We start from the raw sequence: 56,240 nt of genomic DNA on the forward strand, positions 1-56,240 counted from the left end.
GCCGAAGGCTCAGGATGGTAAGCACTTCCTGCTGCTGGAGAGCGAGCCAAAAGAGTGGCGCGAATGGGGCACCGCCCTGCCGCAGTAGTCAACCTAACGCTCCGGTGTCCCCCGCCGGAGCGTTTATGCTAAACTGCGCACCCTTTTTTCTTGTGGTGCGCAGCAGTGGCTCATAACGCAGTCTATTTTCCCGAACAATTCCTCGCCCAAATGCGTGACGCTATGCCCGCGCATCTCTCCTTCGATGATTTTATCGCCGCCTGCCAGCGCCCGCTGCGCCGCAGCCTGCGTGTCAACACGCTGAAAATCACCGTTGCCGATTTTCTGCAACTGGTCGCGCCTTACGGTTGGCAACTGACGCCGATCCCGTGGTGCGAAGAAGGTTTTTGGATCGAACGGGGTGATGAAGACGCCCTGCCGCTGGGCAGCACCGCCGAGCACCTGGGCGGCCTGTTTTATATTCAGGAAGCCAGCTCCATGCTGCCGGTTGCCGCGCTGTTTGCCGATGGCGAGATGCCGCAGCGGGTGATGGATGTCGCCGCCGCACCGGGGTCGAAAACCACCCAGATCGCCGCCCGCATGGGCAACGAAGGCGGGATCCTGGCCAATGAATTTTCCGCCAGCCGGGTGAAGGTTCTGCATGCCAATATCAGCCGCTGTGGCATCAGCAACGTGGCGCTGACCCACTTTGACGGCCGGGTATTTGGTGCCGCGCTGCCGGAGTGTTTCGATGCCATTCTGCTCGACGCCCCCTGCTCCGGCGAAGGCGTGGTGCGTAAAGATCCTGACGCCTTAAAAAACTGGTCGCCGGAAAGCAACCAGCAGATCGCCGACACCCAGCGAGAATTAATCGACAGCGCCTTTCATGCGCTGCGCCCCGGCGGCACCCTGGTTTACTCCACCTGCACCCTCAACCAGCAGGAAAACGAAGCCGTCGTACAGTGGCTGCTAGCGCGTTACCCCGAGGCGGTTGAAGTACTGCCGCTTGACGGACTGTTCCCGCAGGCCGCAGAGGCCTTAACCGCCGAGGGTTTTCTCCACGTCTTCCCGCAGATTTTCGACTGCGAAGGCTTTTTTGTCGCCAGACTGCGCAAAACCGCCGCCATTGAAGCGCTGCCTGCTCCCGGCTACAAAGTCGGCAAGTTTCCGTTTTCACCGCTGAAGGGCCGGGAAAGCGCCGCCGTTAGCGCAGCGGCCGCCGCCGTCGGCCTGCACTGGGACGACAGCCATAACCTGTGGCAGCGCGACAAAGAGATCTGGCTGTTCCCGAAAGCGCTGGAGTCGTTGATAGGCCAGGTCCGTTTTTCACGCATTGGCCTGCGTCTGGCAGAGACCCACAACAAGGGATATCGCTGGCAGCATGAAGCGGTGATCGCTCTGGCCGCGCCGGACGCCCCTTTCGAACTGACCCAGGCGGAAGCCGAAGAGTGGTACCGGGGCCGCGATGTTTACCCCGAGACGCCACCGCGCCAGGATGAAGTCATCGTCACTTTCCAGGGCGCCACTCTGGGGCTGGCGAAAAAGGTGGGTTCGCGGCTGAAAAACAGCTATCCGCGCGAACTGGTGCGCGACGGGAAACTTTTTGCCGGCCAGGCGTGATCGAGTGCAAAAATACCGCACTTTTTGACTGGCGATTTACGCCCCATTGTCTACGCTGAAAAATGTCGGCCTTAACTGGTCGTACCACAATTCAGCAGATCAATGGGGTGAGTGTATGAGCAAAACCAGCATACGTATCGGCGCGTTTGAGATAGACGATGCCGAACTGTACGGTGAACAGCAGGGCGAGCGAACGTTAAGTATTCCTTGTAAATCCGACCCGGATTTATGCATGCAGCTGGATGGCTGGGACACTGAAACCAGCGTACCCGCGATTCTTGATGGCCAACATTCCGTTCTCTACCGTAAACATTACGATCAACAATCCGATGCCTGGGTCATGCGCGTAGCCTGATTCAAAAAGAACCCGTCGCCTGAGACGGGTTATTTATCCCCGCTGCTTCTGAACTACCCTATACTGATTAACAAACCCGGACATGAGGCCAGGATGTTTGCCTTAGTTTTGTTTATTTGTTACCTGGATGGTGGTTGCGAGGATATTGTCGTGGATGTTTACGATAACGAACCCCGGTGCCTGGTCGCCATGGACGATCAGCGAATACGCCACGGAGGCTGCTTCCCCGTCGAGGATTTTGTCGATAGCTTCTGGCAACCTGCCAGCGAATACAGCGATTTTTAAATCCCTTATTGCAGCTGCACCAGCGTCAGCTCGCCGCCAAATACCGCCCCGGTATCGATGTAATGCTGATTATCGCTGTCATAGCGCTGCTGCAACGGCGTATGGCCAAACCAGAAATGATCCGCCCCATCAATCGCGCCATGCCGCCCGGCAAGATGATCGGTGAGACGCTGGCGGTTCCACAGTACCTGCTGTTCATCCACCGGCTGTAGCCAGCGGTAACGTTGTGCCGGATAGTCGGCGTGGGCCACAATATGCCGCGTCGATCCGCAGTTTAGCTCGACGATCGACGGCAGCTGGCGACAACATGCGAAAAGCGCATCGACCTGCTGGCGCTCGGCTCGCGAACTCGCCTGATACCACTGACCGCCGTTCATCATCCACAGCATTTGCTCTCCCTGCTCTTGTGCATCCAGCGCCATCTGTTCGTGATTGCCGCGCACCGCGAGAAACCAACGGCAGCCCAGCAGCCCCAGACATTTCGCGCTTTGTGGGCCGCGGTCGATCAGGTCCCCCACCGAGATCAGAAGATCCTGGTAGGGGTCGAATTTTAGGTGACGCAGTCGGGCCATCAGCAGGGAAAAGCAGCCGTGCAGGTCGCCAACCACCCAGATATAGCGCCAGGATGAGCCATCAATACGCTGATACATATTTTATACCCGTCATATTTCAAGTTGCATGAGCGTTGGCTTTACTCACGCACCCCAGTCACTTACTTCAGTAAGCTCCTGGGGATTCGTTGCGTCGCCGCCTTCCTGCAACTCGAACTATTTAGGGTATATCCTCCCAAAACATTTATCGTTAATTATCGTTCATAAGAGCCCTTCCAGCCACCTCAATCAAATTTAAACGAAACACAAATATAGTCTTCCGGGATATTAATCTCTCCGCAAGCAGCCCTTAAAATAGGGGCTAAATAACGACGAGGTATTTTATCGTGACGGACAATAGCCTGCATTCAGTCTACACCCAACAGCCACCCACAAATTTGATTGCCGATCTGGTGATGGGCAGAGTTATTCCCGCTCCGATCTGGCACAAGCGGCAATATCGCGTTAAGTTTTTGCTGCGCACGCTTTTATTTTATACCCCGACCCGGGAGATGTTAGATAATCTTTCGCTACGTCCTGATTTTAAACAGCTGCTTGCCGCACAGGTGACGCTACCGGGGAAAGTCCATCGCCAGTATCTGACCCGGGGACTCAACGCCCGCCAGCGCGCCCAGGCAATAATCAGCCACTATCAGTTTGTCGATTCACTCTCCGGCACGCCGCTGGCCGCCGCCATGACCTCTGCTAAAGAGATGCCGTTGCTCGAGTTGCAGGGCAAAGATGAGGCCCGCTTCACCCTGTCGGCCTCCTCCGCCGGTAAAGCCGAGCGTGAAGGCGAAACCACGCTATGGCTGCGCGATGGCAACCAGACGCTGCTGGCCAGCGCAACGTTCAGCATCGTGCGCCAGCAGGATCGCTGGCACCTGGTTATCGGTGGCCTTCAGGGGCCGCGGCGCAACGTCTCCCATGAGGTGATTAAGCTCGCTACCCGCGCCTGCTACGGGCTGTTCCCGAAGCGCCTGCTGCTGGAGTTTATCTGGGCGCTGGCGGCCCGAAGCGATATCCAGGCCATTGATGGCGTGAGCGATAACGGCCATGTTTTCCGCGCGCTGCGCTATCGTCTGAGCAAAGGTCGTCATTTTCACGCCAGCTATGACGAGTTCTGGCGCTCGATTGACGGCGTACCGGCAGATGGCTGGAGCTGGCGTTTACCGCTGCGGCAGGAACGAAAATCACTGGACGACATTGCCAGCAAAAAACGGGCAGAGTACCGCCGTCGTTTTCAGTTGCTTGATGATTTGGCCGCGCAGGTCACCAGGCTCACGTCCCGCCTTTAATGGCGTGGGCCCGGTTTAAATCAAATAAACGCCGTTTTGCGCAACGGCGTTTGCATCCTGCACCGTGGTTTCGTTACTATCGTACCTTCATCGTTTCCGTTCAGGTAGCCATTGAAGTTATGAGTAAAGCAGAAGCCGTGCTGTTGGCTATCCTTTTAATTATTTTGACGGCTTCCCTGTGGTTTATTTTCAGCGGTGAAATCTGGTCCCTTGTCAGTTATCTGGAGACACAGCTATACCCCACGTTGGTCGCGCCAGAATAAATAGTTTTCATATTACAGTTCAACCGTCTGTTTCTTGCACCCGCCATATCATTCATTCCCGAACAAATGAAAATGAATAAAAATGACTCACCAATATCGTTTTATTCATCCAAACCTGACTACTCCAGCAAATTTCAGACAGCTCTTCGCCTATGAATCATCTGGTTAGAACCTAACGCCTTAACTAGAACCCCATTTTTGTCCAATTTTTTTGTTCTGAAATTTGCACCAGATACAGGTTTTTAAAAATTTTAAGAAAGCTCGCAGTATCAAAACGGCAAATAAAGAAACAAAAAACCCACAAAGATACCATTAAACACACAAAAACAACCACTAAAAATTAAATAATCCAGCATAAAAAACCACAAACAAAGAAAAAATCAATGCATTATATAAAATTACCCTTATCTGCTATTAGTCGTTATACGTTAAAAAATAAAAACCAACCTTAGTAATTGGTTTAGAAGAATTCTCGTTGTGTTTCTCTCTGCGGCTTTCACATTTAAAGAGGTTCGCCATGAACGTCAAAACGATGACAGGCAGCGTATTAAGTGGCTTGTTCGGCGCCATTGTTGTGACTCAATCTGCATTTGCACTCCCATTAGAGACCGGCACATTAACCGGTCAGGTGGGGGTACAGCTTACTATCGGAGACGGGTGTACGGTAAAGAATGGTACCAGCGCGACTGGCACCAACAGCTGGGGCACCATTGATTTCGGCAGCTATAGCGATCTGGTCAACGCTATTGACGCCGATATGTTAGGGAGCTCTGGGGCCAATGCGGTCTCAGTAACCTGCAGCGACGGTCTCAATTCAACGTTAACCCTTAATGGCGGGGAGCATAGCGGCTCAGGAACGGTAAGGAGGCTGGAGAACGCCGATGGCGATCAGATTCCCTACCGCCTCTACTCGGACAGCAGCCGCCTCACTGAAGTCACGCCTGATGGCGAGATTGCCATTGTGGGCACAGGCATCGCGCAGAACATTCCGATCTATGCGCGTATTCTGCCAGTAGATCAGGGCGCTGTAACCGCGCCGTCTCCAGGTTTGTATCAAGATATGGTTATCGCCACCCTGACCTGGTAACGGCACGAGGAAATGGACGTCATGGTACGATCGGAGTGGTTGTTTTTTCTCATGCTCGTTAGCGCAGGCGCTTGCGCTGATGTCGCCCAGAAGAGTTTTAAAGTCTCGGCGCAAATTACGACAGGCTGCTTATTAGGCAGCAGCGGTGCTCCAACGGCGGATTTCGGCACGCTAAGCTTCGGGTCGATGTCCTCTCTGTACAATAACGTCGATGTTGCCAGCTCCTCAGGGGCTGGCTCTATTGTCGTCGCCTGCACGCCAGGAATGGCTATCTCAATCGCCCTCGATTATGGCGTCAACGGTGGCTCAGCCACTCAGCGTTACCTGGCAAACGGTAGCGGTAATACCCTTGCCTATCAGCTCTTTCAGGATACCAACCGCTCCAACGTATGGGGAACTAACGCCCTGGCGTACAGCGTTGCTTCATTTCCGAACACCACCCAAACCTATACGGTTTATGGCCGCCTTTTTGCCACGAATGGCTTCCCGGCGCAGGGTTCGTATACCGATACCGTCACGGTCACACTGACATATTAGATAATAAGCAGGTTATATATGATTCGCAGTAGTGTTGCCCTGTTGTTGCTTTCCTCATCGCTATTCTCTGCCGCCCATGCCGCCAGTTCCGTTCTGGTGTGGCCGATTTTTCAAACCATCAGCGACAACGAAAAAGGCTCTGAACTTTGGCTGGAAAATCGCGGTACTGCCCCGGTCAATCTGCAGTTACGGATTTTCTCCTGGGATCAGAAAGATTCTTCTGACGCCTACGCCGATCAAAGCGAGGTGGTTGCCAGCCCTCCGTTCACCACCGTACAACCTGGACAGCGCCAATTGGTGCGTCTGATGCGCATCGCGCCCGTCGCCAGCGGCAAAGAAAAATCGTATCGCATCGTGATTGATGAAGTTCCATCTAACCAACCGACGGTTCAGACGGAGAAAAGCTCTGCCGGGTTGAAAATGCGTATGCGTTACGTGCTGCCGCTATTTACCTATGGACAGGGTCTCTCTCCGCTGAAGCTCGAAAGCCCCGTCGAACCAGTAAGAGCAAACCTGGGCTGGACGCTTTCAAGCCAGCAGGGTCGCCAGATGCTGTGTATTAAAAATTCAGGCAACCAGCATGCGAGACTTAGCGATGTGTACTGGGCTAAAAACGCAGGTAAGCGGGAAGCCACCCAAACCCAGGGACTGCTCGGCTATGTGCTGGCGCAGCGCAATGTCTGCTTCCCGGTGGCAAGCAAAACGTCAGTATCAGGAGGCCAGCGACTGTTCGCCAAATTAACCGACAATAGCCAGGCGGTGGAAATTCCGGCCATCCATTGATTATGCGGCTCCTGGCAGGGACGGCAACGGGGGGACTGCTGGCAATCGCATCGTCGACCAGCCATGCGGCAACCTACGACAGCTTACCGGCACCGATGGCTTCATTTAGCCCGAAGCTGGAGTATGTGCTGTATCTGGGGCTGTCCGTAAATGGCAATACTCTGGCTGGCACGGTTCCGGTAAAAGTGAGCAACGATCGCTATTGGGTTTCAGCCTCCGTGTTAAGGCAGGCCTACATTCCCCTTCCGGAAGGTGAAGCCCTGGTTGATGTTTCGCAGATCCCTTCGGTGCAGTTCGAGTACGATCAGGCCGGGCAAATGCTCAAGCTGAAAGTTCCCGATAGCTGGCTACCGGAACAGCGGATTGATAACACCGGCGAGCAAAATTACCATCGGCCGCTCAGTACGCCAGGGCTGCTCTTCAACTATGACTCTTACAGCCTCGTCTCGTCTGACAATAGCAAAACCACCAGCACCTCAACGGAAACACGCTTTTTCGGGGCAGCAGGTACCTTTTCCAACTTCGCCGTGATCCGGCAGAACTGGTCTTCAGGGAACGCTGAACAGCAGGGCTATATCCGCTACGACACCCTGTGGAAATATAGCGATACCGAGCGAATGCTGAGCTATCAGGCAGGCGATGTGGTGAGCGATGCCCTAACCTGGAGCAGCTCTGTCCGCCTTGGCGGCCTGCGTTTTAGCCGTAACTTCAGCGTTCGTCCGGATTTGGTGACCTATCCGCTGCTCAATCTGTCGGGCAGCGCGGAAGTCCCTTCGAGCGTGGATCTCTTTATCAATGGTTATAAGGCCAGCTCAACCCAGATCAACGGCGGCCCCTATACCCTGACGAACGTGCCCTATATCAGCGGTGCGGGCGAGGCAACGGTGGTAACCACCGATGCCCTGGGCCGCCAGGTGACCACCAGCGTTCCCTTTTACGTCTCGAATACCCTGCTACGTGAGGGTCTGAGTGATTTCGACTTTTCTATCGGCGCGCTACGCAATAACTACGGAATCAAAAATGCTGACTATGGCGCCGGCGCGGTCAGCGCCATTTACCGTTACGGCGTGAGCAACTGGTTAACGCTATCAACACACACCGAGAACCGCGAAGGGCTCGCCAATGCGGGTATCGGCAGCGATATTAGCGTCGGAACGTTAGGCACCTTAAGCCTCTCTGCGAGCGCCAGCCAGGGAGAGGGAAACGGTAACCAGTTGACCTCGGGCTATTCCTATTACAGCGGTATTTGGGGGCTGAATTATCAGCATATTCAGCGCAGCGCCGATTTCGATAACCTCAGCAGCTATCGTTCGACCTCAACCCTCAGCCGCCAGTCAGATCAGGCGACCTTAAGTTTCAGCCCGTGGGGCCGTGTGCTGGGATCATTCAGCCTGGGCTACTTCGATATCCAGGCGCAGGACAGTAGCCGTACCCGCCTGATGAACCTGTCGTGGAGTCGGGGATTGTGGAAAAACAGCAGTGTTAATATCAGCGTTAACCACGATCTGCAGGCGAACTCTTATTCCAGCATGCTGCAGCTGATTATCCCGTTTGATGAGCTGGGTAGCGTACAAATCAGCGGGCAACGATCCAGTTCAGGCGAATGGGGGCAAAACATCGCCTACAACCGCTCAGCCCCGGTAGAGGGCGGACTCGGCTGGAATCTCGCCCATTCCATAAGCGGTGATAATTATAGCCAGGCCGATCTTACGTGGGTCAATAAGCTAGCAACCTTAAGCGGTGGTTATTACGGCTCACGCGACGATCGTCACGGCTGGTTTGAAGCTGCGGGCTCGGTGGTGCTGATGGATAACAGCCTGTTTTTCGCCCGCCGAATTAACGATGCGTTTATCGTCGTGTCGACCGATGGCTACCCTGACGTCACGGTGAATTATGAAAACCGCAAAGTGGGTGCCACCGATAAGAATGGCCATCTTCTTATTCCATGGGCTACGGCGTGGTACCCGGGCAAAGTGACGCTGGATACCCTGCCCCTGCCCACGGATACCGAAGTTCCAATGGTGGAACAGCGGATCGCCGTACGGGAGTCCAGCGGCGCGCTGGTGGAATTCCCGGTCCGCCGGGTTCGCTCGGCCACGATCACGTTGGTCGATGGTGCCGGCCAGCCTTTAGCACTCGGTACCCCGGTAGAGGAAACCACCAGTCATCAGGTCAGCGTAGTGGGATATGACGGTATCGTCTGGCTTTCACACCTCAACAGAGAGAATAAGCTGGTTATCAATGCCGACAAAGGCCAGTGCGTTGTGCACTTTAAACTGCCCGAACAAACCCCTGTCCCGCAGCGGGTGGGGCCAATCAGTTGCCAATGAAAAACGCGGAGACGATGTTGAAACGCATTCTGATGTTATGCACGCTGCTGTTTTTGTTCAGCCCACTCGCTCGCGCGGATATCAGCTGTTCATTTCAGCTCACCAACGCGGCAAGCTTTGGTTCCGTTAACTCATTTACTCTCGCCAGTACGCCGCAAACGGTTAAATCGGCATCAGGTTTTGCCTGCTCCGGCAGCGCGCTGTCGCTACTCAGCACCAATACCATTAGCGCTAAAATCGTCTCATCAGATCATCCAAATGGCACGGTTCCGCAGATGATGAGCGCCAGCGGTACCGATTTTGTACCCTATAGCCTTTGCGCAGATGACAGTTGTTCTGAGGTTTATCCAATCGGCTATGTCAAAACCTGGACTATCACCTCACTTATCGGGCTGCTGGGGTTATTCAACGCCAGCGATGGTTCGTTACCCATTTTTCTGAAAATTCCGTCAGGACTCAATATGCCCGCCGGAACCTATACCGACAATATCAACATTTTGTGGGATTACAGAATTTGCGTCTCAGGTATCATCACCTGTAACTACGCCACCGGCCATCAGCAGGTAGTGCTTAACGTGACGTTGAAAGTGACGAACTACTGTTTCCTTGATAGCGCGCCGGATGTCGCCTTTGTGCCCGCCTCCCTGCCCTCCAGTTTTTCCGACCTGAGCGGCAAATTTTCGGTTCGCTGCACTAAGAACGCGGCCTTTACCGTTAACCTGACCAGCACCAACCCCACCAGCGGAGGCTGGCGCCAGCTGATGGCGACCATAAATCAGAACAGTTATGCATTGCAGTATCAGTTCTATCAATTGTCAGGCAGCGCATGGACCCAGAGCAACGACCTTAACGTGAGCGGTACCGGCACCGCCCAGGATGTAAACTACACGCTAAAGATTAATCCAGCCCAAACCAGCAAGCCGGCCGGAACCTATAGCGATACCGTCACCGTGACCGTCTCTTATTGAGATTTTAATACCGCGTTTTTCTGTAAAGGGAATGTTAAGGCGTTTTGGGTTGTGGTATAAGAAGGACAGACCGCCGGGGAAAATGAAGGATTATTTGCGGTCAGATGACATAACAGTTTGATAAACAACAGATAAAAAGAGACCGAACACGATTCCTGTATTCGGTCCAGGGAAATGGCTCTTGGGAGAGAGCCGTGCGCTAAAAGTTGGCATTAATGCAGGCTAATCGCCTTGCCTTATAAGAATAGATTACCGTGACAGGTTTTCCAGTCCGCGACAAAAGTGGTCGAATAATTCCTGACGAAATCACGGTGCCAGCAAAAAACCGCCGATCCTGACCAAGGATAACGGCGGTTTTTTTATGTGCTAATACAGCAGGATAGCTTCGGGAATCAGCAAAGTTTCTGCGCGCGTTCAATAAATGGCGCCAGACTCTTTTTTTGTCCCGGATTCTGAAGATCGTCCGCCTGGATCACCGAGATCGGCTGCCCGCTGGTTTTACCTTCCTTCACCTGCTGCTCGGCAATATCATTGAGCGGATACTGCACCAGCGTACTGGGGTTAATGGCAAACAGCGCGTTGCCCGGACGACAGGTCAGCATCACCTCTTCGCGGGTAAATGCCCAGTTGTCTTTGCCCATCTCAAAGCGGCTGACGGTGATAATTTGCGGTGCCGCCAGCGCGACGCCCGAGCTTGCCAGTAACAACATCGTCAAAAGAGTTTTTTTCATGATTTAGCCAGTTAATTCAGTAAGGTTCCCAGGTTGCAAACAGGCTGACAGCCAGCAACGCCAGTGCGCCAAGCACAATTTCTGCCTGCGTGGTGCGTACAATGAGCTGTTCCGCTCGCGATGCGCTCACCGACATACGTGGCACCAGAACATACCTGTTCACCAGTGCAATTGCCACCATCCCGACGACCAGAGCACATTTGATCAACAGCATCTGTCCCCAGAGGGAATCGCGGATCAGTCCCCCCTGAATCAGCAGCGAATTCACCACGCCGCTGGCAATCGCTCCCGCCACCGCCAGATGCCCGTATCGCGAGAAGCGCATCATGGTGCTGATTGCCGACTGACGCCAGCGCCCGCGCGCCAGCCGCAGGCAATAGATGAACGGCAGCAAGCCGCCAAACCAGCTGGCAACACAGAACAGATGCACGGCATGATTAGTGCGTTGCAGCACGCCGCGAAGGCCCTCGCTCATTGCCGCATGCCCGACGCCCGCCATTAATATCAGCTGGCCGCAAAGCAGCACCAGCAGCAGCCGGGCCAGACGGCGCGGTCGCAGCCATACCACCGCCAGCGTGACCCAGGCCAGCAAAATTTGCCAGACCCAGACGCTGCCGAAACGGGTGCCGGCGACCGCCTGCCAGATCGCAGGCTGCCAGACATCTCCCCAGCCGTTCCCCATCAACCCGCCCTGCGCCATTAGCATCAGCAGGGCCGTGATGGCGCTGAGCAACAGCAGATGGCGCAGCAGCGGCAAAAAACGCTGCATCAGTAAACGACGCAGAGAGACCGGCGCCCACCACCCGCCATACAGCACGCAGCCAAAGGCCACCATCAGCGACAGGAAGTGGACAAAACGCAGGCCGATATAAATTCCCGTCAGCATCGGTTATTTCACGGTAAAGTGGTACTGCCCTTTGGTCTTGTGACCGTCAACGGACACCACATGCCAGTCGACGGTGTATGTCCCTGGCGTCAACGGTTGGGTCAAAGGAACAATCAGCTGGGTCGGGCTGCTGTCGCTGCGGGCCAGTTTTCCGGTTGCCACCGATTGCTGCTGCGGCCCGGTCAACGTCACGCCGCTAAATGACGTTTCAATACCTTCAGAAAAGTTGAGGGTCAGCGTCTCAGGAGAAGCCGCCACCGTCGAATCTGCGGCGGGGATTTGCTGTTGCAGATGGGCGTGGGCAAAGGCCGCGGCGCTGACCAGGAAACCGGCGAGAAGAGCAGAGACACGCAGCGCGCGCCCGGCAGTGATACGCATAATCGTCATTCCTTTTCGTTATGATATGTAGCACAGAGAATAACCCTGTATAATGGCGTAGTCGAGCGGCGCGTCTGAGCCTGACGACTCGCCCGAACGCTTTACGGCATCATGAAGGAGAAACCCGTTGGAAAAAAACCTGGCAAAACTTTCGCAGGATGAGATGGACAAAGTGAATGTCGATCTTGCCGCAGCCGGCGTCGCCTTTAAAGAACGCTACAATATGCCGGTTGTCGCCGATTTAGTGGAAAGAGAGCAGCCGGCGCACCTGCGCGACTGGTTCCGCGAACGCCTGATTGCCCATCGACTGGCCTCCGTTTCCCTGTCGCGATTGCCTTATGAACCCAAAGCAAAATAATTGCCATTCCCTGCGGACACCCTACCTGGCAAGGCCGGTGTATTCCCGTGCGCGGGTAACCCTGGCCAGGAGCTGCCCATGCTACGCGTAATAGATACCGAAACCTGCGGGTTACAAGGCGGCGTTGTCGAGATCGCCTCCGTGGACATTGTCGACGGGCAGATAACCAACCCGATGAGCCACCTGGTCCGCCCCGACCGCCCGATCAGCCCACAGGCCATGGCGATCCACCACATCACCGAAGAGATGGTGGCGGACAAGCCGTGGATTGAAGAGGTTCTGCCACATTATCTCGGCAGCCCGTGGTATGTCGCCCACAATGCCAGTTTCGACCGTCGGGTCTTACCCGAAATGCACGGAGAGTGGATCTGCACCATGAAGCTGGCGCGGCGTCTGTGGCCAGGCATTAAATACAGCAATATGGGGCTGTATAAATCGCGTAAGCTTAGCGTCGCCACGCCGGCGGGGCTGCATCATCACCGCGCGTTGTACGACTGCTATATCACCGCGGCGCTGCTGCTCGATATCATGAACGTTTCCGGCTGGCAGCCAGACGACATGGTGACCATCACCGGCCGCCCGGCGCTCCTGACCACCTTCACGTTCGGCAAGTATCGCGGCAAAGCGGTGGCCGAAATCGCCGAAAACGATCCCGGCTATTTACGCTGGCTGTTCAATAATCTGGATCGGATGAGCCCCGAGCTACGCCTGACGCTCAAGCATTATCTCGGGGAGTAGCGCGATTAGACGTCGGCCTGGCCTGGCAGAGTCCCCTGCGCCAGGCCAATCAGAAAGGCAAACTCCAGTGCCACGCCTTCATAGCTTTTAAAACGCCCTGACTTGCCGCCATGCCCCGAATCCATATCGGTGCAGAGCAGCAGCAGATTATCGTCCGTCTTCAGCTCGCGCAGCTTCGCCACCCATTTCGCCGGTTCCCAGTATTGCACCTGGGAATCATGCAGACCGGTGGTCACCAGCATATGAGGATAGGCCTGAGCGCTCACGCCATCGTAGGGGCTGTAGCTCTTCATATAGTGGTAATACGCTTTATCCTGCGGATTGCCCCATTCCTCAAACTCCCCGGTGGTCAGCGGAATCGACTCATCGAGCATGGTCGTCAGGACATCAACAAACGGCACCTGGGCGACGATACCGTGAAAGCGCTCCGGACGCTGATTAATGGCCACGCCCATCAACATGCCGCCGGCGCTACCGCCCATGCCGTAGCATAATTGAGGATCGCCATACCCCTGCGCCACCAGCGCATCACAGACATCAAGGTAATCATTGAAGGTGTTTTTCTTGCACAGGAACTTGCCGTCTTCATACCACTGCTGCCCGAGCTCGCCGCCGCCACGAACGTGGGCGATAGCAAACACGAAGCCACGGTCAAGCAGGCTCAGGCGGCTGGCGCTGAAGTCCGCATCTTCACTGGCACCGTACGATCCGTACGCATAGACCAGCAGCGGGTTGCCGCCCTTGCGAAAATGCTCCCGACGGTAAACCAGCGAGACCGGTACCTCGACGCCATCCCGCGCCTTAATCCACAGGTGCTCGCTGCGGTAATGGCTGGGGTCGAACCCTTTGACTTCCTGCTGTTTGAGCACCCGCCGCTCGCCGGTATCCATATCCAGCTCAAACAGGGTATCCGGCGTGGTCATCGACGAGTAACCGTAACGTAAGCGGGAGGTTTCAGGTTCCGGGTTCCAGGCAAGCCAGGTCACATAGGCCGGATCGTCAAAGGCGATCCCGACCACTTCATGGGTTTTACGGTTAATCTGGCGCAGGCTGGTTAACCCACGCTGACGCTCCTCGACCACCAGCCAGTCGGTAAAGAGCGTAAATCCTTCCAGCATCACGTCCGGGCGCGGTGGGATCAGGGTCTGCCACTGCTGCTCGTCACGCTCGTGAGTCCGGTAGAGGCCAAAATTTTTACCCTCACGATTGGATCGCAGATAGAAGGCGTGCTGGTAGTGATCGAGGCTGTACTCGTGATCTTTGCGGCGCGGCAGGAAGCACACCGGCTCGGCATCCGGCATTTCGGTGTTCAGCAAGCGCACTTCGCTGGTTGTCGCGCTGGCGAGATAGATCACCGCGAACTGCCGGGAAGTGGTGGTATGGAGACTGACATAAAACATGTCGTCTTTTTCTTCATAGACCAGGGTGTCTGAGTAGGACGGCGTACCGACGGTGTGTCGCCAGACCTGATAAGGCAGCAAGGTAGTCGGATGTTTGCGGACATACCACAGGGTCTGTGAATCATTGCTCCAGGCAAATTCCGGGGTGACGTTCTCCAGCACCTCAGGATACCATTCGCCGCTTTGCAGATTGCACAGGCGCAGGCCATACTGCCGCCGGGAGAGATAGTCCTCCGCCACCGCCATGAGGGTGTTGTCCGGGGCAATCCCCAGCCCGCCGAGGGTGTAGAATTCGCTGTGGGCCGCGCGCTGATTACCATCCAGCAGCACCTCCCATTCATCCCACTCCTGTTTCAGCACCGACTGACGCTGGTAGATGGCGTATTCACAACCCGGCTCGTACACCTGGCGATAGCGATAGCCATTTTTGCTGTAGGGGGCAGAAACCTCGCGCGGCGGGATACGGTCGATAATCTCTTTCAGCACCCGATCCTGCAGGCTGCGCTGTGTCGACATGACCTTATGCCCGTACTCATTTTCCTGGCGCAGATAGTCAAGCACTTCTGGCCGCTCGCGATCGTCGTCGCGCAGCCAGAAGTAATTATCGATACGGGTATCGCCATGTAAGGTCATGGCGTGGGGGATTCGTTTTGCTTTTGGTGGCATCGTCTGCTCTTTTGCATCCTTTTCTACTACACAAAATCATTCAAGAAGCGGCTTGAAAGATGGCGTGTTTATAAGGGTGGCAAAAGTGGCCCGCGATGCAAGCAAAACCTGTTTATTTAGGTGGAAAGCGCCTGTTTTTGCGCCTGGATGTCCTGTTCGATCTCGGTGCGCACTTCCGCCGGCAGGCGTAAGGCCTCCCCGAGGGCGTTGAGGTAGCTGCGTTCCATAAAATGATCGATATCGATCACCGCGCAGCTGATGTAGTACACCTCCAGCGCCTCTTGTTCGCTGTTGATCCCTTGAGCCAGACGCTGCGGGTCGAGCGGTTGAGCCAGCGCGCGATCGATCAATACCCGCCCCTGCACATCAATATTGGCGGCACGCAGCTGCTCTTCGATGTTGGCCCGTTCGTGGTCGTCGATGTGGCCGTCGCTTTTCGCCGCGAACACCAGCGCCAGAATCAACCGCTCGCTGCGGGCATCAAGCCCGGTTGAAGGTGACGCGGATGCGACCGATGGCGCAGCTGTCGGTGCTGTTGGCGATGATGCTGGCGTTGCCGCCGAGGCTGGTGCGCTCTCGCGCAATTTCTGCTGATACTTGTTCCACAACACGCTTCCAGCCACCGCACCGCCGCCGACCAGCAGCGCGCTGGTGCCATATTTAGCCAGCAGCTTGCGCGATGATTTACTGGCTACCAGCAGCCCGGCCAGGCCGCCCAGCGCGCCGGGCAGGAGGAAACTTTTCCCCTCCTGTCGTTCACCTGAGGAGGCAGATTGTCCCTGCTGACCCAGCAGAGACTGGAGTTGATTAAGCCAGTTAGACATGATTTCCCTCGTTGCATAGTAAGCGAAACCATCAGCCTAAACGACGAGATGTCAGGAAATGTGATGAGCAGATAAAGATGCGCAAATTCAGGCCGTAATCAGGCGGCCTTCACCTTGCGGGTTTTCCCGGTTGTCGCCGCGGCAACCTGCGGTTCGTCCGGTTCATCCGTCGCGACTTCTGCGGTGTCAGCCTGAGGCTCCTGCCCTGCTGTTTCTTCGTCTGATTCTGCTTCCGGCGCTTTTCCTGTCCTCAGGATGTGATGCAGGGTCTCTTTGCGTTCCGCCAGCCACAGCGCCATTTCATCACGCTGTGCTTCTTCAAGCGTCAGCGGGCACGCTACCAGCCAGTCGTTAAGGACTTCGGCAAGATCGAGCATTTTGTCGTAAGCATCGGCCTCTTTTTTGCTGGTAAACGACATTTTTTCCTCACCTTCGCGGATCACCACATATTTAATTTCAACCGCCATTGTGCAGCCTCTTTATACTGTATTTTTATACAGTATAGCAAATTTTCACCCTGGACTCAACTGACAGCCATAAAGACAGACGCAAACGTTTTCGTTTATACTACGGCGCATGTTTTTTTACTGTGGAAATGAGTCATGACGTTATTAGGCACAGCCCTGCGCCCGGCAGCAACGCGGGTTATGTTGTTAGGTTCCGGCGAGCTCGGCAAAGAAGTGGCCATCGAGTGTCAACGCCTGGGTATTGAGACGATCGCCGTAGACCGCTATCCCGACGCGCCGGCGATGCAGGTGGCGCACCGTTCGCACGTGATCAACATGCTGCACGGCGATGCCCTGCGGGCGCTGATTGCAGAGGAAAAACCGGACTTCATCGTGCCGGAAATCGAAGCCATTGCCACCGATACGCTGGTTGAGCTGGAGCAGGCCGGGCAAAAAGTGGTCCCAACCGCTCGTGCGGCTAAGCTGACCATGAACCGCGAAGGTATCCGTCGCCTGGCCGCAGAAGAGCTGCAGCTGCCAACCTCCTCCTACCGCTTCGCCGATAGCGAAAGCGCATTTCGCGATGCGGTGGACGAAATTGGCCTGCCCTGCATTGTGAAGCCGGTCATGAGCTCCTCCGGCAAAGGCCAGAGTTTTATTCGTCGCGCTGAACAGCTGGCTGATGCCTGGCAGTATGCGCAGCAAGGCGGCCGCGCCGGTGCCGGTCGGGTTATCGTTGAAGGGGTGGTGAATTTCGACTTTGAAATCACCCTGCTGACCGTCAGCGCCGTGGATGGCGTGCATTTCTGCGCCCCGGTCGGCCATCGTCAGGAAGATGGCGACTATCGCGAATCCTGGCAGCCGCAGCAGATGAGCGAACTGGCGCTGGCCCGCGCCCAGGAGATTGCCAGCAAGGTGGTACTGGCGCTCGGCGGCTATGGTCTGTTCGGCGTGGAGCTGTTTGTCTGTGGCGATGAGGTGATCTTCAGCGAAGTCTCTCCGCGTCCGCACGATACCGGCATGGTCACCCTGATCTCACAGGATCTCTCCGAGTTTGCCCTGCACGTCCGGGCGTTTCTCGGCCTGCCGATCGGCGCCATCCGTCAATACGGCCCGGCGGCCTCGGCGGTCATTCTGCCGCAGCTGACCAGCCAGAACGTCACCTTCAGCAATATTCAGGCGGCGGTGGGTGCAGGCCTGCAGCTGCGCCTGTTCGGCAAACCGGAAATTGACGGCTCCCGTCGGCTCGGCGTGACGCTGGCGGTCGCCGACAGCGTGGAAGATGCAGTGGCGCGGGCAAAAACCGCCGCCTCTGCCGTCGTGGTTCAGGGATAAAAAAAACCCGGTAGCACGAGTGCTACCGGGTGAGTACTTTACGATAAATCAGGGCGTGAAAATTACTTCGCGCCTTCTACCGCTTCGCGAGCAATGCTGGTGATACGGTCATAATCGCCGCTTTCCAGCGCATCTGCCGGTACCAGCCAGGAACCGCCGATGCACAGTACGCTGTTCAGCGCCAGGTAGTCACGGTAGTTCGCCGGAGAGATGCCGCCAGTCGGGCAGAAACGGATATGAGCGAATGGACCGCCGATAGCCTGCAGCGCTTTCACGCCGCCGTTGGCTTCTGCCGGGAAGAATTTGAACTCTTTCAGGCCGTACTGCATGCCCAGCATCAGTTCAGAAACGGTGCTGATACCCGGGATCAGTGGGATGGTGCCTTCTTCCGTTGCCGCTTTCAGCAGGGACTCGGTCAGGCCCGGGCTGATAGCAAACTGCGCGCCCGCGGCGGTGACGGCTTTCAGCTGCTCGACGTTGGTAACGGTACCTGCGCCAACAATCGCGTCCGGCACTTCTTTGGCAATCGCACGGATAGCCTCAAGCGCACATTCGGTACGCAGCGTCACTTCCAGTACACGCACGCCGCCTGCAACCAGCGCTTTGGCCATCGGCACAGCGTGTTCCAGCTTTTTCACCACGATTACCGGTACAACCGGGCCGGTGGTGAGGATTGCTTCTGCAGTTGTTTTCCAGTTTTTCATCAGATTTTCTCTCGCCAGATCTACAATTCGAATCGTCTTAAAAAGTGATGCAGGTTGCGCCCTGTTCCGCTCCGGAGAGGTTCTCACGCAGCGCAGAGAACATTTCCCGGCCGGTTCCCACTCGCGAACTGCTCAGGTCAGGAATATGCGGCTGACGCGCAGCCAGTTCAGCATCATCCACCAGCAGCGTCAGTTCACCGGTCTGCCCGTTCACGCGGATGATATCGCCATCACGTACTTTTGCCAGCAGGCCGCCATCGTAGGCTTCAGGCGTGACATGGATTGCTGACGGAACTTTGCCGGATGCGCCAGAGAGTCGCCCATCGGTAACCAGCGCAATTTTGAAACGGCGGTCCAATAATACACCAAGTGGCGGCATAAGTTTATGTAATTCTGGCATGCCGTTCGCTTTTGGCCCCTGATGACGGACCACCACCACGCAATCTTTGTCCAGCATACCGGCTTCAAACGCCGGCAGTACGTCGTGCTGGCTTTCAAAAATCACCGCGGGAGCTTCGATAACCTGGTTTTCTACCGGCACCGCGGAGGTTTTCATGACCGCACGGCCAAGGTTACCGCTGAGCACTTTGGTCCCGCCATGACGAGAGAATGGCTTATCGAAAGTGGCGATGACCTGATCGTCCAGAGGCGCACTTGCCCCTTCACGCCAGTCCAGCTCGCCGTTATTCAGCCACGGCTCCATGGTGTAACGGGAGAGTCCATACCCGGCCACGGTATTCACATCTTCGTGCAGCAGGCCGCCCTTGAGCAATTCACGCACCAGCACCGGCACGCCACCTGCGGCCTGGAAGTGGTTAATATCGGCCGGGCCGTTCGGATAGAGACGCGCCAGCAGTGGGACCACATCGGACAGATCGGAGAAATCATCCCAGTTGATGATAATGCCGGCGGCGCGAGCCATCGCCACCAGGTGCATCGTATGGTTGGTGGAGCCGCCGGTCGCCAGCAGCGCCACAATACCGTTCACCACCACTTTCTCATCGAACATTTTGCCCAGCGGCATCCATTCGTTGCCGTTACCGGTCAGACGCGTCACCTGACGGGCCGCCGCGGTAGTCAGCGCCGTACGCAATTCGGCATCCGGGTGGACAAAAGATGAGCCAGGGAGCTGCATCCCCATAAACTCCACCACCATCTGGTTGGTGTTCGCGGTGCCATAGAAGGTACAGGTGCCCGGCGCATGATAGGAGGCCGCTTCGGACTCCAGCAGCGCCATACGATCGACCTTACCTTCTGCATACAGCTGGCGAATCCGCACTTTCTCTTTATTCGGCAGGCCGCTGGCCATCGGGCCTGACGGCACGAAAATGGACGGCAGGTGGCCAAAAGAGAGCGCCGCCATGGTCAGCCCCGGGACGATTTTGTCGCACACGCCGAGGTATAGCGCGCCATCGAACATGTTATGCGACAAGCCGACCGCGGCCGACATCGCAATCACTTCGCGGCTCAGGAGCGAGAGCTCCATACCATCCTGCCCCTGGGTGACGCCATCGCACATCGCCGGCACCCCGCCCGCAACCTGGCCAACCGCATTCACAGAATGCAGCGCCTTGCGGATGATATCCGGATAGTACTCGTAGGGCTGATGGGCGGAGAGCATGTCGTTGTAGGAGGTAATGATAGCGATGTTGTTACGCAACATGCTTTTCAGCGAGGCTTTATCATCCGACTGACAGGCAGCAAAGCCGTGGGCCAGGTTACCGCAGGCCAGCTGGGCGCGATGGACGGTATCCGTCTTCGCCTGGTTAATCCGTGCGAGGTAGGCGGTGCGGGTTTCACGCGACCGCTCGATAATGCGATTTGTTACCCGTAACATTTTCGAATTCATAAAGGCTCCTGAATTTTTATCTGTCCGGCCACAGTGATTTAACGATGACTTATTCGGTGAAAGGCACCAGCACTGCAGCTCAGCGGCAAAATATCTACAGGCAGTGTAATAAAAAAAGCCCCGGGGGTGAATCCTCCCGGAGCTTAAAAGGCTAAAAATTATGCGACATACTGCGTCAGATCATGTTACCGGTAAAATAACTCATCCGGATAACCTGCTGACTATTCGAATTCGTTCCAGGAACGACCATCGCGGGTAATCATCGCCACGGAGGCAACCGGTCCCCAGGTCCCCGCCTGATAAGGCTTAGGCGCATCGCGATCCGCCGCCCAGGCTTCGGTAATGGAGTCCACCCACTTCCACGCCTCTTCCACTTCATCACGACGCACGAACAACGCCTGGATCCCACGCATGGTTTCCAGCAGCAGACGCTCGTAGGCATCCGCCAGGTGAGTCTGGTTGAAGGTTTCCGAATAGCTCAGATCCAGCTTGGTGATCTGCAGATTGTGTTTGTGATCCAGACCAGGGACTTTGTTGAGCACCTGAATATCAACGCCTTCGTCCGGCTGCAGACGAATGGTTAATTTGTTCTGCGGCAGCTCCTGCCAGTTCTCTTTGAACAGGTTCAGCTCCGGCGTTTTGAAGTAAACCACGACTTCAGAACATTTGGTCGGCAGACGTTTACCGGTACGCAGGTAGAACGGCACGCCGGCCCAGCGCCAGTTATCGATATCCACGCGGATCGCCACGAAGGTTTCGGTATTGCTGGATTTGTTCGCGCCCTCTTCTTCGAGGTAGCCCGGCACTTTTTTACCCTGGGCGAAACCGGCGGTGTACTGGCCACGGACGGTTTTTTCACGCACGTTGGAGCGATCGATACGGCGCAGTGATTTCAGCACTTTGACTTTTTCATCACGGATGCTGTCGGCGCTGAGATCTGACGGCGGCGACATGGCAATCATGCACAGGATCTGCAGCAGGTGGTTCTGGATCATGTCGCGCATCTGCCCGGCCTGATCGAAGTAACCCCAGCGGCCTTCAATGCCGACTTCTTCCGCCACGGTAATTTCAACGTGGTCGATGGTGCGGCAGTCCCAGTTATTCACAAACAGGGAGTTCGCAAAACGCAGCGCCAGCAGGTTGAGCACCGTCTCTTTGCCGAGATAGTGGTCAATGCGGTAGACCTGGCACTCTTCGAAGAATTCGCCGACCTGGTCGTTGATTTCGCGGGAGGTATCCAGAGAGGTCCCCAGCGGTTTTTCCATGACCACGCGCGCCGGTTTGGCATTCAGTTTTGCTTCGCCGAGGCCTTTGCAAATCGCGCCAAAGGTGCTTGGCGGCATCGCGAAATAGTTAATGGTGACGCGATTTTCCTGATCCAGCATTTTGCCGAGGCGAGAAAACGCTTTGGTATCATTCACATCGAGGTTACAAAAATCCAGACGTCCGCTCAGGGTATCCCACAAACTTTCATCGATTTTTTCCTTCATGAAAGTTTCCAGCGCTTCACGAACTACTTTGGTGTAAGCATCTTTATCCCAGTCAGCACGTCCGACCCCGATGATGCGGGTGTCAGGGTTGATCTGGCCAGCCTTTTCAAGCTGATACAGGGAAGGCAACAATTTACGACGCGCCAGGTCACCCTTTGCGCCGAAAATGACCAGATCGCATGCCTGGGCCGTTTGCGTTACCGCCATGTCATTCTCCTCAGTTGATAGTCTGGTGCTTATGCCAGGCTATATTTGTAATTTTATTACACTGCACTGTACTGTGTTTACGAACTTCCCGAAACCCTCTGGCCCCTATTCCCGCAGCTAAACCGCACGCGGAGAAAAGTTCCGCCGACAATTTGGGCAAACGGCCTGGTGAGTTCGTTGTTTCGACCGGTTTTAAGTTAATAAAATACGACTCTGATCATGTAATGAAAAAAAACAACATTTTTTAACGTCATTCCTCCCCGCTAGCGACAGCAGAGGGGTATATTCTTGCTAAAACGCCTGATGATTTCATCCATTAATGAAATCGTTTCCACTGATGAGCGCCCTGTTACCCATGAATATGCTGGAAAAAATCCAGTCCCGACTGGAACACCTTAGCAAATCCGAACGCAAAGTGGCGGAAGTCATTCTTGCTACGCCTGCTCAGGCCATTCATTCAAGCATTGCGGCCCTGGCGCTGGAGGCTGGCGTCAGCGAGCCTACCGTTAACCGTTTTTGCCGGAGCCTTGAAACCCGCGGCTTTCCCGATTTTAAGCTCCATCTGGCACAAAGCCTGGCGCACGGGACCCTCTATGTTAACCGCAATGTCGATGAAGACGACAGCGTAGAGTCCTACACCGGTAAAATATTTGAGTCGGCCATGGCCAGTTTAGATCAGGTCCACCATTCGCTCGACATGTCAGCGGTGAATCGGGCCGTCGATCTGTTAACCCAGGCCAAGAAAATTGCCTTCTTTGGCCTCGGTTCGTCAGCGGCTGTCGCCCATGACGCCATGAATAAATTTTTCCGTTTTAATGTCCCGGTCATCTATTCCGATGACATTGTCCTGCAACGCATGAGCTGTATGAATTGCGATGACGATGACGTGGTGGTGATTATCTCCCATACTGGACGGACGAAAAGTCAGGTCGAACTGGCGCAGCTGGCCCGTGAAAACGATGCCATGGTCATTGCCATTACCTCGCCAGGCACGCCGTTGGCCCGCGAGGCCACGTTATCGATTACCCTTGATGTCCCTGAAGATACGGATATCTACATGCCAATGGTTTCACGTCTTGCCCAGTTGACGGTCATTGACGTGCTGGCGACCGGTTTTACCCTCCGTCGTGGCGCTAAATTCAGAGATAACTTGAAGCGGGTCAAGGAAGCATTAAAGGAATCGCGTTTTGATAAAGAACTACCCGTACGCAGCGATAACCCATAAAACCTGATAATGAAGTAGTGACCTATTAGACCTTCGGTTTTGTCCCGGCACAGCGACTTTGCTGGCTGGCACCACCGATTCCATGTTCACGCAACACCAAAGTTGTTTTAGTCAACGGAGTATTACATGTCCAGAAGGCTTCGCAGAACCAAAATCGTAACGACCTTAGGCCCAGCCACCGATCGTGATAACAACCTCGAAAAGGTTATCGCCGCGGGTGCTAACGTAGTACGTATGAACTTCTCTCACGGTACCCCGGAAGATCACCAGATTCGCGCGGATAAAGTCCGCCAGATTGCGGCTAAACTGGGCCGCCATGTTGCGATCCTCGGTGACCTCCAGGGGCCGAAAATTCGCGTATCGACCTTCAAAGAAGGCAAAATTTTCCTCAATATCGGCGACAAATTCCTGCTGGACGCCGAGCTGGGTAAAGGTGAAGGCGATAAAGAACGCGTCGGTATTGATTATAAAGGCTTGCCAGCGGACGTTGTGCCGGGCGATATCCTGCTGCTGGACGACGGACGCGTACAGCTGAAAGTTATCGAAGTTCAGGGCCTGAAAGTGTTCACCGAAGTCACCGTCGGCGGCCCGCTGTCGAACAACAAAGGCATCAACAAACTGGGCGGTGGCCTCTCTGCGGAAGCGCTGACCGACAAAGACAAAGCCGACATCGTAACGGCGGCGAAAATTGGCGTCGATTACCTCGCCGTCTCCTTCCCGCGCTGCGGCGAAGACCTGAACTATGCCCGCCGTCTGGCGCGTGAAGCTGGTTGTGACGCCAAGATCGTCGCCAAAGTTGAACGTGCAGAAGCCGTGTGCGATCAGGACGCGATGGACGACGTGATTCTGGCCTCTGACGTGGTCATGGTGGCACGTGGTGACCTCGGCGTGGAAATCGGCGACCCGGAACTGGTCGGGATTCAGAAAGCCCTGATCCGCCGCGCCCGTCAGCTGAACCGTTCGGTAATCACCGCGACCCAGATGATGGAGTCGATGATCACCAACCCGATGCCAACCCGTGCGGAAGTCATGGACGTCGCGAACGCCGTCCTCGATGGTACCGATGCGGTAATGCTGTCTGCGGAAACGGCCGCTGGCCAGTACCCGTCAGAAACCGTCGCCGCGATGGCGCGCGTCTGCCTCGGCGCAGAGAAGATCCCAAGCCTCAACGTGTCCAAACACCGTCTGGATATCCAGTTCGATAACGTTGAAGAAGCGATCGCCATGTCTGCGATGTATGCGGCGAACCACCTGAAAGGGGTTACCGCTATCATCACCATGACCGAATCTGGCCGTACCGCACTGATGACTTCTCGCATCAGCTCCGGTCTGCCGATTTTTGCCCTCTCCCGCCACGAGCGCACCCTGAACCTGACCGCTCTGTACCGTGGCGTGACGCCGGTGCATTTCGACAGCACCAGTGACGGCGTTGCTGCGGCTCACGATGCGGTAATTCTGCTGCGCGATAAAGGCTACCTGGTCTCCGGCGACCTCGTTATCGTCACCCAGGGTGACGTAATGAGCACCATCGGCAGCACCAACACCACGCGTATCCTCACCGTCGAATAATATTCCGCTCGCGAAACGCCTGAAACCTGCCAGCATCACGCTGGCAGGTTTTTTTTGTTGAAAGATACGTGGAAGATTAATCACCTGCAGCCCGGCGAATCACACGATCCAGCTCATTAACAGCGTGGCGGCAATCACCGTTGAGGCCCCGCCGATGCGGGTGGCAATCTGTGCGAAAGGCATCAGCGACATGCGATTGGATGCCGAGAGTATCGCAACATCCCCGGTTCCCCCGAGACCGCTATGGCAGCTGGTGACGATAGCCGCTTCCACCGGATACATATTCAGCCGTGAGGCGATAAAAAAGCCGCTGAGCGCCATCGACAACACCACCGACCCGCACACCACGACATAGCCGACGGAGAAGACCGAAACCACGCTCTCCAGAGGCACATACAGCATGCCGAGCCCAATCATCAACGGCCAGACCAGCGCGGCAGAGACAAATTTGTAGCAGCTGTGCGCCCCCAGTTCCATCGCGGCGGGGATGACTTTGGTGTATTTACACAGTACCGCCGCCAGAATCATCAACACCGGGCCCGGAATGTGCAGCACCTTCTCCAGCAAGCCGCCAACGATGAAAAAGGCACAGATCATCAGCAGTCCGGCGCCCATCAGCTGGAAGTCGGTCGGTTGGCCACTCTGCGCCTGCGAGAAGACGCGGTTATCATCATGGCAGCGAATCAGCATGCCGTCGCCGGAAAGCTGCGGACGGCGTGCGCCGAGACGAGCCAGGAAGCCGGCGCAGATGATGGCAAAAATGTTCCCCACCACCGCGGCTGGCGCCAGCTGCGCGACATAGACATCCGGAGTCTGTCCGAGGATCGCCGAGTAGGCCAGCGACAGCGGCAGGATCCCTTCCCCGATACCGCCGCCAATAATCGGCACGATGATAAAGAAAAAGGTGTGATACAGGCTGTAGCCAAACAGGCTGCCCACCAGCAGCCCGGTGAATATCGCCGCTCCGGTTCCGACCACCAGCGGCACGAACATCCGCACCATTCCCTGAATCAGGATGGTTCTGTTCATGCCCAAAATACTGCCGACCACCAGACAGGCGATGACGAAATAGAGCAGATTGGCCTCTTTCATCAGCAGATGCACGGTGCCCAGGGTATGTGGGTCAAACACGCCAAAATAGACCAGCACCGACGGCATCATCAGGCACAGGATCGCCGGACCGCCGATATCTTTCAGCACCGGTACCATCCGCCCTATTTTGGCCAGCGCAAACCCTAAGGTCATGATGACCGCCAGCCCGCCGATCATATTCTTTGGCAACACTCCCGCCATGGACGCCACCACCACAATCGTGGCGATACCGACAAACAGGGTTAACGGCACGGCGCCGACGTCAACGTTCGAAAAAAACCGCGCGGTTTGCCCACTCGAGTGAGTTTTTTCAATCGGGTGGTTCAGTGAATTATTTTTCATATCTCACCTGCATTGTAATAGCTTGCGTAGGATCGGGGCGCAATATACCCGTCATACTTCACGTTGCATGAGCGTTGGCTTGACTCGTTATTCGGCCCATCCATGAGCCTCACCCTTATCAGGGCCGCTGCGCGCAGCGTTCAAATCTGTTCCAGACAGATTTGTCACCCCAGTCACTTACTTCAGTAAACTCCTGGAGATTCGTTGCGTCGCCGCCTGCAACTCAAATTATTTAGGGTATATAAAAAATCACGCCATTAAATAAAAATTGAAATAATAATTAAAAATGAAGTGCTTTTATAATTGAAACCATCAAAACGGTAACACAGGGTTTTGCTATTAAAAAGCCAACGTCCCGGTTACCTGTCGATTTTGTGACTGAGACAATAACTCGCTTTTAAGTAATTTAATTTATTGCTGTGAAGCTAAAGTTATCAGCAAGCAGGATTCTGTAGCACCTGCCATATAAAACAAGGCGTTATTCTCATCTGCGTTATTTGTAAGTAAAGTTCCTGACGCGAAATTATTTAAACACTGGCCACTGTGATGTCAATCACCTTTCAATTCTTATGGGATCGTTAAATTAAAAAACACAACCAACCCGACATTATAATTTCAGGATCACCTATGCCGACACTGCTACTACAATCATTGTTCCCGTTAGTTTTTATCATGCTGCTCGGCTGGCTCAGTGGTAAGTTAGGCTATACCCGCCGCGAAGATGCCTCGGTTTTAGCCACCGTCGTGATTCGGTTTGCCCTGCCGTTCCATCTTTTTATCGGGGCTTTGCATACCAACCCCGATAAAATTAAAAACTTCACCTTTATGGCGGTATTAGTCATTGGCCTGATGGGGTCTTATTTCCTCACCCTGGTGATCTCCCGCTACGTGTTTCGCCACGATATCAAAACCAGCGCCATTCAATCCCTGGTGTGCGCATTTCCTGATATGGCCTATTTCGGCGCGCCGGTGCTGGCGGTGCTGATCGGGCCAGAAGGGTTCCTCGGCGTGCTTATCGGCAATTTAATCACCAGCGTATTTATGATCCCGCTGACGATAATCCTGATTCGCATGGGGGACAACGATTCAGACGCGACCCAGCGTGTTCACGCCGGCACGCTAATCCTGCAAAACTTACTCAACGCCGTCAAAAACCCTATCGTCTGGATCCCTATTTCTGGTGTCCTGTTGAGTCTCGCCGGAGTCCAGCTGCCGCATATGCTCAGCATGCCGATTGAAATGGTCGGTAAAATTGCCGGCGGGCTGTCTTTATTTGCTCTGGGCTTGCTGTTCTACGGCGAACGTCCAACGCTGAATATCCAGACCTGCACCAACATCAGTATTAAAAACCTGATTCAGCCCGCCATGATGGCTGCCGCTGGCCTGGCCTTTGGCCTCAGCCACACGCTGATGCAGCAGGTGATTATTATCGGGGCGACCCCTTCAGCGATCGCCGCCGGTATGTTTGCCCTGCGCAGCGATACCTACATTGAATCCGCTTCATCCTCTATTTTGCTTGGCACCGCCATTGGCGTCGTTACCGAAGGCATCATGATTTACTTTATATCTTAAATATTGCGCCACACCCATATCAGCAAATACCCACGATATTATTTTTAAATAAGATTCAGGAGTCATAACATGTTAGTCACAGAAACCGTATACACTCCCTATAATGGTGCCGTCCTGCTGGAAAACCCGCTATTAAATAAAGGTCTGGCATTTACTGAAGGCGAACGTACGGCATTTAATTTACAGGGATTACTGCCGCATAATATCGAAACCATTGAAGAACAGACGGAACGCGCGTGGATGCAGTTTTGCCAGTTCAAACGCGATATTTCCCGGCATATTTATTTGCGAAATATTCAGGATACCAACGAGACGCTGTTTTATCATTTGCTGCGCGATCATATGAAAGAAATGCTGCCGGTGATTTACACCCCCACGGTGGGCGAAGCGTGCGAACACTTCTCGGAAATATATCGCCGCGGGCGCGGCCTGTTCATTTCCTGGCCGAACCGCCATCATATTGACGAGATGCTGCAAAGTTTTTCCCGCAACGACATCCAGGTGATTGTAGTCACCGACGGCGAACGCATTCTTGGCCTTGGCGATCAGGGTATTGGCGGAATGGGGATCCCCATCGGCAAGCTCTCTTTGTATACCGCCTGCGGCGGCATTCACCCCGCGTCGACGCTGCCCATCATGCTGGACGTTGGCACCAATAACGAGAAGCTGCTGGAAGACCCGCTGTATATGGGCTGGCGTCATCCACGAATCAACGACGACCAGTATATTGAATTTATGGATATGTTTGTCGATGCGGTGAAACAGCGCTGGCCGCACGTCCTGCTGCAGTTCGAAGATTTCGCCCAGAAGAACGCCAGCCGACTGCTTAACCGCTACCGCCACCAGCTGTGCTGCTTCAATGACGATATCCAGGGAACCGCCGCGGTCACTTCCGGTACGCTGATCGCCGCCGCCACCGCCGCGGGTACCCGCATGCGTGACCAGCGGGTGGTGTTCCTCGGGGGCGGTTCCGCCGGGTGCGGAATTGCCGAGAAAATCATTGCCCTGATGGTGGACGATGGCCTGACCGAGCGTGAAGCACGCAATAATATCTTCATGGTCGACCGTGCGGGACTGCTGACGGAGGAGACGCCCGACCTGCTCGATTTCCAGCAAGCCCTCATCACGCCGCGGGAAAACCTCGCCCACTGGGATACCGACGGTACCTCGCTGTCGCTGATGGATGTCGTGCGCAACGTCCAGCCAACCGTGCTCATTGGCGTCTCCGGCCAGCCGGGCCTGTTCAGTGAAGCGATCATCAAAGAGATGTACCGCCACTGCCCTCGCCCGATCGTGATGCCGCTCTCCAACCCCACCTCGCGTGCGGAAGCGCAGCCCCACGACCTTCTCGAATGGACTGAGGGAAATGCCTTAATTGCCACCGGCAGCCCGTTTGACGCGGTGGTGTATCAAGGGGAAACCCACGAGATTGCCCAGTGTAACAACGCCTACATTTTCCCGGGACTGGGGTTAGGCATCCTGGCGGCGAAGGCACAGCGCGTCACGGAAGCCATGCTCATCACCTGCAGTAAAACCCTTGCCGCTCATTCCCCATTAGTCACCACAGGGAAAGGCGGATTGCTTCCGCCGGTGGAGCAGATCGAGATGATTTCCAGAGCCATTGCCATGGACGTGGCTCGGGTAGCCCAGCAAGAAGGCGTCGCCCCCGACATCAGCGAAGAGCAGCTGGCCGTCAGTATCGATAAAACCTTCTGGCAAGCGCGCTATACCTCGTATAAACGCTCGGCGCTGTAACGCCCTACGTTAACCCTGCGGGAAGCGCCCGTGCTTCCCGCGAGTCCAAGGAACCGCGCATGTTCAATGTGCTTGTTGTTGATGATGATGCCATGGTCGCCGGGCTGAACCAGCTGTTTATCAGCCGGGTCGCCGACTTTCACTGCTGCGGCATCGCCTCGACGATTGGTGAAGCAGAGCAGATGCTGAACCAGTTACCGCAGATCGATCTGGTGCTGCTGGATGTCTATATGCAGCACCAAAATGGGCTCAGCCTGCTGCCTGTCCTGCGCGCCAGCGGCCGTCATATCGATACGATCATGATAACGTCCGCCGCCGATGCCTCGACCGTCCAGACAGCGATGCGCTACGGCGTGGTCGATTATTTGATTAAACCGTTTCAGTTTCCACGCTTTGAGGAGGCGCTGCTGACATGGCGCAAGCGCCATATGCTTCGGCAGGCTAAAAGCAGCTATGTGCAATCGGAGGTTGATGATTTACTGCGCAGCAGCCTGCCACGGCAGGAAGGCAACCGCCGGCTGCCAAAGGGGTTAACGCCGCAAACGCTGCGTCTGGTGTGCCGCTGGATTGATACGCATCAGGCACGCGACTTTTCAACCAATGAACTGGCTGCGGCACTGCTTATCTCGCGGGTATCGTGCCGCAAATATCTGATCTGGCTTGAACAGACGGGCATCCTCTATACCACCAACCACTATGGCATGACCGGTCGCCCGGAGTATCGTTACCAGCTGATCGGCGAGCATGTTGCCCTGCTCAGACAATACAGCCAATGAACCACGCAGGCCCATTGGCTGTTGTCGATGATGCCAACGACGTGGCATGCAGGTGCTATTTGTTTTTCGGATACAGCTCTTTGCGCTTATACGGTTCGGTTTCACCCGGCTTACGGGTCTTCAGCAGTTTGAGGATCCAGGTATATTGCTCGGTGTTCGGTTTGACGAAAATTTCCACCTCTTCGTTCATCCGCCGCGCAATCGTCCGATCGTCAGCCTCCAGCAGATCGTCCATCGGCGGGCGTACCAGCACCGTCAGGCGGTGGGTTTTACCATCATAGACCGGGAATAGCGGCACTACGCGGGCGCGGCAGACTTTCATCAGCCGGCCAATCGCCGGCAAGGTCGCTTTATAGGTTGCGAAGAAGTCGACGAACTCGCTGTGTTCTGCGCCGTGATCCTGATCGGGCAGATAGTAGCCCCAGTAGCCCTGGCGCACCGACTGAATAAAGGGTTTGATGCCGTCGTTACGGGCATGCATACGCCCACCGAAGCGGCGGCGAACGGTATTCCAGACATAGTCGAACACCGGGTTTCCCTGGTTATGGAACATCGCCGCCATTTTCTGGCCGCCTGATGCCATTAGCATTGCCGGAATATCCACGCCCCAGGCGTGCGGCACCAGGAAGATCACTTTCTCGTTATTGCGCTGCAGCTCGTCGATGATCTCTTTGCCCTGCCAGTCGACGCGGGAGAGAATTCGTTGCGGATCGCGCAGGCCCAGCTCGGCCATCATCACCATTGCCTGCGGTGCAGCCATATACATGTCATCAATGATGGCTTCGCGTTCTTCTTCGCTTTTTTCCGGGAAGCAGTACAGCAGGTTGATCTGCGCCCGACGGCGCGAGCTCTTCGCCAGTCGACCCACCGCACGCCCGAGTTTCCCGAGGATCGGATCGCGAAACGCGGGCGGCGTCAGGGCGATACCGGCAAACGCAAAGACCCCTAACCAGGCACCCCAGTAGCGCGGAAGTAAAAAGGATTTCTCAAATGTTGGAATAAATTCACTGTTATTTTTTTTCGTTTCCATGCCCAGTCCACAGCTGTACTAATAAGGGGGGAATCCCGTAAAACGGCATATCGCAGCCACCAGGCCGTAACCCGACGTATTCTGGATATAGTTTAGCGATACGATGGGGAACCTACAAAAGAAAAAGCCGGTGCGCAACGGGCACCGGCTTCGAGTGACGATGGCTTAGTCAAATCGCAGTTGCGGGATGACCTGTTTCACCTGCGCCAGGTAATCTGTGCGATCGGAACCGCTCAGGCCTTCTGTACGCGGCAGTTTCGCCGTCAGCGGGTTAACCGCCTGCTGGTTAATCCATACTTCATAGTGCAGATGCGGGCCGGTAGAGCGCCCGGTGTTGCCGGACAGCGCAATACGGTCGCCACGTTTAACTTTCTGTCCCGGTTTCACCAGCAGCTTACGCAGGTGCATATAGCGGGTGGTGTAGGTGCGACCATGACGCAGAGCGACATAGTACCCCGCCGCGCCGCTGCGCTTAGCGACCACGACTTCACCATCACCTACCGCGAGAACCGGCGTCCCCTGCGGCATCGCAAAATCAACGCCACGGTGTGGCGCGACACGCCCGGTTACCGGGTTCAGACGACGCGGGTTAAAGTTCGAAGAAACGCGGAACTGACGAGCCGTCGGGAAGCGCATAAAGCCCTTCGCCAGGCCGGTACCGTTACGGTCGTAGAACTTACCGTCTTCGGCGCGGATCGCGAAGTAATCCTTGCCGTCCGAGCGCAGACGCACGCCCAGCAGCTGGCTCTGCTCACGCTTGCCGTCAAGCATTTCGCGCGACATCAGTACCGAGAACTCATCGCCTTTTTTCAGCTTGCGGAAGTCCATCTGCCACTGCATTGCTTTAATCACCGCACTGACTTCGGTACTGGTCAGCCCTGCAGAACGCGCGCTGGCAACAAAGCTGCCACCGACGGTGCCTTTCAGCACGCTGTTGACCCAATCGCCGTTTTGCAGCTCACTGCTCATTTTGAAGCCATTTGCTACCCGGTTATAGGTGCGCGTTTCGCGGCGCGACATCTCCCAGGTCAGGCTCTGCAGATCGCCGTCGGCGGTGAGCGTCCACGACAGCTGTTGACCGATTTTCAGGTTACGCAACGCTTTGTCAGCAGAAGAGAGCTGGGCAATATCGCCCATATCAATGCCGTACTGGTTGAGGATGCTGCTCAGGGTATCGCCGGTGGAAACCACGTATTCATGGCCGTTGGCGTCGCTATCGGCTTTGTCGTCCAGCTCATCCTGAGGAATCGCCTCTTCTTCCTGCGGCGCCTGATCGATAGGTTCAGAAGCTTCCGGCAGCAGCGAGCGTATTTCGCTCTTTTCCAGCTCAATTGTCCTGACAATAGGGGCTGATTCCGGATGGTAGATGTAGGGTCGCCAGACGGCGACCGCTAATGTCAGTACGCTCAACGACCCCAGCATGACGCGGTGAGGTCGTGGCAAATTGTTGAATGCCTGAGTGACAGCACGGGCTATCTGTTGCACGTATTCACTTCCTCGTTAATCTCCTTTCAGGCAGCTCGAATACTGTTTCGCCAGTTGTTCCAGAAACTGCGGGTAACTATCTTTACCCAGCTTAATTCCTGTCCCTAACGGATCCAGAGTCCCCATACGCACAGAGGTGCCCCTGGCAACAGCTTCTATAACGGCTGGCCTGAACTGTGGCTCAGCAAAAACGCAAGTCGCTTTCTGCTCAACCAACTGTGTTCTGATTTCGTGTAAACGCTGCGCACCAGGCTGTATTTCAGGGTTAACGGTGAAATGACCAAGTGAAGTCAGACCGTAGTGTTTTTCAAAGTAGCCATAGGCATCATGAAAAACGAAATACCCTTTCCCTTTCAGCGGTGCGAGCTCGTTACTTACCTGTTTATCGGTCGCGGCTAATTGTGCCTCAAACGCGCTCAGGTTTGCGTCAAGCCTGGCTCGACTCTGGGGCATAAGTTCCAATAATTTATCGTGGATTGCAACCGCCGAAAGCCGCGCTATCTCTGGGGATAACCACAAATGCATATTGTAAATACCGTGATGGTGATCGCCGTCACTTTTTTCCCCTGCGCCGTGGTCGTGGCCGTGATCGTCATCATCATCATCTGCCCCTTTCATGAGCAGCGGTTTCACCCCATCCAGTTGCGCAATGGTCACCTTTTTATTCGGCGCAATGCTTTGCGTCGACTTATCCATAAACGCCTCCATTTCTGGACCAATCCAGACCACTAAGTCTGCGTTCTGTAAGCGTTTTGCATCGGAAGGTCGTAGAGAATAATCATGCTCTGATGCGCCGTCCGGCAGCAGTACCTGGGTCTCCGTGACCCCATCAGCGATAGCGGAAGCGATAAAGCCCAAAGGTTTCATCGAGGTAACCACAGCCGCGTTAGCGACGGAGGCGTGGGTGAACAAAAAAACGGCGCTAAGTCCAGCGCAAAGAAGCGTATTTTTATGTAACATAATGCGTCTAATCATCGTAATGAACAAGAAAGATGTGATATTATAACATTCACTGACTTGTGCAACTCCTAATTTGACATGACTAATCTTGTAACGCTGGAAAACGTCTCGGTCGCCTTCGGCCAACGGCGCGTACTGTCTGACATTTCGCTGACCCTAAAACCCGGCAAAATTTTGACCTTACTCGGCCCCAATGGTGCCGGAAAATCGACCCTTGTGCGGGTGGTTCTTGGACTGGTAGCACCGACCGACGGTGTTATCAAGCGCGAGAGTCATCTGCGCATTGGCTACGTCCCGCAAAAATTACATCTTGACGCCACGATGCCGCTGACCGTCAGCCGGTTTTTGCGTTTGCGCCCTGGTACGCATAAGCAGGATATCCTGCCGGCGCTGAAACGAGTCCAGGCCGGGCATCTGATTGAAGCCCCGATGCAAAAGCTCTCCGGTGGCGAAACCCAACGCGTGCTGTTAGCCCGTGCGCTGCTGAATCAGCCGCAGCTGCTGGTGCTCGATGAGCCAACCCAGGGGGTTGATGTGAACGGTCAGGTCGCCCTGTACGATCTGATTAACCAGTTGCGCCAGGAGCTTGATTGCTCGGTGCTGATGGTCTCTCACGACCTGCATCTGGTGATGGCGAAAACCGATGAGGTGCTGTGCCTGAATCAGCACATTTGCTGCTCCGGTACGCCGGAAGTGGTCTCCATGCATCCGCAGTTTATCTCGATGTTTGGTCAGCGCGGTGCGGAACAGCTGGGTATTTACCGCCATCACCATAATCACCGCCATGACCTGCAGGGGCGGATTGTACTGCGTCGGGGAAATGAGCGCTGATGATTGAATTACTGTTACCCGGCTGGCTGGCCGGGATGATGCTCGCCTGTGCGGCTGGCCCGCTGGGATCGTTTGTGGTCTGGCGCCGCATGTCTTATTTCGGCGATACCCTGGCCCATGCCTCTTTGCTGGGCGTGGCCTTCGGCTTGCTGCTGAACGTTAACCCGTTTTATGCGGTGATCGCTGTCACTCTGATGCTGGCGGCGGGCCTGGTGTGGCTGGAAAAGCGCCCACATCTGGCGCTCGATACGTTGCTGGGGATTATGGCGCACAGCGCGCTGTCGCTGGGCCTGGTGGTGGTCAGTCTGATGTCGAATATCCGCGTCGACCTGATGGCCTACCTGTTTGGTGATTTGCTGGCGGTGACGCCGGATGATTTGATCGCTATCGCTATCGGCGTGGTGATCGTGCTGGCGATCCTGCTGTGGCAATGGCGCAACCTGCTGTCAATGACCATCAGTCCTGACCTGGCGTTTGTCGATGGCGTGAAGCTGCAGCGGGTGAAATTGCTGTTGATGCTGGTTACCGCATTGACCATTGGTGTGGCGATGAAATTCGTCGGTGCATTGATTATTACCTCGCTGCTGATTATTCCGGCAGCAACGGCACGTCGCTTTGCCCGCACGCCGGAACAAATGGCCGGTGTTGCCGTTGGCGTTGGGATGGTGGCGGTTACCGGAGGGCTGACCTTCTCGGCCTTTTATGACACCCCTGCCGGTCCGTCGGTGGTACTGTGCGCTGCGCTGTTGTTTGTCTTCAGCATGATGAAGAAAAACAGCGCCTGAACCCGCAGCTTTCCCCGGTAGCACTGGTGCTTACCGGGGAATTAATACTGATTTTTCCGGCCTTATGGCATCTCGGGTGGCGTGATGCCGAAGTGGTTCCAGGCGCGTACCGTCGCCATTCGGCCACGCGGTGTACGCTGTAAAAAGCCTTGCTGAATCAGATACGGCTCAAGAACGTCCTCGATAGTTTCCCGCTCTTCACCAATCGCCGCCGCCAGGTTATCCAGGCCGACGGGACCGCCAAAGAACTTATCGATTACCGCCAGCAGCAGCTTACGGTCCATGTAATCGAACCCTTCGGCATCGACATTCAGCATATCCAGCGCCTGAGCGGCAATGTCCATTGAGATGCTGCCATCGTGGCGCACTTCGGAAAAGTCACGAACCCGGCGCAGCAGACGGTTGGCTATACGCGGCGTACCGCGCGCGCGACGTGCCACTTCCAGTGCCCCTTCATCGCTCATTTCCAGCCCCATATGCCGGGCGCTGCGGCTCACGATATGCTGCAGGTCAGCCACCTGATAGAACTCGAGGCGCTGGACGATCCCGAAGCGGTCACGCAGCGGCGACGTCAATGACCCCGCGCGCGTGGTGGCACCAATCAAGGTAAACGGTGGCAGATCGATTTTGATAGAACGCGCCGCCGGCCCTTCACCGATCATGATATCCAGCTGGTAGTCTTCCATCGCCGGATACAATACCTCTTCCACCACCGGGGAAAGACGGTGAATTTCATCAATAAACAGCACGTCATGGGGTTCGAGATTGGTCAGCATAGCGGCCAGGTCACCCGCTTTCTCCAGCACCGGGCCAGAGGTGGTGCGCAGATTAACGCCCATCTCGTTGGCAACGATGTTGGCCAGCGTGGTTTTCCCCAGCCCCGGAGGACCAAAGATCAGCAGGTGATCGAGGGCATCGCCGCGCAGTTTTGCCGCCTGGATGAAGATCTCCATTTGCGAACGCACCTGCGGTTGCCCGACATATTCTGCCAGCAATTTAGGGCGGATTGCGCGATCGGCCGACTCTTCAAACCCGGTGCTGTCTGCCGATACCAGCCTGTCTGCTTCAATCATCCCTTACCTCACAACGCGGCGCGGAGCGCTTCGCGAATTAGCGTTTCACTGTTGGCATCCGGACGGGCGATTTTGCTCACCATCCGGCTGGCCTCTTGAGGTTTATAGCCCAGCGCCACCAGCGCAGCAACCGCTTCCTGCTCGGCGTCATCATCAGACGGACCGGCCGGCGAAGTCAGCACCAGATCGGCGGCTGGCGTAAACAGGTCGCCATGCAGGCCTTTAAAGCGATCTTTCATTTCGACGATCAGGCGCTCTGCGGTTTTCTTACCGATGCCCGGCAGTTTCACCAGCGCCGCCAGCTCTTCGCGTTCGACGGCGTTGACAAACTGCTGCGCCGACATGCCGGAGAGGATCGCCAGCGCCAGTTTTGGCCCGACGCCGTTGGTTTTAATCAGTTCTTTAAACAGGGTGCGCTCCTGTTTGTTATTAAAGCCATACAGAAGCTGCGCATCTTCGCGAACGACAAAGTGGGTAAAGACGATAGCCTCGTTGCCCACTTCCGGCAGTTCATAAAAACAGGTCATCGGCATATGAACTTCATAGCCCACGCCTCCCGTTTCCAGTAAGACCAGCGGGGGTTGTTTTTCGAGAACGATGCCTCTGAGTCTGCCTATCACATGGTGCTCCTGCGTTAAGGGCTAAAGTATCTGCGGTATCATAAAAAAAGGCTGGATAAATATCCAGCCTGATTTGAGGTTATCGTAGGCGTCCACGCGCCAGATTGAGCCGCGTCTCGCTGATTTGAGCCGCATTCTGACTGACGTGGCAGTGGGTAATGGCAATCGCCAGGGCATCCGCCGCATCCGCCTGGGGATTGGCGGGAAGCTTAAGCAACGTGCGCACCATGTGCTGCACCTGACTCTTTTCCGCGCTACCGATACCTACCACGGTTTGCTTCACCTGTCGCGCGGCATACTCAAAGACCGGCAGGTCCTGATTTGTCGCCGCAACAATCGCCACACCGCGTGCCTGCCCCAGCTTCAACGCTGAGTCGGCGTTTTTCGCCATAAACACCTGTTCAATGGCGAAATAATCCGGCTGGAACTGGGTGATGATTTCCGTCACGCCAGCATAAATCAGCTTCAGTCGCGACGGCAGGTCGTCAACTTTGGTGCGGATACAGCCGCTGCCAAGGTAACTTAACTGCCGCCCGACCTGGCGGATAACGCCATAGCCGGTGATGCGCGAGCCCGGGTCAATGCCGAGAATAATAGCCATCACGCCTCTCCGGTAATAACTAACTCCTGAGATCCTGAATATTTCAGTTCACAGCCAGACGACCACCCGGCGAATCCCCTGCAACGTAGATTAACTACGTGACCGGGGACAACGAGGAGAGCCGACACCGCTGTGGGCTGAAAGATTACGGGAATCACAGCGTTGCGGCGACCTCATCAGAGATCTCGCCGTTGTGATACACTTCCTGCACGTCGTCGCAATCTTCCAGCATATCGATCAGACGCAGCAGTTTCGGCGCGGTTTCCGCATCCATATCGGCTTTCGTCGATGGGATCATGGAGACTTCCGCAGCGTCCGCTTTCAGCCCAGCGGCTTCCAGCGCGTCACGTACGCTACCCATCTCTTCCCATGCGGTATAGACGTCGATCGCGCCGTCGTCATAGGTCACCACGTCTTCAGCACCGGCTTCCAGCGCCGCTTCCATGATCACGTCTTCATCGCCAGCTTCAAAAGAGATAACCCCTTTTTTGCTAAACAGATAGGCCACGGAACCATCGGTGCCAAGATTGCCGCCGGTTTTGGTGAACGCGTGACGCACTTCGGCAACGGTACGGTTGCGGTTATCACTCAGACATTCAACCATGACCGCGGTGCCGCCAGGGCCGTAACCTTCATAGATGATGGTTTCCATGTTCGCGTCGTCATCGCCACCGACACCACGCGCGATCGCACGGTTCAGGGTGTCACGCGTCATGTTGTTGGACAGCGCTTTATCGACAGCCGCGCGCAGACGTGGGTTAGAGGCGATGTCGCCGCCGCCCAGACGTGCAGCGGTAACCAGCTCACGAATGATTTTAGTAAAGATCTTACCGCGCTTCGCATCCTGTGCTGCTTTGCGGTGCTTGGTGTTGGCCCATTTACTGTGACCTGCCATAAATAATATCTCCAAAAAAGCCTTTTCCCGACCGCTAAAAGTCCGGGGAAAATTAGTTGGCGTTAATTACAAATTCTTCAATCGCCTGCCGGTTGCTCCACGACTTGGTTAATGCGGCGGCTTCCGTCGCATTAACCCAGCGGTAATCCAGGTGCTCAGTAAAGACAATCTGGCGTTCATGCGGGAGCGCAAGACTGAACCAATATTCAGTATTGCGCTCAACGCCCGGCGCGTAGCGATGACGTAAATGCGAAAATATTTCGAAATCCACCGTGCGCTGACAGTCAATTAAGGTCAGTTGCTCGTGAGCAACGTCAATTGCGACCTCTTCCTTTACTTCACGCACGGCGGCTTGCGCTGCGCTCTCCCCCGCTTCCAGACTGCCGGTAACCGACTGCCAGAAAGCAGGATCGTCGCGTCGCTGCAACATCAGCACCCGCTTTGTATCTTCGGCATAAATGACCACCAGAACAGAAACGGGAAGCTTGAATGACATCTTACTTATTCTCCGGAGACTCTTTTGTCTCTTTCGCCACAACCTGGATACCTAACTCACCCAGAGACGCAGGATTCGCGAAGCTCGGCGCTTCCGTCATCAAACAGGCCGCTGCCGTGGTTTTCGGGAAGGCGATAACGTCACGGATGTTGTCGGTACCGGTCAGCAGCATGGTCAGACGGTCCAGACCGAAGGCCAGGCCGGCGTGCGGCGGAGTGCCGTACTTCAGGGCGTCGAGCAGGAAGCCAAACTTCTCACGCTGTTCTTGTTCATTAATGCCAAGAATGCCGAAGACGGTCTGCTGCATGTCGCCGCTGTGAATACGTACGGAACCGCCGCCCACTTCGTAGCCGTTGATAACCATATCGTAAGCGTTCGCAATCGCGGTTTCCGGTGCCGCTTTCAGTTCGTCCGCGGTCATGTCTTTCGGCGAGGTGAACGGGTGGTGCATCGCGGTCAGGCCGCCTTCACCATCGTCTTCGAACATCGGGAAGTCGATAACCCACAGCGGCGCCCATTTGGCTTCGTCGGTGATGCTCAGGTCTTTACCCAGCTTCAGACGCAGCGCGCCTAGCGCATCGGCAACCACTTTCTTGTTGTCGGCGCCGAAGAAAATCATGTCGCCATCCTGAGCCGCGGTACGCTCAAGGATTGCTTCAACGATCTCAGCGTTGAGGAATTTCGCCACCGGGCTGTTGATGCCTTCGAGGCCTTTCGCGCGCTCGTTGACTTTCATGTAGGCCAGGCCTTTGGCGCCGTAGATCTGCACGAACTTGCCGTATTCATCAATCTGCTTACGGGTCAGTGCAGCCCCACCCGGAACGCGCAGCGCGGCAACGCGGCCTTTGGCGTCGTTCGCCGGGCCGGAGAAGACCGCAAACTCAACCGCTTTCACCAGATCGGCAATATCGACCAGCTCCATCGGGTTACGCAGATCCGGTTTATCAGAACCGTAACGGCGCTCGGCTTCGGCAAAGGTCATGATCGGGAACGCGCCCAGATCGACACCTTTGACGTCCAGCCACAGTTGATGCACCAGCGCTTCCATCACTTCACGCACCTGCGGCGCGGTCATAAAGGAAGTCTCGACGTCGATCTGGGTGAATTCCGGCTGACGGTCAGCACGCAGGTCTTCGTCACGGAAGCATTTTACGATCTGATAGTAGCGGTCAAAACCGGACATCATCAGCAACTGTTTGAACAGCTGCGGAGACTGCGGCAGCGCGTAGAATTTTCCTTTATGAACGCGGGACGGCACCAGGTAATCACGCGCGCCTTCCGGCGTGGCTTTGGTCAGCATCGGCGTTTCGATGTCGAGGAAGCCGTGATCGTCCATAAAGCGACGCACGAAGCTGGTGATTTTGGCGCGCGTCTTCAGGCGATTAGCCATTTCCGGACGACGCAGGTCGAGATAGCGGTACTTCAGACGCGCTTCTTCGGTGTTAACGTGGTTGGAATCCAGCGGCAGTGATTCTGAACGGTTGATGATAACCAGGTCAGACGCCAGCACTTCGATTTCGCCGGTCGCCATATCGGCGTTGACGTTTTTCGCATCACGCGCACGCACGGTGCCGGTGACTTTAATGCAAAACTCATTACGCAGTTCGGAAGCCAGCTTTAAGGCTTCGGCCGTGTCCGGATCGAAGAACACCTGCACGATGCCTTCGCGGTCACGCATATCGATGAAGATAAGGCTGCCGAGGTCACGGCGGCGGTTGACCCAACCACACAGAGTCACCTGCTGCCCGACGTGGGACTGACGCAGCTGCCCGCAATATTCTGTACGCATGAGATATCCCTTAACTTAGCCGCAGGCGGATTGTTGCCTGCCTCGCAGGCGACGGAGTCGCAGCTTTAGCTGAATGTCACAACTGAATGTGTCACAACTGAATGAAAAAAGGCGGTCATTATAATGGAATTTCCGCCGCACGATAAGCCCGACGCAGTTTGTACGCTGCTTTGCTGTACGCTTATTGTCCGTGCTCACAAAAATTAACAATAATTGTTAGCCAAAAGCGCGTTCGGCAACGGTATTGTAACGGGCAAACGACATAACAAGATACGGGGTTACCATGTTAGAACTCAATGCGAAAAAAACCGCTCTCGTTGCCATCGACCTGCAGGAAGGCATTCTGCCTTTTGCCGGTGGGCCACACCGCGCTGAGGACGTCGTTACGCGTTCAGCCCGCCTGGCGGAAAAATGCCGTGAGCTGGGAGCGCCGGTGATTCTGGTGCGCGTTGGCTGGTCCAATGATTTCGCCGAAGCGCTGAAGCAACCGGTTGACGCCCAGACCGGCGCACACGCGCTGCCGGAGAACTGGTGGAGCTGGCCGGCTGCATTAGGCAAACAGGACAGTGATATTGAGGTCACCAAACGCCAGTGGGGCGCCTTCTATGGCACCGATCTCGAGCTGCAGCTGCGCCGTCGCGGCATCGACACCATTATCCTCTGCGGTATCGCCACCAATATCGGCGTGGAATCCACCGCCCGTAATGCCTGGGAGCTGGGCTTCAACCTGGTTATCGTTGAAGATGCCTGCAGCGCGCCGTCTGCGGAACAACATCAGGGCAGCATGACGAATATCTTCCCGCGTATTGCCCGGGTGCGCAGCACTGAGGATGTCCTCGCCGCCTTATGATCTATATTGGGCTCCCGCAATGGTCGCACCCGAAATGGGTGCGGCTGGGCATCACCAGTCTTGAAGACTACGCTCGCCACTTCAATTGCGTGGAAGGCAATACCACGCTGTACGCCCTGCCCAAAGCCGACATTGTCAGCCGCTGGTACGAACAAACCAGCGATAATTTTCGCTTCTGTTTCAAGTTCCCCGCCACGATTTCACATCAGGCGGCCCTGCGAGATTGCGATGATTTAACCCTCGAGTTTTTTTCACGCCTGGCGCCGCTGGCGTCGCGCATTGGCCAGTTCTGGTTACAGCTGCCCGCCACCTTTGGCCCCACGGATCTGCCTGCGCTGTGGCAGTTCCTCGACAGTTTACCGACAGCGTTCACCTACGGCGTCGAGGTCCGACATCCGCAATTCTTCGCCAAAGGCGAGGCCGAGCAGGCGCTCAATCGCGGACTGCATCAACGCAATGTCAATCGCGCGATCCTCGACAGTCGCCCGGTACATAGCGCCATCGCGCGCAACCCGGCGATGGTCGATGCGCAACGTAAAAAACCCAAATTGCCGGTTCATGCCGTGGTGACCGGCGGCAATCCGCTGGTGCGCTTTATTGCCAGCGACGACATGACGCAAAGTCAGCGCTTGTTTGAATCCTGGCTACCAACGCTGGCCAAATGGCGCCAGACGACAACGCCCTTCTTGTTTCTCCATACGCCGGACATCGCCCAGGCGCCGGAGCTGGTCAATACGCTGTGGGGGGATTTACGCCGGACGTTGCCCGAGGTAGGCGATGCACCGTCAATTCCGCAGCAAACCTCTCTTTTCTGATATCCTGCTATGCTAATCGAAGTCATCGATGCCCTAAATAATTCAAGTTGCGTTGCCGCCGACAAGCAAGCATCTTGAAGGGTCGAAGGTATAAAAGAATAACAGGGAGTTTTTGGTATGGTCAGCGCGCTTTACGCGGTTTTGGGTGCGTTATTGCTCATTAAATTTTCTTTTGATGTGGTTCGCCTGCGCACGCAATATCACGTCGGGTATGGTGACGGGGGATTTAGCGAGCTGCAGGTCGCTATCCGCGTGCACGGCAATGCCGTTGAGTACGTTCCCATTGGCCTCATCATGCTGCTGTTTATGGAGATGAACGGGGCGCAGAACTGGATGGTTCACGTGTGCGGCATTTTGTTGATTGCCGGACGACTGATGCACTCCTATGGTTTTCACCACCGCTTGTACAGCTGGCGCCGTTCGGGAATGAGCGCGACCTGGTGCTCGCTGGTGCTGATGGTGCTGGCGAATTTGTGGTATATGCCCTGGGAGTTGGTTTTCTCCTTACATTAGCGCACAATACGCCGTTTTCGTTTTTTCGGGTTTAACGTTATGTCTCACCGCGATACGCTTTTTTCCGCGCCGATTGCCAGTCTCGGCGACTGGACCTTTGATGAACGGGTTGCTGAAGTCTTCCCGGATATGATCCAGCGCTCGGTTCCCGGCTACTCCAATATTATTTCGATGATCGGCATGCTCGCTGAACGCTTCGTCCAGCCCGATACTCAGGTTTACGACCTCGGCTGTTCGCTCGGCGCGGCGACGCTCTCTATTCGACGTAACATCGCCCATGCCGGCTGCAAAATTGTGGCGGTGGATAACTCCCCGGCCATGGTTGAACGCTGCCGCCGTCATATTGATGCCTATAAAGCGCCAACGCCCGTCGAGGTGGTGGAAGGCGATATTCGCGATATAACGATTGAGAACGCCTCAATGGTGGTGCTGAATTTCACCATTCAGTTTCTTGCGCCCGATGAACGCCAGGCGATTCTGGATAAAGTCTACCGTGGGCTGAACCCCGGCGGTGCGCTGGTGCTGTCAGAAAAATTCAGCTTTGAAGATAGCCATGTCGGCGAGCTGCTGTTCAACATGCACCACGACTTCAAACGCGCCAACGGCTACAGCGAGCTGGAAATCAGCCAGAAGCGCAGCATGCTGGAAAACGTCATGCTGACAGACTCCGTAGAAACGCACAAAGCACGCCTGCGTAACGCCGGTTTTGAACATGCCGAATTGTGGTTCCAGTGCTTTAACTTTGGTTCACTGGTTGCGGTGAAGTCCGGGGAAAAAGCATGATCGATTTCAGTAATTTTTATCAGCAAATCGCGAAAAGCCCGTTATCTCACTGGCTGGAGACCTTGCCTGCGCAAGTTGCCGCCTGGCAACGCGAGGCGCTGCATGGCAAGTTCCGCGAATGGGAGCGGGCCGTCGAGTTTTTGCCTGAGTTTGCCCCCCATCGTCTGGACTTGCTGCACAGCGTTACCGCCGACAGCGAAACGCCGTTAAGCGAAGGCCACCGCCTGCGCATTGAGAATCTGCTCAAGAACCTGATGCCGTGGCGCAAAGGCCCCTACTCGCTGTACGGCGTCAACATTGACACCGAATGGCGCTCCGACTGGAAATGGGAGCGGGTGTTGCCGCACCTCTCCGACCTGACCGGACGCACCATTCTCGACGTCGGCTGCGGCAGCGGCTATCACATGTGGCGGATGATCGGCGCCGGCGCGCATCTGGCGGTTGGCATTGATCCGACGCAGCTGTTTTTATGTCAGTTTGAAGCGGTGCGTAAGCTGCTGGGCAACGATCAGCGCGCTCACCTGCTGCCGCTGGGCATTGAACAGCTGCCGGCGTTGAACGCCTTCGATACCGTTTTCTCCATGGGCGTGCTGTACCACCGCCGTTCACCGCTTGACCATCTGTGGCAGCTCAAAGATCAGCTGGTCGAAGGGGGCGAACTGGTGCTGGAAACGCTGGTGATTGAAGGGGATGAAAATACCGTTCTGGTGCCGGGAGACCGCTACGCGCAGATGCGTAACGTCTATTTTATCCCGTCCGCCGCGGCGTTGAAAATGTGGCTGGAGAAATGCGGTTTTGTCGATGTGCGCATCGTCGATGCCTGCGTCACCACCACCGACGAGCAGCGCCGCACCGAGTGGATGACCACCGAATCGCTGGCCGACTTCCTCGACCCCAACGACAGCAGCAAAACCCTTGAGGGCTACCCGGCTCCGCTGCGCGCGGTGATCGTCGCGACCAAGCCAGAAACCCAGCAATCGCTGGCGAAAAAAGCGTCCGGGCGTAAATAAAGGCCAAAAAAAGACCCCTGTTGAAATTGCAGGGGCCTGGTACGGGCAATCATCATATTGGGCGACATGATGTGCAGCAAAAAACGGTTTAACTGCTCTGTGCAGAAATGATGTGCTTCATTTCTGCCACCGCTACGCCATTAACGGCATAGCGCGAATATTCATCTGCGTCGGCATCGGTCGACATCGACAATCCAGGATTACGAAAGCGCATTGGCGAAGGCACCCACTGCCCGGCCGAACTGTGCACCTCTTTGACTCCCGCCTGGAGGAACTTTTCCAGGTTGGCCGCTCGAACACCTGCACCAGCCATAATGGTTGGAGTATCGCCCTGGGCAATAAGTTCCGTAATTAATGAAAGACCTTTTTCAGCGCTGGATTGTTGTCCCGATGTCAGGATGCGAGCGACACCGAGATCGGCCAGCGCGCGCCAGGCTTCATGCGGGTTCATGCACATATCGAAGGCCCGATGAAAGGTCACGGCCAGCGGTCCCGCCGCCGCCATTATTTTTTTCATCCGCGGGATATCAACCCGCCCGTCAGGATCTAACACGCCGATCACCAGGCCGGGAAAACCGAGTTCCCTGACCGTCGCGACGTCATCAAGCATCGCCGCAAATTCGCCGTCGGTGTAACAGAAATCGCCGCCTCGCGGGCGAATAATCGGATGCACCGGGATCGTCACCGTCTGACGAACCGTTTTCAACACGCCCAGTGAAGGCGTTAAGCCCCCTTCCTGCGGCGCCGCGCACAGCTCAATGCGATCGGCCCCATGGCGCTGCGCCTCTTGCGCGCACTCCATGCTGTAGCAGCAGACTTCCAGTAACGTCATTCCCCTCTCCTTGCACGCTGCAGGCAACACAGCATGTCATGATTTATCGGTTCAAAAACCGCGTCGCTTCACACTGTCACGCATCAGATTGTTCACTGGCAACAATTTGCTCAATCGACCACGGATGAAATTTGATGGTCACCGTACCGTCGGTCACCGCCAGCGTCGGGTTCGGCAGTCGTTCGCGCTCCCCTTTCGGTGAGCTGGTTTTGACAAATATTCCCGGCTGCGCCAGCCCTTCGTCGCTGAGAAGCGCCAGCGCACGGGCATTCAGGGTTTGCGGCTCCCCTGGCAGCACGATCTCAATGTGCTCCCAGCCTTCATGGGGATAGCGCTTTTCGCCCGGCCACGGCAGTTCAACGATGTGGAAACGCCAGTGGGCGACGCTGACCGGCTCATCAAGTTTGAACAGGCAGATCGGGCGGCCGTTGATAATGTTTTCCGACAGCAAGGTGCCGCACTGCTCAAACCCGCGACGCCAGCGTTCTGCGGTGGCGTTTTGATGACAGCGCAACGAAATGTGGTCGGCATCCAGCGGCGTGATATCCAGCCCCAGTCGGCCAGCCAGGGTGCTTAACGCATCGAGAAAGCGCGGCAGATCCGCGGAAATATCGTCGAGTTCATCAATTTGCTGCCAGTTCGCCATTTTTAACCTCAATCCACGCCATAGAGCGGGTAATTTATCGCGTTTCCCGGCGGCGACCAACCGGGAATACGGCCGGGCTGTCGCCGAGTGGTTATGGATTAAGCACGCTGCCCGGTCGCGCGCGCGCGGTGCTGACGCATGGGCGCAAATGCAGTATACTCCTGCCCTAATTTGTCCACATTCCGGCGCCGCCCCGTAAGGGTTACCGCGCCTTAAAAGTAAGGTATTCCGGTGAATATTCAGGCTCTTCTCTCAGAAAAAGTCAGCCAGGCCCTGGTCGCAGCAGGTGCCCCTGCCGATTGCGAACCTCAGGTCCGCCAGTCAGCAAAAATCCAGTTCGGTGACTATCAGGCCAACGGCGTGATGGCGGTCGCGAAAAAACTGGGTATGGCGCCGCGACAACTCGCTGAGCAGGTCCTGACTCATCTCGACCTCAACGGCATTGCGAACAAGGTTGAAATCGCCGGACCTGGCTTTATCAATATTTTCCTCGATCCGGCCTTTTTAGCGGACAACGTCAACAGCGCGCTGGCGTCAGATCGCCTGGGCGTTGCCCAGCCGCAGGCGCAGACTATCGTCGTTGACTACTCGGCGCCAAACGTTGCCAAAGAGATGCACGTCGGCCACCTGCGTTCCACAATCATCGGTGACGCAGCGGTCCGGACCCTCGAATTCCTCGGCCATAAAGTGATCCGTGCGAACCACGTTGGCGACTGGGGGACTCAGTTCGGCATGCTGATCGCCTGGCTGGAAAAACAGCAGCAGGAAAACGCCGGGGAGATGGCGCTGTCCGACCTCGAAGGTTTCTACCGCGACGCGAAAAAGCATTATGACGAAGATGAAGTCTTCGCCGAGCGCGCCCGTAGCTACGTGGTTAAACTGCAAGGCGGCGACGAGTATTTCCGTCAGATGTGGCGCCAGCTGGTCGACATCACCATGTCGCAAAACCAGATTACCTACGATCGCCTGAACGTCACCCTGACCCGCGATGATGTCATGGGTGAAAGCCTGTACAACCCGATGCTGCCAGGTATCGTGGCCGATCTGAAAGCTAAAGGCCTCGCCTGTGAAAGCGAAGGCGCGACCGTGGTGTTCCTTGATGAGTACAAAAACAAGGAAGGCGAACCGATGGGCGTCATCATCCAGAAAAAGGATGGCGGCTACCTCTACACCACCACCGATATCGCCTGTGCGAAATACCGTTACGAAACCCTGCACGCCGACCGCGTGCTTTACTACATCGACTCCCGTCAGCATCAGCACCTGATGCAGGCCTGGACCATCGTGCGCAAAGCCGGTTACGTGCCGGATTCCGTACCGCTGGAACACCACATGTTCGGCATGATGCTGGGTAAAGACGGCAAGCCGTTCAAAACCCGTGCGGGCGGTACCGTCAAGCTTGCCGACCTGCTGGACGAAGCGCTGGAACGCGCCCGTCGCCTGGTGGCAGAAAAGAACCCGGATATGCCGGCCGATGAGCTGGAAAAACTGGCCAACGCGGTGGGTATCGGCGCGGTGAAATACGCTGACCTGTCAAAAAACCGGACCACCGACTACGTGTTCGACTGGGACAACATGCTGGCCTTTGAAGGCAATACCGCGCCTTATATGCAGTATGCCTACACCCGCGTGCTCTCGGTGTTCCGTAAAGCGGAGATTGACGAGCAAGCCCTGGCCGCGGCACCGGTGATCCTGACCGAAGATCGCGAAGCGCAGCTGGCCGCTCGTCTGCTGCAGTTCGAAGAAACCCTGACCGTGGTGGCTCGTGAAGGCACCCCGCACGTGATGTGCGCGTATCTCTACGATCTGGCGGGTCTGTTCTCCGGCTTCTACGAGCACTGCCCGATCCTCGCCGCCGAAAACGAAACCACGCGTAACAGCCGCCTGAAACTGGCGCAGCTGACCGCCAGAACCCTGAAGCAGGGTCTGGATACGCTGGGTATCGAAACCGTCGAGCGGATGTAAACACGGTAAAAAAACAAAAACCCGGCCAACGCCGGGTTTTCTTTTTGTCGGCCCGACAGGCGTTATGCCCCAGGCCGTCCCTTCCGCCATTCATCAGAAATATTTGCGCAGATACTCCGTCAGGCACAGGATCGCCATCGCCTGGCCGTAAGGCATTGAGGTCAGCGGGATCTCGCGGTAAAAATCGAGATTCGACCCCATTCCGGTACCAAACGACGTTTGCAGCAGCTCACCTTCCGGGGAGATATGCTTGACGACTCCGCGAATCGCCCGCTCCGCCACGGCGGCGTACTCCTGACTGACGTAGCGTTTGCGCACCGCTTTGAGAATACCGTAGGCAAACCCGGCGGTGGCTGAAGACTCCAGATAGGAATCCGGGTCGTCCAGCAGGGTATGCCACAAGCCGCTCTCGTGCTGGCAGGTTGCCAGCGCGGCTATTTGCGCGTTCAGGACCTGCACCAGGTAGCGTCTGACGGCGCTGTGCTCAGGTAAATCCACCAGCTCCAGGAAATCCGGGATCACCATCGTCAGCCAGCTGTTGCCCCGCGCCCAGCGCGCCCGGGCAAAGTTATGCTGGCCGTCATAGTTCCAGCCGTGGAACCACAGCCCGGTTTCCCGGTCCATCAGATTTTGCACATGCAGTAAAAACTGGTACACCGCCTCTTCCACGTACTGCGGACGATCGAGCAGCTTGCCAATTTTCGCCAGCGGCAGGACGGTCATCATCAGCGTGTCGTCCCACATCTGCTGATGGTTCTCCTCCGCCAGGGTAATGTGCTGCATCCCGCCGTGTTCGGTGCGCGGCATCTCATGCATCGCCCACTCTGCCCAGCTGTCGAGCCACGGCAGATACTCCGGCTTCCCGGTCTCCTCGTAGCGGTAGGCCAGCGTCAGGAACGGTGCCATGGTGTTGACGTTTTTGGTGGTGGCTCCTTCGGCAAAACGCTCGGCGAACCAGCGGTCGATGATCTCGCACATCGCGCTGTCCCCGGTCTGCTGGTAGTACTGATGGATCCCGTACAGCCCGACCCCGTGCGTCCATTCCCAACCGGCCCACCCTTTGGTATCAATCACCCGGCCGTCATCCAGGCGCAGCAGAAAGGTCCCGGCGTCGTCGCGAATATTGACCAGATTGTGCGTCACTTTCTGGATCAGCGCCTGCAGTTCATTTCGGGCGATAAAATGCTCCGGCTGACGCAGTAACGGGCTATGTTTGACAGGCCAAACCTTCATATCGTTAACCTCTGTTATATGTCGAATTCATTTCTGTACCCTGCTTAAGCGATGGCGCAGCAGGGTTATTGCGATTCAGATAACCAATATTGTTATTTCCCCACAGCGCGTCGTACGGCATCCCGGCGAGCATCTCCACCACCGCCCGGTCTTCCGCCGTCGCCAGCTCCGGCTGGGCGCGTCCTGACTGACGCATTTTGAGCGTTTCCGCCCGCAGCACGCTGTGTGTCGCCAGATTGAGCTTGAAGCGCAGTGAGACAAGGAAACCGCAGGCCAGCACCAGCAACGTCCCCACGCTCAGAATCAATAAGATGGTATGGCTGACTTCTTCAGGCTGAACTTTCTGCCCGGAGACAAAGCCGGAAAGCTGCATGATGATCCCCACCAGCATCACCGCTCCAGCCTGAGAGGCTTTGCGGGTCAGGGTCATAATCCCGGCGAAAATCCCCTCGCGACGCTGCCCGGTGATCACCTCATCGACATCCGCGATGTAGGTATAGGTATTCCACGGTACGTAGTTGATCCCGCCACGACCCAGGCCAGCGACGGCAGACACTAACAACAGCAGAGAGTAGACATCGCTCAGTCCGGCGTAGTAGAGCAGCGCGTAGGACAGCGAGCTCAGGCCGAACAGCACCACCACCATGCGATAGGACGGCGCGGGGCCAAAGCGGATGCACAGCGGGATCATGGCAATCACCGCAATAAACTGGAAGATAGCCATCGTGCCCAGCAGGTTGGATGCCATGGCAGCTTCCTGCATCAGCACAAAGACCACATAGTAGGTAAACACGGCATTGAAGACGTCCTGAGCGATATAGCCGCCGAGGTACATGCCTAAATGCTGACGGAAAATCTTGATCCGCAGCGTCGAGCTCAGCTCGATAAACAGGCGGTTAAGACTCTGAGCCAACGATAAATTGCGCTTCTCGTCTTCCGCTCGCAGCGCCGCTTCTGACCACTCTTCCCGCGGTCGTTCCCAGGTAAAGAACCAGACGAAGGTGAGCATCAGCGCGCAGAGCACCGAGAACACCAGGCTGGCGTAGAAAAAGGAGACCGCATTGTCCTTGCCAAAATGGGTCAGCAGAACGCCGGGCAGGAATGACGCCAGAATGGCGGACATCTGCGCCATGGAAATGCGCGCGCCGGAGAATTTGGTCTTTTGTTTAAAATCATCGGTCATTTCCGGTACCAGCGTTTCGTACGGCACCAGAATCATGGTGTAGACAATATCAAACAGCAGATAGGTGAGCAGGTAATACCAGAAACCCATGTCGCCTACCCACATGATCGAGTAGCTGAACACGCAGGGAATACCAAGCAAAATAAAGAACTTGCGTCGTCCAAAGCGCTTACCGAGCCACGTGGTGCCAAAGTTATCGGTCAAAAAACCCATCAGCGGGCTGATGACCGCATCCAGCACCCTCGCTGTCGCGAAGATCAACGTCGCTTCAATGGGGGAGAGGCCGCAGAAAGTTGTATAAAAATAGAGTAGCCAGGCCGCCGTCAAGGCGGTGGTTCCGGCCCCAAGGAAATCACCCGAGCCATAGGCAAGATAGTTAGCCAAACCGATTTTACGTGTTTTCATCGCCGCAAATCCTGTGTCTTTTTATTAGAGAACTTCGATCCTCTTTTTGGCGCTGCCAATAAAGGATTGGATACATGGCTACAGTAAAAGCAGCGACCAAGGGTTACCTTTCCCTTATTGCCAGCCCGCACCCATACATGGCAAAAATACAAAGAGTCAGCGAACACGCATCACCGATTTATAAAACATCATTTCTTTTATAACAAAATCAAAGACCATTAAGAAAAGTTGAAGCGCAGAAACGTGATTTCCCACGACAAGAAATTGTGTGACCCGCTGTGACGAATAGCCCTTGCGGGAGGGTTATAATGGGAGTAAAGAAAGTGTTGATGGTTGTTTCGCGTATCTCAAGGAGGCCTGATGCCGTACTCACACCTGTTAGTTGCCGTCGCCCCCACGCCGGAAAGCCGCGTGTTGATCAACAAAGCGGTGTCGATTGCGCGCCCGCTTGATGCCAAAGTCAGCCTGATTACCCTGGCCACCGACCCGGAACTCTACAATCAGTTCGCTGCCCCGATGCTGGAAAATCTGCGGGATTTAATGCAGGAAGAGACCCGGGACTTCCTCTCTGAACTGGCAAAAGAGGCTGACTACCCGATCGAAAAAATGACGATCGCCAGCGGTGAGCTGAGCCATCACATCAACGATTTTTGCCAGCAGTATCAGGTGGACCTGGTGATTTGCGGCAATCACAACCACAGTCTGTTTTCCCGCGCGACCTGCTCGGCAAAAAGTATCATTGGCAGCAGCGGCGTTGACGTGTTGTTAGTGTCGCTGGAAAAAGGCTAACGCCGGCGGCGTCAGCCCTCAGGGTGACTAGGCAGGTTTAGGTAACGCGGAGACGTTCTGTGCTAAGGGGTTATTCTCGCGTCGCGGTTTGATCTGCTGGAGATCGCTGATAAACCGCGCCTGCCAGTGGTGAATATCGTTATCCTTGATCACCGCCATCATCTGCGAGTGGCGGGCAATGCGCTCCTCCAGCGGCATGGTCAGGCCGCGGTCCAGCGCCGCCGCCACTTCATCACGATCGTAAGGATTGACGATTAACGCGCTGGTCAGCTCATTTGCCGCACCGGCAAACTGCGACAGTACCAGCACCCCTGGGTTCTGCGGGTCCTGGGCGGCAACAAACTCCTTCGCGACGAGGTTCATGCCGTCACGCAGCGGCGTCACCAGGCCGACGTCGGAATAGCGGTATATCTTCATCAACAACTTGCGTTCAAAGTGCTGATTCAGGTAGTACAGCGGCGTCCAGCCCAGCTGACCATACTGGCCGTTAATTCGGCCGCTCGCCGTCTCCAGCTGATGACGAATATCCTGATAGGCCTGCACTTCACCGCGCGAGGTCGGCGCAATCTGGGTGTAGCGAATCTTCCCGTGATGCTGAGGATAGTTTTCCAGCAGAGACTCATAGGCAAGAAAGCGCTCCGGCAGCCCTTTGGAGTAGTCCAGCCGCTCGACGGAAAAGATATTTTGCACGCTCTTAAGCTCGCTTTTCAGCTGCGCCAGTTTTGGCGGCAGCGGACCTTTGGCGCTTTGGGCAATCTCGGCAGGATCGATGCCGATCGGGTAGACCTCGGTGCGGAAATGTTTCCCCCAGGCATCGTGGTTCCGGCCGCCTCGCGTCACCAGACGGGTCTGCAACGCGACGCTATCCAGGAACGCCTGCCGATCGCTTTCGGTCTGGAATCCCAGCAGGTCGTAGTCGCACAACTGCTCCAGCAGTTCGGCGTGCGGCGGCAGCGCGTTGAAGATTTCCGGCGTCGGGAAAGGAATGTGCAAGAAGAAGCCCGTGCGGTTGGTCATCCCGCGCCGGCGCAGTTCACTGGCCAGCGGCAGCAGATGATAATCGTGGATCCACACGATATCGTCGGGCTCAATCAGCGGCAGGAGTTTTTCCGCAAGGTTCGCGTTAACCCGCAGATAGCCGTCCCAGGAGGCGCGCTGGTAATCCACTAAATCCAGGCGATAGTGGAACGCCGGCCACAGCACCGCGTTAGAAAACTGATTGTAGTATTCGTCGTGGTCCTGCTCGTTGAGGGTAAACGACACCCAGGTAATATTGCCGCGCGTGACTCTGGTGAGCGGCTTCTGGTCGTCGCCGATTTCCCCGCTCCAGCCAAACCACAATCCTCCCGCGGCCTTCAGCGCCCCGAGGATCCCCACCGCCAGGCCACCGGCGCTGGCTTTTTTATCATCCGGCGGCGCAATACGATTAGATATGACGATTAAGCGTCCCATGGCCATCCCTCCTGTCGTTTCGCGCATCGGGTTGTTGTCTGTTATTGGCGATGCTAAGTAACCAGTGCTGAACGGCAGCCACATCCGGCAGATGCCAGTGTGCCTGAGTGTCGCCACTCCCGACTTTCACCGACATGCCGCCCAGCCGGTTCACCACGTTAAAACCGGCTTCATCCGTCAAATCATCCCCCACAAACACCGGCTCTCGTCCCTGAAACGGTGCTTCCTGCATAAAAGTGGCGATCGCTTCGCCTTTGTTCACGCCGCGCGGTTTAATCTCCACCACGCACTTACCGGGCTGTAGCGCCAGGATCGGATAGTGCTTCACTAACTGCTGCGCCAGCAACAGCGCTTGGTGGTGGTACTCCGGCGCCTGGCGATAATGCAGGGCAAACGCCATGCCTTTACGTTCCAGCTCGCAGCCCGGCATCTTCTCCAGTGCGCTTTGCAGCTGTTCATCCAGCTCTTTCAGCAGTGCATCAGGCAAGGAGACGATATGGGTTTTACCATTGATATCGCGGCGCTCAGCCCCGTGAACACCGGCTAACGGCAGCCGATACGGACGGGTAAGTTCATCAAGCTCAGCCATTGAGCGCCCTGAAATCAATGCCACGGCACCATTGTGCTGCAACACCAGTTGCCGCAGCGCCAGCAGCGCGTTAGCGGGGATAACAACCTGATCGGGATGAGGTTTGATATCGGCAAGGGTACCGTCGAGGTCAAAGAAAAAGGCGTAATTTCCGGTTGGCACAGGCGGTACAGATATCTGGTCAGCCACCCTGTTTTCCTCCTTTCATGGCCAGCGAAATGCTGGTTGTTAACGAATTGTTAGCCATGTAAGTATAGACAGTGTGACCGGGATCGCCATTTTTGATTGTTGACGCCAGCGCAGCGGGCGCTGGCGTTGATCGAGAAGTAAACTTGAAGGTTGGGGCGCGTTAAACTGCGCGTTTCGCTTTTTGTTTGTAGCGATCGAAGATAACCGCCGCCAACAGAATCACGCCGCGCACCACATACTGCGAGAACGGCGAAATGTTCAGCAGGTTCATGGCGTTCTCAACGGTACCGAGGATCAGGATCCCGGCGACCACATAGGAGATCTTGCCGATCCCGCCTTTCAAGGACACGCCGCCCAACACGCAGGCCGAAATCACAATCAGCTCGTAGCCAATTGAGGTCATCGGCTGGCCGCTGGTCATACGCGATGCCAGGATGATCCCCGCCGCGGCGGACACCAGACCGGAAATCACGAAAATGATGATTTTGGTGCGAACCACCGGAACACCAGCCAGACGGGCCGCCTCTTCATTGCCGCCAATCGCCAGGGTATTGCGGCCAAAGGTAGTTTTGTTCAACAGCAGGCCGAAAACAATCAGGCAGGCGACGGTGAGCCAGATCGGTGCCGGCAGACCAAACCAGTTGGCATAGCCTAAGGTAAAGAAGCGCTCGTCTTCGATACCGACCGCTTTACCATCGGAGATGATATAGGCGAGGCCGCGAACAATCTGCATCGTTGCCAGAGTGGTAATCAGGGCGTTGATCTTCAGCCGGGCTATCACGAAGCCGTTAACCAGCCCGCTCAGCGCGCCCAGCAGCAGACCGGCGGCAATACCTATCCACATACTTTCCGTCAGGTTGATCACCACCGCGGTGGTCACCCCTGCGCAGGCGATAACCGAAGCAACCGACAGGTCAAAATCGCCGGACGCCAGGCAAAACAGCATCCCACAGGCCACCATGCCGGACATGGAAATCGCCAGCCCCAGCCCTTTCATGTTGATGAACGAGGCAAAGTTAGGCACAAAAATCACGCAGCCGATAAACAGCACGGCAAAGACCACGAGCATGCCAAACTGATCCCAGATTCGGGCAAAGCTGAATGTGGAACGGCTGGCGTTTGGGGTAGTAACAGAGGACATCTTTGACTCCTTACTCAGGCGACCGCCTGGCTCACTTTTGGCATCGCAAGGCTTAACGCCTGCTGTTCATTGGCATCTTCATGCAGCAGTTCACCCGCCACTTCGCCTTCGCGCATGACCACAATGCGATCGGCCACACCGAGCACTTCCGGTAAGTCGCTGGACGCGAACACCACTGCCACACCAGAGGCCGCCAGGGCATAGATGACGTTATAAATTTCGTGTTTCGCCCCCACGTCTATCCCACGGGTAGGTTCATCCAGCAGGATCACTTTCATCTCTTCCGACAGCCAGCGCCCGAGAATCGCCTTTTGTTGATTGCCGCCGGACAGATTCATAATCAGCTGTTCGGCGCCGGGGGTTTTAATGTTGAGCGCGTTGATATGGTGCTCTGCGTTTTGCGCTTCCCAGCCGTTATTGATAATGCAGCCGGCGTGAATATGCCGACGCCGGGCGCTGATGTTGATATTGTCGCGCACCGAGTGAACCGGAATAATACCTTCGGCCTTACGATCCTCCGGGCACAGCATCATCCCGGCTTCAATTGCGTGGGCCGGTTTACGAATATCAATCGCCTGCCCGTCGATATAGACCTGGCCGCCGGTAATGCGGGTGCCGCCAAACAGCCCTTTCATTAATTCGCTGCGCCCGGCGCCCACCAGCCCGAACAGGCCGACGATCTCCCCGCTACGCACCGACAAACTCACCGGCTCACGCACGCCAGGGGCTTTCACCTGCTCAAGACGCAGGCGCTCCTCGCCATATTCACGTGGCTTCCAGCCATAAACATCGCCCAGCTCGCGCCCCACCATCGCCTGGACCAGCGCGTCATGGTTAACGGT

The 56,240-nt window shown here is 55.9% G+C and carries 57 protein-coding genes (2 of these 57 cut by a window edge); 29 read left to right on the forward strand and 28 right to left on the reverse strand.

Features of this window, described 5'->3' with window-relative positions; all coding sequences use genetic code 11:
• The 4 genes from EDF82_RS07330 to EDF82_RS07345 all read left to right on the forward strand — a co-directional run.
• On the forward strand, positions 1–88 hold the final stretch of the coding sequence (locus EDF82_RS07330) for a PqiB family protein (protein WP_123754881.1). The gene continues 2,546 nt to the left of window position 1, outside the view; only the last 88 of its 2,634 coding nucleotides appear in the window; its start codon lies beyond the left edge, outside the window; its stop codon occupies positions 86–88.
• Positions 89–165: 77 nt separating this feature from the next.
• A complete protein-coding gene (gene rsmF / locus EDF82_RS07335) occupies positions 166–1,599 on the forward strand; it encodes a 16S rRNA (cytosine(1407)-C(5))-methyltransferase RsmF (protein WP_123754882.1) in 1,434 nt (477 codons plus the stop codon).
• A 115-nt stretch (positions 1,600–1,714) separates the two neighbouring features.
• Positions 1,715–1,954 carry a YebV family protein gene (locus tag EDF82_RS07340; protein ID WP_123754883.1) on the forward strand — a complete coding sequence of 80 codons (240 nt, stop codon included), beginning with the start codon at positions 1,715–1,717 and terminating at the stop codon, positions 1,952–1,954.
• 93 nt (positions 1,955–2,047) lie between these two features.
• Positions 2,048–2,239: a YebW family protein gene (locus tag EDF82_RS07345; RefSeq protein WP_123754884.1), complete on the forward strand. Its 192-nt coding sequence runs from the start codon at positions 2,048–2,050 to the stop codon at positions 2,237–2,239.
• A 5-nt stretch (positions 2,240–2,244) separates the two neighbouring features.
• On the opposite strand, the gene pphA is transcribed toward EDF82_RS07345, so the two are convergent.
• Positions 2,245–2,889: a protein-serine/threonine phosphatase gene (pphA, locus tag EDF82_RS07350; RefSeq protein ID WP_123754885.1), complete on the reverse strand. Its 645-nt coding sequence runs from the start codon at positions 2,887–2,889 to the stop codon at positions 2,245–2,247.
• Between the two features lie 266 nt (positions 2,890–3,155).
• Between pphA and EDF82_RS07360 the strand changes: the two genes are divergently transcribed.
• The 7 genes from EDF82_RS07360 to EDF82_RS07390 all read left to right on the forward strand — a co-directional run bounded on the left by EDF82_RS07360 (position 3,156) and on the right by EDF82_RS07390 (position 10,095).
• Positions 3,156–4,127 (forward strand): VirK/YbjX family protein, encoded by a 972-nt coding sequence (locus EDF82_RS07360; protein ID WP_227540120.1) that lies wholly within the window; start codon positions 3,156–3,158, stop codon positions 4,125–4,127.
• Between the two features lie 119 nt (positions 4,128–4,246).
• Positions 4,247–4,390 (forward strand): Ecr family regulatory small membrane protein, encoded by a 144-nt coding sequence (locus tag EDF82_RS25140; RefSeq protein ID WP_148060384.1) that lies wholly within the window; start codon positions 4,247–4,249, stop codon positions 4,388–4,390.
• Positions 4,391–4,907: 517 nt separating this feature from the next.
• Positions 4,908–5,477 carry a spore coat U domain-containing protein gene (locus EDF82_RS07370; protein WP_123754888.1) on the forward strand — a complete coding sequence of 190 codons (570 nt, stop codon included), beginning with the start codon at positions 4,908–4,910 and terminating at the stop codon, positions 5,475–5,477.
• Positions 5,478–5,498: 21 nt separating this feature from the next.
• On the forward strand, positions 5,499–6,014 hold the full coding sequence (locus EDF82_RS07375) for a spore coat U domain-containing protein (RefSeq protein WP_123754889.1): 516 nt from the start codon (positions 5,499–5,501) through the stop codon (positions 6,012–6,014).
• An 18-nt stretch (positions 6,015–6,032) separates the two neighbouring features.
• Complete coding sequence (locus tag EDF82_RS07380) at positions 6,033–6,797, forward strand: molecular chaperone (protein ID WP_123754890.1); 765 nt, start codon at positions 6,033–6,035, stop codon at positions 6,795–6,797.
• 2 nt (positions 6,798–6,799) lie between these two features.
• Positions 6,800–9,127: a fimbria/pilus outer membrane usher protein gene (locus tag EDF82_RS07385; protein WP_123754891.1), complete on the forward strand. Its 2,328-nt coding sequence runs from the start codon at positions 6,800–6,802 to the stop codon at positions 9,125–9,127.
• 14 nt (positions 9,128–9,141) lie between these two features.
• Positions 9,142–10,095 carry a spore coat protein U domain-containing protein gene (locus EDF82_RS07390; RefSeq protein ID WP_227540110.1) on the forward strand — a complete coding sequence of 318 codons (954 nt, stop codon included), beginning with the start codon at positions 9,142–9,144 and terminating at the stop codon, positions 10,093–10,095.
• Between the two features lie 392 nt (positions 10,096–10,487).
• Here the strand turns inward: EDF82_RS07390 and EDF82_RS07395 are convergent, their stop codons facing one another.
• Genes EDF82_RS07395 through yobA form a run of 3 tightly spaced genes read right to left on the reverse strand, consistent with a single transcriptional unit; the run spans position 10,488 to position 12,090 of the window.
• The gene (locus EDF82_RS07395) at positions 10,488–10,826 is read right to left on the reverse strand and encodes a YebY family protein (RefSeq protein WP_154144700.1); all 339 of its coding nucleotides are present in this window, start codon (positions 10,824–10,826) and stop codon (positions 10,488–10,490) included.
• A gap of 16 nt (positions 10,827–10,842) precedes the next feature.
• Entirely contained in the window at positions 10,843–11,712 is an 870-nt protein-coding gene (gene copD, locus EDF82_RS07400; protein ID WP_123754893.1) for a copper homeostasis membrane protein CopD, read from the reverse strand.
• 3 nt (positions 11,713–11,715) lie between these two features.
• Complete coding sequence (gene yobA, locus EDF82_RS07405; RefSeq protein WP_123754894.1) at positions 11,716–12,090, reverse strand: CopC domain-containing protein YobA; 375 nt, start codon at positions 12,088–12,090, stop codon at positions 11,716–11,718.
• A gap of 127 nt (positions 12,091–12,217) precedes the next feature.
• Between yobA and EDF82_RS07410 the strand changes: the two genes are divergently transcribed.
• Together EDF82_RS07410 and exoX are read left to right on the forward strand one after the other, a co-directional pair.
• Positions 12,218–12,448 (forward strand): DNA polymerase III subunit theta, encoded by a 231-nt coding sequence (locus EDF82_RS07410; RefSeq protein ID WP_123754895.1) that lies wholly within the window; start codon positions 12,218–12,220, stop codon positions 12,446–12,448.
• Between the two features lie 78 nt (positions 12,449–12,526).
• Positions 12,527–13,186 (forward strand): exodeoxyribonuclease X, encoded by a 660-nt coding sequence (exoX, locus tag EDF82_RS07415; protein ID WP_123754896.1) that lies wholly within the window; start codon positions 12,527–12,529, stop codon positions 13,184–13,186.
• Positions 13,187–13,191: 5 nt separating this feature from the next.
• On the opposite strand, the gene ptrB is transcribed toward exoX, so the two are convergent.
• The 3 genes from ptrB to EDF82_RS07430 all read right to left on the reverse strand — a co-directional run bounded on the left by ptrB (position 13,192) and on the right by EDF82_RS07430 (position 16,543).
• Positions 13,192–15,252, reverse strand: coding sequence for an oligopeptidase B (gene ptrB / locus EDF82_RS07420; RefSeq protein WP_123754897.1), 2,061 nt, complete (start codon positions 15,250–15,252; stop codon positions 13,192–13,194).
• A gap of 116 nt (positions 15,253–15,368) precedes the next feature.
• Positions 15,369–16,076 (reverse strand): tellurite resistance TerB family protein, encoded by a 708-nt coding sequence (locus tag EDF82_RS07425; protein ID WP_123754898.1) that lies wholly within the window; start codon positions 16,074–16,076, stop codon positions 15,369–15,371.
• Between the two features lie 98 nt (positions 16,077–16,174).
• The gene (locus EDF82_RS07430; RefSeq protein ID WP_123754899.1) at positions 16,175–16,543 is read right to left on the reverse strand and encodes a YebG family protein; all 369 of its coding nucleotides are present in this window, start codon (positions 16,541–16,543) and stop codon (positions 16,175–16,177) included.
• 135 nt (positions 16,544–16,678) lie between these two features.
• Between EDF82_RS07430 and purT the strand changes: the two genes are divergently transcribed.
• Entirely contained in the window at positions 16,679–17,857 is a 1,179-nt protein-coding gene (purT, locus tag EDF82_RS07435; RefSeq protein ID WP_123754900.1) for a formate-dependent phosphoribosylglycinamide formyltransferase, read from the forward strand.
• A gap of 62 nt (positions 17,858–17,919) precedes the next feature.
• Here purT and EDF82_RS07440 read toward each other — a convergent pair whose 3' ends face one another.
• The 3 genes from EDF82_RS07440 to zwf form a co-directional block, all read right to left on the reverse strand.
• Positions 17,920–18,561, reverse strand: coding sequence for a bifunctional 4-hydroxy-2-oxoglutarate aldolase/2-dehydro-3-deoxy-phosphogluconate aldolase (locus EDF82_RS07440; protein WP_123754901.1), 642 nt, complete (start codon positions 18,559–18,561; stop codon positions 17,920–17,922).
• Between the two features lie 37 nt (positions 18,562–18,598).
• Positions 18,599–20,410, reverse strand: a complete 1,812-nt coding sequence (gene edd / locus EDF82_RS07445; protein ID WP_123754902.1) for a phosphogluconate dehydratase — start codon at positions 20,408–20,410, stop codon at positions 18,599–18,601.
• A 221-nt stretch (positions 20,411–20,631) separates the two neighbouring features.
• A complete protein-coding gene (gene zwf, locus EDF82_RS07450; RefSeq protein ID WP_123754903.1) occupies positions 20,632–22,107 on the reverse strand; it encodes a glucose-6-phosphate dehydrogenase in 1,476 nt (491 codons plus the stop codon).
• Positions 22,108–22,426: 319 nt separating this feature from the next.
• Here zwf and EDF82_RS07460 point away from each other — a divergent pair, with 319 nt between their 5' ends.
• Both EDF82_RS07460 and pyk read left to right on the forward strand, forming a co-directional pair.
• Entirely contained in the window at positions 22,427–23,332 is a 906-nt protein-coding gene (locus EDF82_RS07460; protein WP_174508033.1) for a MurR/RpiR family transcriptional regulator, read from the forward strand.
• 126 nt (positions 23,333–23,458) lie between these two features.
• Positions 23,459–24,901 carry a pyruvate kinase gene (pyk, locus tag EDF82_RS07465; RefSeq protein ID WP_123754904.1) on the forward strand — a complete coding sequence of 481 codons (1,443 nt, stop codon included), beginning with the start codon at positions 23,459–23,461 and terminating at the stop codon, positions 24,899–24,901.
• 99 nt (positions 24,902–25,000) lie between these two features.
• On the opposite strand, the gene EDF82_RS07470 is transcribed toward pyk, so the two are convergent.
• Positions 25,001–26,335 (reverse strand): 2-hydroxycarboxylate transporter family protein, encoded by a 1,335-nt coding sequence (locus tag EDF82_RS07470; protein ID WP_123754905.1) that lies wholly within the window; start codon positions 26,333–26,335, stop codon positions 25,001–25,003.
• Between the two features lie 627 nt (positions 26,336–26,962).
• Here EDF82_RS07470 and EDF82_RS07480 point away from each other — a divergent pair.
• The 3 genes from EDF82_RS07480 to dcuR all read left to right on the forward strand — a co-directional run bounded on the left by EDF82_RS07480 (position 26,963) and on the right by dcuR (position 30,438).
• Positions 26,963–27,907, forward strand: a complete 945-nt coding sequence (locus tag EDF82_RS07480; RefSeq protein ID WP_123754906.1) for an AEC family transporter — start codon at positions 26,963–26,965, stop codon at positions 27,905–27,907.
• Positions 27,908–27,976: 69 nt separating this feature from the next.
• A complete protein-coding gene (locus EDF82_RS07485; RefSeq protein WP_123754907.1) occupies positions 27,977–29,662 on the forward strand; it encodes an NAD-dependent malic enzyme in 1,686 nt (561 codons plus the stop codon).
• A gap of 59 nt (positions 29,663–29,721) precedes the next feature.
• On the forward strand, positions 29,722–30,438 hold the full coding sequence (dcuR, locus tag EDF82_RS07490; RefSeq protein WP_123754908.1) for a two-component system response regulator DcuR: 717 nt from the start codon (positions 29,722–29,724) through the stop codon (positions 30,436–30,438).
• Between the two features lie 55 nt (positions 30,439–30,493).
• On the opposite strand, the gene lpxM is transcribed toward dcuR, so the two are convergent.
• From lpxM to znuA, 3 genes are all read right to left on the reverse strand, one after another.
• A complete protein-coding gene (gene lpxM / locus EDF82_RS07495) occupies positions 30,494–31,468 on the reverse strand; it encodes a lauroyl-Kdo(2)-lipid IV(A) myristoyltransferase (protein ID WP_123754909.1) in 975 nt (324 codons plus the stop codon).
• Between the two features lie 165 nt (positions 31,469–31,633).
• Complete coding sequence (gene mepM, locus EDF82_RS07500; protein WP_123754910.1) at positions 31,634–32,953, reverse strand: murein DD-endopeptidase MepM; 1,320 nt, start codon at positions 32,951–32,953, stop codon at positions 31,634–31,636.
• A 15-nt stretch (positions 32,954–32,968) separates the two neighbouring features.
• A complete protein-coding gene (gene znuA / locus EDF82_RS07505; RefSeq protein WP_123755506.1) occupies positions 32,969–33,913 on the reverse strand; it encodes a zinc ABC transporter substrate-binding protein ZnuA in 945 nt (314 codons plus the stop codon).
• Positions 33,914–33,991: 78 nt separating this feature from the next.
• Between znuA and znuC the strand changes: the two genes are divergently transcribed.
• On the forward strand, positions 33,992–34,744 hold the full coding sequence (gene znuC / locus EDF82_RS07510) for a zinc ABC transporter ATP-binding protein ZnuC (RefSeq protein ID WP_123754911.1): 753 nt from the start codon (positions 33,992–33,994) through the stop codon (positions 34,742–34,744).
• A complete protein-coding gene (gene znuB / locus EDF82_RS07515; RefSeq protein ID WP_123754912.1) occupies positions 34,744–35,529 on the forward strand; it encodes a zinc ABC transporter permease subunit ZnuB in 786 nt (261 codons plus the stop codon). The genes znuC and znuB overlap by 1 nt, the downstream gene beginning before the upstream one ends.
• A gap of 62 nt (positions 35,530–35,591) precedes the next feature.
• On the opposite strand, the gene ruvB is transcribed toward znuB, so the two are convergent.
• From ruvB to aspS, 6 genes are all read right to left on the reverse strand, one after another.
• Complete coding sequence (gene ruvB, locus EDF82_RS07520; protein ID WP_123754913.1) at positions 35,592–36,602, reverse strand: Holliday junction branch migration DNA helicase RuvB; 1,011 nt, start codon at positions 36,600–36,602, stop codon at positions 35,592–35,594.
• 8 nt (positions 36,603–36,610) lie between these two features.
• The gene (ruvA, locus tag EDF82_RS07525; RefSeq protein WP_123754914.1) at positions 36,611–37,222 is read right to left on the reverse strand and encodes a Holliday junction branch migration protein RuvA; all 612 of its coding nucleotides are present in this window, start codon (positions 37,220–37,222) and stop codon (positions 36,611–36,613) included.
• A 79-nt stretch (positions 37,223–37,301) separates the two neighbouring features.
• Complete coding sequence (gene ruvC, locus EDF82_RS07530) at positions 37,302–37,823, reverse strand: crossover junction endodeoxyribonuclease RuvC (RefSeq protein WP_004864044.1); 522 nt, start codon at positions 37,821–37,823, stop codon at positions 37,302–37,304.
• Positions 37,824–37,977: 154 nt separating this feature from the next.
• Positions 37,978–38,718, reverse strand: a complete 741-nt coding sequence (locus EDF82_RS07535) for a YebC/PmpR family DNA-binding transcriptional regulator (protein WP_123754915.1) — start codon at positions 38,716–38,718, stop codon at positions 37,978–37,980.
• A 52-nt stretch (positions 38,719–38,770) separates the two neighbouring features.
• On the reverse strand, positions 38,771–39,214 hold the full coding sequence (gene nudB / locus EDF82_RS07540) for a dihydroneopterin triphosphate diphosphatase (protein ID WP_123754916.1): 444 nt from the start codon (positions 39,212–39,214) through the stop codon (positions 38,771–38,773).
• Position 39,215: 1 nt separating this feature from the next.
• A complete protein-coding gene (gene aspS / locus EDF82_RS07545; RefSeq protein WP_123754917.1) occupies positions 39,216–41,003 on the reverse strand; it encodes an aspartate--tRNA ligase in 1,788 nt (595 codons plus the stop codon).
• Between the two features lie 283 nt (positions 41,004–41,286).
• Between aspS and EDF82_RS07550 the strand changes: the two genes are divergently transcribed.
• The 5 genes from EDF82_RS07550 (at position 41,287) to cmoB (ending at position 44,974) form a co-directional block, all read left to right on the forward strand.
• A complete protein-coding gene (locus EDF82_RS07550; RefSeq protein ID WP_123754918.1) occupies positions 41,287–41,853 on the forward strand; it encodes a hydrolase in 567 nt (188 codons plus the stop codon).
• Positions 41,850–42,668 carry a DUF72 domain-containing protein gene (locus EDF82_RS07555; protein ID WP_123754919.1) on the forward strand — a complete coding sequence of 273 codons (819 nt, stop codon included), beginning with the start codon at positions 41,850–41,852 and terminating at the stop codon, positions 42,666–42,668. Before EDF82_RS07550 ends, EDF82_RS07555 begins: the two co-directional genes overlap by 4 nt.
• A gap of 117 nt (positions 42,669–42,785) precedes the next feature.
• Positions 42,786–43,181, forward strand: coding sequence for an MAPEG family protein (locus tag EDF82_RS07560; protein WP_123754920.1), 396 nt, complete (start codon positions 42,786–42,788; stop codon positions 43,179–43,181).
• A gap of 39 nt (positions 43,182–43,220) precedes the next feature.
• Positions 43,221–43,964, forward strand: coding sequence for a carboxy-S-adenosyl-L-methionine synthase CmoA (cmoA, locus tag EDF82_RS07565; protein ID WP_123754921.1), 744 nt, complete (start codon positions 43,221–43,223; stop codon positions 43,962–43,964).
• Positions 43,961–44,974, forward strand: a complete 1,014-nt coding sequence (cmoB, locus tag EDF82_RS07570; protein WP_123754922.1) for a tRNA 5-methoxyuridine(34)/uridine 5-oxyacetic acid(34) synthase CmoB — start codon at positions 43,961–43,963, stop codon at positions 44,972–44,974. The genes cmoA and cmoB overlap by 4 nt, the downstream gene beginning before the upstream one ends.
• A gap of 88 nt (positions 44,975–45,062) precedes the next feature.
• Here cmoB and cutC read toward each other — a convergent pair whose 3' ends face one another.
• Complete coding sequence (gene cutC, locus EDF82_RS07575; RefSeq protein ID WP_123754923.1) at positions 45,063–45,806, reverse strand: copper homeostasis protein CutC; 744 nt, start codon at positions 45,804–45,806, stop codon at positions 45,063–45,065.
• Between the two features lie 76 nt (positions 45,807–45,882).
• The gene (locus EDF82_RS07580) at positions 45,883–46,452 is read right to left on the reverse strand and encodes a VOC family protein (RefSeq protein WP_123754924.1); all 570 of its coding nucleotides are present in this window, start codon (positions 46,450–46,452) and stop codon (positions 45,883–45,885) included.
• Between the two features lie 231 nt (positions 46,453–46,683).
• Between EDF82_RS07580 and argS the strand changes: the two genes are divergently transcribed.
• Positions 46,684–48,417 carry an arginine--tRNA ligase gene (argS, locus tag EDF82_RS07585; protein WP_123754925.1) on the forward strand — a complete coding sequence of 578 codons (1,734 nt, stop codon included), beginning with the start codon at positions 46,684–46,686 and terminating at the stop codon, positions 48,415–48,417.
• Between the two features lie 93 nt (positions 48,418–48,510).
• Here argS and EDF82_RS07590 read toward each other — a convergent pair whose 3' ends face one another.
• Together EDF82_RS07590 and EDF82_RS07595 are read right to left on the reverse strand one after the other, a co-directional pair.
• Positions 48,511–49,650: a glycoside hydrolase family 105 protein gene (locus EDF82_RS07590; protein ID WP_123754926.1), complete on the reverse strand. Its 1,140-nt coding sequence runs from the start codon at positions 49,648–49,650 to the stop codon at positions 48,511–48,513.
• Between the two features lie 4 nt (positions 49,651–49,654).
• A complete protein-coding gene (locus tag EDF82_RS07595; RefSeq protein ID WP_123754927.1) occupies positions 49,655–51,238 on the reverse strand; it encodes an MFS transporter in 1,584 nt (527 codons plus the stop codon).
• 74 nt (positions 51,239–51,312) lie between these two features.
• On the opposite strand from EDF82_RS07595, the gene EDF82_RS25570 reads away from it, so the two are divergent.
• Together EDF82_RS25570 and uspC are read left to right on the forward strand one after the other, a co-directional pair.
• Positions 51,313–51,441, forward strand: a complete 129-nt coding sequence (locus EDF82_RS25570) for a hypothetical protein (RefSeq protein ID WP_255417658.1) — start codon at positions 51,313–51,315, stop codon at positions 51,439–51,441.
• A 157-nt stretch (positions 51,442–51,598) separates the two neighbouring features.
• Positions 51,599–52,027 carry a universal stress protein UspC gene (gene uspC / locus EDF82_RS07600; protein ID WP_123754928.1) on the forward strand — a complete coding sequence of 143 codons (429 nt, stop codon included), beginning with the start codon at positions 51,599–51,601 and terminating at the stop codon, positions 52,025–52,027.
• A 27-nt stretch (positions 52,028–52,054) separates the two neighbouring features.
• Here the strand turns inward: uspC and otsA are convergent, their stop codons facing one another.
• The 4 genes from otsA to araG form a co-directional block, all read right to left on the reverse strand.
• Positions 52,055–53,479, reverse strand: a complete 1,425-nt coding sequence (otsA, locus tag EDF82_RS07605) for an alpha,alpha-trehalose-phosphate synthase (protein WP_123754929.1) — start codon at positions 53,477–53,479, stop codon at positions 52,055–52,057.
• On the reverse strand, positions 53,454–54,257 hold the full coding sequence (gene otsB, locus EDF82_RS07610; RefSeq protein ID WP_123754930.1) for a trehalose-phosphatase: 804 nt from the start codon (positions 54,255–54,257) through the stop codon (positions 53,454–53,456). Before otsB ends, otsA begins: the two co-directional genes overlap by 26 nt.
• A 160-nt stretch (positions 54,258–54,417) precedes the next feature.
• Positions 54,418–55,398 (reverse strand): L-arabinose ABC transporter permease AraH, encoded by a 981-nt coding sequence (gene araH / locus EDF82_RS07615; RefSeq protein ID WP_123754931.1) that lies wholly within the window; start codon positions 55,396–55,398, stop codon positions 54,418–54,420.
• A 14-nt stretch (positions 55,399–55,412) separates the two neighbouring features.
• Positions 55,413–56,240, reverse strand: the 3' portion of a protein-coding gene (gene araG / locus EDF82_RS07620; RefSeq protein WP_123754932.1) for an L-arabinose ABC transporter ATP-binding protein AraG. It continues 687 nt past the right edge of the window; the window shows 828 of its 1,515 coding nt (coding positions 688–1,515); its start codon lies off the right edge, out of view; its stop codon occupies positions 55,413–55,415.

The organism is Klebsiella sp. BIGb0399 (genome assembly GCF_003752615.1).
Lineage (GTDB): Bacteria > Pseudomonadota > Gammaproteobacteria > Enterobacterales > Enterobacteriaceae > Klebsiella > Klebsiella lignicola.

What these genes read in the sequence shown, in the direction of transcription:
- EDF82_RS07340 (WP_123754883.1), top strand. Translation starts at nt 1,715, where the DNA reads ATGAGCAAAACCAGCATACGTATCGGCGCGTTTGAGATAGACGATGCC.
- EDF82_RS07345 (WP_123754884.1), top strand. Translation starts at nt 2,048, where the DNA reads ATGTTTGCCTTAGTTTTGTTTATTTGTTACCTGGATGGTGGTTGCGAG.
- pphA (WP_123754885.1), bottom strand. Translation starts at nt 2,889, where the DNA reads ATGTATCAGCGTATTGATGGCTCATCCTGGCGCTATATCTGGGTGGTT.
- EDF82_RS25140 (WP_148060384.1), top strand. Translation starts at nt 4,247, where the DNA reads ATGAGTAAAGCAGAAGCCGTGCTGTTGGCTATCCTTTTAATTATTTTG.
- EDF82_RS07370 (WP_123754888.1), top strand. Translation starts at nt 4,908, where the DNA reads ATGAACGTCAAAACGATGACAGGCAGCGTATTAAGTGGCTTGTTCGGC.
- EDF82_RS07375 (WP_123754889.1), top strand. Translation starts at nt 5,499, where the DNA reads ATGGTACGATCGGAGTGGTTGTTTTTTCTCATGCTCGTTAGCGCAGGC.
- EDF82_RS07380 (WP_123754890.1), top strand. Translation starts at nt 6,033, where the DNA reads ATGATTCGCAGTAGTGTTGCCCTGTTGTTGCTTTCCTCATCGCTATTC.
- EDF82_RS07385 (WP_123754891.1), top strand. Translation starts at nt 6,800, where the DNA reads ATGCGGCTCCTGGCAGGGACGGCAACGGGGGGACTGCTGGCAATCGCA.
- EDF82_RS07390 (WP_227540110.1), top strand. Translation starts at nt 9,142, where the DNA reads ATGTTGAAACGCATTCTGATGTTATGCACGCTGCTGTTTTTGTTCAGC.
- EDF82_RS07395 (WP_154144700.1), bottom strand. Translation starts at nt 10,826, where the DNA reads ATGAAAAAAACTCTTTTGACGATGTTGTTACTGGCAAGCTCGGGCGTC.
- copD (WP_123754893.1), bottom strand. Translation starts at nt 11,712, where the DNA reads ATGCTGACGGGAATTTATATCGGCCTGCGTTTTGTCCACTTCCTGTCG.
- yobA (WP_123754894.1), bottom strand. Translation starts at nt 12,090, where the DNA reads ATGCGTATCACTGCCGGGCGCGCGCTGCGTGTCTCTGCTCTTCTCGCC.
- exoX (WP_123754896.1), top strand. Translation starts at nt 12,527, where the DNA reads ATGCTACGCGTAATAGATACCGAAACCTGCGGGTTACAAGGCGGCGTT.
- ptrB (WP_123754897.1), bottom strand. Translation starts at nt 15,252, where the DNA reads ATGCCACCAAAAGCAAAACGAATCCCCCACGCCATGACCTTACATGGC.
- EDF82_RS07425 (WP_123754898.1), bottom strand. Translation starts at nt 16,076, where the DNA reads ATGTCTAACTGGCTTAATCAACTCCAGTCTCTGCTGGGTCAGCAGGGA.
- EDF82_RS07430 (WP_123754899.1), bottom strand. Translation starts at nt 16,543, where the DNA reads ATGGCGGTTGAAATTAAATATGTGGTGATCCGCGAAGGTGAGGAAAAA.
- purT (WP_123754900.1), top strand. Translation starts at nt 16,679, where the DNA reads ATGACGTTATTAGGCACAGCCCTGCGCCCGGCAGCAACGCGGGTTATG.
- EDF82_RS07440 (WP_123754901.1), bottom strand. Translation starts at nt 18,561, where the DNA reads ATGAAAAACTGGAAAACAACTGCAGAAGCAATCCTCACCACCGGCCCG.
- edd (WP_123754902.1), bottom strand. Translation starts at nt 20,410, where the DNA reads ATGAATTCGAAAATGTTACGGGTAACAAATCGCATTATCGAGCGGTCG.
- zwf (WP_123754903.1), bottom strand. Translation starts at nt 22,107, where the DNA reads ATGGCGGTAACGCAAACGGCCCAGGCATGCGATCTGGTCATTTTCGGC.
- EDF82_RS07460 (WP_174508033.1), top strand. Translation starts at nt 22,427, where the DNA reads ATGAAATCGTTTCCACTGATGAGCGCCCTGTTACCCATGAATATGCTG.
- pyk (WP_123754904.1), top strand. Translation starts at nt 23,459, where the DNA reads ATGTCCAGAAGGCTTCGCAGAACCAAAATCGTAACGACCTTAGGCCCA.
- EDF82_RS07470 (WP_123754905.1), bottom strand. Translation starts at nt 26,335, where the DNA reads ATGAAAAATAATTCACTGAACCACCCGATTGAAAAAACTCACTCGAGT.
- EDF82_RS07480 (WP_123754906.1), top strand. Translation starts at nt 26,963, where the DNA reads ATGCCGACACTGCTACTACAATCATTGTTCCCGTTAGTTTTTATCATG.
- EDF82_RS07485 (WP_123754907.1), top strand. Translation starts at nt 27,977, where the DNA reads ATGTTAGTCACAGAAACCGTATACACTCCCTATAATGGTGCCGTCCTG.
- dcuR (WP_123754908.1), top strand. Translation starts at nt 29,722, where the DNA reads ATGTTCAATGTGCTTGTTGTTGATGATGATGCCATGGTCGCCGGGCTG.
- lpxM (WP_123754909.1), bottom strand. Translation starts at nt 31,468, where the DNA reads ATGGAAACGAAAAAAAATAACAGTGAATTTATTCCAACATTTGAGAAA.
- znuA (WP_123755506.1), bottom strand. Translation starts at nt 33,913, where the DNA reads ATGTTACATAAAAATACGCTTCTTTGCGCTGGACTTAGCGCCGTTTTT.
- znuC (WP_123754911.1), top strand. Translation starts at nt 33,992, where the DNA reads ATGACTAATCTTGTAACGCTGGAAAACGTCTCGGTCGCCTTCGGCCAA.
- znuB (WP_123754912.1), top strand. Translation starts at nt 34,744, where the DNA reads ATGATTGAATTACTGTTACCCGGCTGGCTGGCCGGGATGATGCTCGCC.
- ruvB (WP_123754913.1), bottom strand. Translation starts at nt 36,602, where the DNA reads ATGATTGAAGCAGACAGGCTGGTATCGGCAGACAGCACCGGGTTTGAA.
- ruvC (WP_004864044.1), bottom strand. Translation starts at nt 37,823, where the DNA reads ATGGCTATTATTCTCGGCATTGACCCGGGCTCGCGCATCACCGGCTAT.
- EDF82_RS07535 (WP_123754915.1), bottom strand. Translation starts at nt 38,718, where the DNA reads ATGGCAGGTCACAGTAAATGGGCCAACACCAAGCACCGCAAAGCAGCA.
- nudB (WP_123754916.1), bottom strand. Translation starts at nt 39,214, where the DNA reads ATGTCATTCAAGCTTCCCGTTTCTGTTCTGGTGGTCATTTATGCCGAA.
- aspS (WP_123754917.1), bottom strand. Translation starts at nt 41,003, where the DNA reads ATGCGTACAGAATATTGCGGGCAGCTGCGTCAGTCCCACGTCGGGCAG.
- EDF82_RS07550 (WP_123754918.1), top strand. Translation starts at nt 41,287, where the DNA reads ATGTTAGAACTCAATGCGAAAAAAACCGCTCTCGTTGCCATCGACCTG.
- EDF82_RS07555 (WP_123754919.1), top strand. Translation starts at nt 41,850, where the DNA reads ATGATCTATATTGGGCTCCCGCAATGGTCGCACCCGAAATGGGTGCGG.
- EDF82_RS07560 (WP_123754920.1), top strand. Translation starts at nt 42,786, where the DNA reads ATGGTCAGCGCGCTTTACGCGGTTTTGGGTGCGTTATTGCTCATTAAA.
- cmoA (WP_123754921.1), top strand. Translation starts at nt 43,221, where the DNA reads ATGTCTCACCGCGATACGCTTTTTTCCGCGCCGATTGCCAGTCTCGGC.
- cmoB (WP_123754922.1), top strand. Translation starts at nt 43,961, where the DNA reads ATGATCGATTTCAGTAATTTTTATCAGCAAATCGCGAAAAGCCCGTTA.
- cutC (WP_123754923.1), bottom strand. Translation starts at nt 45,806, where the DNA reads ATGACGTTACTGGAAGTCTGCTGCTACAGCATGGAGTGCGCGCAAGAG.
- EDF82_RS07580 (WP_123754924.1), bottom strand. Translation starts at nt 46,452, where the DNA reads ATGGCGAACTGGCAGCAAATTGATGAACTCGACGATATTTCCGCGGAT.
- EDF82_RS07590 (WP_123754926.1), bottom strand. Translation starts at nt 49,650, where the DNA reads ATGAAGGTTTGGCCTGTCAAACATAGCCCGTTACTGCGTCAGCCGGAG.
- EDF82_RS07595 (WP_123754927.1), bottom strand. Translation starts at nt 51,238, where the DNA reads ATGAAAACACGTAAAATCGGTTTGGCTAACTATCTTGCCTATGGCTCG.
- EDF82_RS25570 (WP_255417658.1), top strand. Translation starts at nt 51,313, where the DNA reads ATGGCTACAGTAAAAGCAGCGACCAAGGGTTACCTTTCCCTTATTGCC.
- uspC (WP_123754928.1), top strand. Translation starts at nt 51,599, where the DNA reads ATGCCGTACTCACACCTGTTAGTTGCCGTCGCCCCCACGCCGGAAAGC.
- otsA (WP_123754929.1), bottom strand. Translation starts at nt 53,479, where the DNA reads ATGGGACGCTTAATCGTCATATCTAATCGTATTGCGCCGCCGGATGAT.
- araH (WP_123754931.1), bottom strand. Translation starts at nt 55,398, where the DNA reads ATGTCCTCTGTTACTACCCCAAACGCCAGCCGTTCCACATTCAGCTTT.